The sequence below is a fragment of the Pseudomonas sp. stari2 genome, assembly GCF_040760005.1.
Taxonomy (GTDB): domain Bacteria; phylum Pseudomonadota; class Gammaproteobacteria; order Pseudomonadales; family Pseudomonadaceae; genus Aquipseudomonas.
Genome location: NZ_CP099760.1, coordinates 5,917,672 through 5,975,342 on the forward strand (window position 1 = coordinate 5,917,672; position 57,671 = coordinate 5,975,342).

53 protein-coding genes and 1 tRNA gene (2 of these 54 only partly in view) are annotated in these 57,671 nt (G+C 61.0%); 32 read left to right on the plus strand and 22 right to left on the minus strand.

Annotation, left to right across the window (positions count from 1 at the left end):
• The 13 genes from NH234_RS27200 to NH234_RS27260 form a co-directional block, all read left to right on the plus strand.
• Window positions 1-383 carry the 3' end of a bifunctional diguanylate cyclase/phosphodiesterase gene (locus NH234_RS27200; protein WP_367254910.1) on the plus strand. It extends 3,364 nt beyond the left edge of the window, so only the last 383 of its 3,747 coding nucleotides appear in the window; its start codon lies off the left edge, out of view; the stop codon is at window positions 381-383.
• Window positions 384-398: 15 nt separating this feature from the next.
• Window positions 399-475 (plus strand) — tRNA-Ile (locus NH234_RS27205).
• A 253-nt stretch (window positions 476-728) separates the two neighbouring features.
• Window positions 729-1,016, plus strand: coding sequence for a hypothetical protein (locus NH234_RS27210; RefSeq protein ID WP_367254912.1), 288 nt, complete (start codon window positions 729-731; stop codon window positions 1,014-1,016).
• 115 nt (window positions 1,017-1,131) lie between these two features.
• The gene (locus NH234_RS27215; protein ID WP_007959884.1) at window positions 1,132-1,593 is read left to right on the plus strand and encodes an Lrp/AsnC family transcriptional regulator; all 462 of its coding nucleotides are present in this window, start codon (window positions 1,132-1,134) and stop codon (window positions 1,591-1,593) included.
• 146 nt (window positions 1,594-1,739) lie between these two features.
• Window positions 1,740-3,422 (plus strand): NAD(P)/FAD-dependent oxidoreductase, encoded by a 1,683-nt coding sequence (locus NH234_RS27220; protein ID WP_085709206.1) that lies wholly within the window; start codon window positions 1,740-1,742, stop codon window positions 3,420-3,422.
• Window positions 3,423-3,434: 12 nt separating this feature from the next.
• Complete coding sequence (locus NH234_RS27225) at window positions 3,435-4,229, plus strand: carbon-nitrogen hydrolase family protein (protein WP_085731698.1); 795 nt, start codon at window positions 3,435-3,437, stop codon at window positions 4,227-4,229.
• A gap of 38 nt (window positions 4,230-4,267) precedes the next feature.
• Window positions 4,268-6,694, plus strand: a complete 2,427-nt coding sequence (gene pqqF, locus NH234_RS27230) for a pyrroloquinoline quinone biosynthesis protein PqqF (RefSeq protein WP_367254914.1) — start codon at window positions 4,268-4,270, stop codon at window positions 6,692-6,694.
• A 159-nt stretch (window positions 6,695-6,853) separates the two neighbouring features.
• Entirely contained in the window at window positions 6,854-6,928 is a 75-nt protein-coding gene (pqqA, locus tag NH234_RS27235; RefSeq protein WP_003444522.1) for a pyrroloquinoline quinone precursor peptide PqqA, read from the plus strand.
• 84 nt (window positions 6,929-7,012) lie between these two features.
• Complete coding sequence (pqqB, locus tag NH234_RS27240) at window positions 7,013-7,924, plus strand: pyrroloquinoline quinone biosynthesis protein PqqB (protein WP_085731696.1); 912 nt, start codon at window positions 7,013-7,015, stop codon at window positions 7,922-7,924.
• Between the two features lie 21 nt (window positions 7,925-7,945).
• On the plus strand, window positions 7,946-8,698 hold the full coding sequence (gene pqqC / locus NH234_RS27245; protein ID WP_011336228.1) for a pyrroloquinoline-quinone synthase PqqC: 753 nt from the start codon (window positions 7,946-7,948) through the stop codon (window positions 8,696-8,698).
• Window positions 8,695-8,970: a pyrroloquinoline quinone biosynthesis peptide chaperone PqqD gene (gene pqqD, locus NH234_RS27250; RefSeq protein ID WP_007959876.1), complete on the plus strand. Its 276-nt coding sequence runs from the start codon at window positions 8,695-8,697 to the stop codon at window positions 8,968-8,970. Before pqqC ends, pqqD begins: the two co-directional genes overlap by 4 nt.
• On the plus strand, window positions 8,942-10,114 hold the full coding sequence (gene pqqE, locus NH234_RS27255; protein ID WP_367254917.1) for a pyrroloquinoline quinone biosynthesis protein PqqE: 1,173 nt from the start codon (window positions 8,942-8,944) through the stop codon (window positions 10,112-10,114). The genes pqqD and pqqE overlap by 29 nt, the downstream gene beginning before the upstream one ends.
• On the plus strand, window positions 10,080-11,888 hold the full coding sequence (locus NH234_RS27260; protein WP_367254919.1) for a prolyl oligopeptidase family serine peptidase: 1,809 nt from the start codon (window positions 10,080-10,082) through the stop codon (window positions 11,886-11,888). Before pqqE ends, NH234_RS27260 begins: the two co-directional genes overlap by 35 nt.
• A gap of 3 nt (window positions 11,889-11,891) precedes the next feature.
• Here NH234_RS27260 and NH234_RS27265 read toward each other — a convergent pair whose 3' ends face one another.
• Both NH234_RS27265 and NH234_RS27270 read right to left on the minus strand, forming a co-directional pair.
• Window positions 11,892-12,050: a YqaE/Pmp3 family membrane protein gene (locus NH234_RS27265; RefSeq protein WP_065259115.1), complete on the minus strand. Its 159-nt coding sequence runs from the start codon at window positions 12,048-12,050 to the stop codon at window positions 11,892-11,894.
• A gap of 205 nt (window positions 12,051-12,255) precedes the next feature.
• Window positions 12,256-13,539: an aspartate aminotransferase family protein gene (locus tag NH234_RS27270; protein ID WP_367254922.1), complete on the minus strand. Its 1,284-nt coding sequence runs from the start codon at window positions 13,537-13,539 to the stop codon at window positions 12,256-12,258.
• Between the two features lie 169 nt (window positions 13,540-13,708).
• On the opposite strand from NH234_RS27270, the gene NH234_RS27275 reads away from it, so the two are divergent.
• Window positions 13,709-14,638 (plus strand): LysR family transcriptional regulator, encoded by a 930-nt coding sequence (locus NH234_RS27275; RefSeq protein WP_085731691.1) that lies wholly within the window; start codon window positions 13,709-13,711, stop codon window positions 14,636-14,638.
• 227 nt (window positions 14,639-14,865) lie between these two features.
• On the opposite strand, the gene NH234_RS27280 is transcribed toward NH234_RS27275, so the two are convergent.
• From NH234_RS27280 to bioB, 11 genes are all read right to left on the minus strand, one after another.
• Window positions 14,866-16,644 (minus strand): acyl-CoA dehydrogenase C-terminal domain-containing protein, encoded by a 1,779-nt coding sequence (locus NH234_RS27280; RefSeq protein WP_367254924.1) that lies wholly within the window; start codon window positions 16,642-16,644, stop codon window positions 14,866-14,868.
• A gap of 184 nt (window positions 16,645-16,828) precedes the next feature.
• Window positions 16,829-18,625, minus strand: a complete 1,797-nt coding sequence (locus tag NH234_RS27285; RefSeq protein ID WP_085731689.1) for an acyl-CoA dehydrogenase C-terminal domain-containing protein — start codon at window positions 18,623-18,625, stop codon at window positions 16,829-16,831.
• 90 nt (window positions 18,626-18,715) lie between these two features.
• Complete coding sequence (locus tag NH234_RS27290; protein WP_085731688.1) at window positions 18,716-20,005, minus strand: GGDEF domain-containing protein; 1,290 nt, start codon at window positions 20,003-20,005, stop codon at window positions 18,716-18,718.
• A gap of 208 nt (window positions 20,006-20,213) precedes the next feature.
• Window positions 20,214-22,328, minus strand: coding sequence for a cytochrome-c peroxidase (locus NH234_RS27295; RefSeq protein ID WP_367254926.1), 2,115 nt, complete (start codon window positions 22,326-22,328; stop codon window positions 20,214-20,216).
• A gap of 261 nt (window positions 22,329-22,589) precedes the next feature.
• On the minus strand, window positions 22,590-24,395 hold the full coding sequence (locus NH234_RS27300; RefSeq protein WP_085731686.1) for a phenylacyl-CoA dehydrogenase: 1,806 nt from the start codon (window positions 24,393-24,395) through the stop codon (window positions 22,590-22,592).
• A gap of 275 nt (window positions 24,396-24,670) precedes the next feature.
• Entirely contained in the window at window positions 24,671-24,967 is a 297-nt protein-coding gene (locus tag NH234_RS27305; RefSeq protein WP_085731685.1) for a pyrroloquinoline quinone biosynthesis protein PqqE, read from the minus strand.
• A gap of 106 nt (window positions 24,968-25,073) precedes the next feature.
• The gene (gene bioD / locus NH234_RS27310) at window positions 25,074-25,754 is read right to left on the minus strand and encodes a dethiobiotin synthase (protein ID WP_085731684.1); all 681 of its coding nucleotides are present in this window, start codon (window positions 25,752-25,754) and stop codon (window positions 25,074-25,076) included.
• Window positions 25,751-26,563 (minus strand): malonyl-ACP O-methyltransferase BioC, encoded by an 813-nt coding sequence (bioC, locus tag NH234_RS27315; RefSeq protein WP_085731683.1) that lies wholly within the window; start codon window positions 26,561-26,563, stop codon window positions 25,751-25,753. Before bioC ends, bioD begins: the two co-directional genes overlap by 4 nt.
• Window positions 26,556-27,287, minus strand: coding sequence for an alpha/beta fold hydrolase (locus NH234_RS27320; RefSeq protein WP_367254929.1), 732 nt, complete (start codon window positions 27,285-27,287; stop codon window positions 26,556-26,558). Before NH234_RS27320 ends, bioC begins: the two co-directional genes overlap by 8 nt.
• Window positions 27,280-28,458, minus strand: a complete 1,179-nt coding sequence (gene bioF, locus NH234_RS27325; protein WP_367254931.1) for an 8-amino-7-oxononanoate synthase — start codon at window positions 28,456-28,458, stop codon at window positions 27,280-27,282. The genes NH234_RS27320 and bioF overlap by 8 nt, the downstream gene beginning before the upstream one ends.
• Before the next feature lie 67 nt (window positions 28,459-28,525).
• Window positions 28,526-29,581 carry a biotin synthase BioB gene (gene bioB / locus NH234_RS27330; protein WP_085731680.1) on the minus strand — a complete coding sequence of 352 codons (1,056 nt, stop codon included), beginning with the start codon at window positions 29,579-29,581 and terminating at the stop codon, window positions 28,526-28,528.
• Window positions 29,582-29,672: 91 nt separating this feature from the next.
• Between bioB and NH234_RS27335 the strand changes: the two genes are divergently transcribed.
• The 5 genes from NH234_RS27335 to rarD all read left to right on the plus strand — a co-directional run bounded on the left by NH234_RS27335 (window position 29,673) and on the right by rarD (window position 35,255).
• On the plus strand, window positions 29,673-30,413 hold the full coding sequence (locus tag NH234_RS27335) for a ComF family protein (protein WP_367254932.1): 741 nt from the start codon (window positions 29,673-29,675) through the stop codon (window positions 30,411-30,413).
• Between the two features lie 58 nt (window positions 30,414-30,471).
• Window positions 30,472-31,236, plus strand: a complete 765-nt coding sequence (locus NH234_RS27340) for a TOBE domain-containing protein (protein ID WP_367254934.1) — start codon at window positions 30,472-30,474, stop codon at window positions 31,234-31,236.
• Window positions 31,237-31,308: 72 nt separating this feature from the next.
• Window positions 31,309-33,210, plus strand: coding sequence for a PhoX family phosphatase (locus NH234_RS27345; protein ID WP_085731677.1), 1,902 nt, complete (start codon window positions 31,309-31,311; stop codon window positions 33,208-33,210).
• Window positions 33,211-33,326: 116 nt separating this feature from the next.
• Window positions 33,327-34,301: a serine/threonine protein kinase gene (locus NH234_RS27350; protein WP_367254936.1), complete on the plus strand. Its 975-nt coding sequence runs from the start codon at window positions 33,327-33,329 to the stop codon at window positions 34,299-34,301.
• Window positions 34,302-34,367: 66 nt separating this feature from the next.
• Entirely contained in the window at window positions 34,368-35,255 is an 888-nt protein-coding gene (gene rarD, locus NH234_RS27355) for an EamA family transporter RarD (RefSeq protein WP_367254938.1), read from the plus strand.
• Between the two features lie 223 nt (window positions 35,256-35,478).
• Here the strand turns inward: rarD and NH234_RS27360 are convergent, their stop codons facing one another.
• On the minus strand, window positions 35,479-35,997 hold the full coding sequence (locus tag NH234_RS27360) for a glycine cleavage system protein R (protein ID WP_085731674.1): 519 nt from the start codon (window positions 35,995-35,997) through the stop codon (window positions 35,479-35,481).
• A gap of 454 nt (window positions 35,998-36,451) precedes the next feature.
• Here NH234_RS27360 and NH234_RS27365 point away from each other — a divergent pair, with 454 nt between their 5' ends.
• Window positions 36,452-38,629, plus strand: a complete 2,178-nt coding sequence (locus NH234_RS27365) for a malate synthase G (protein ID WP_367254940.1) — start codon at window positions 36,452-36,454, stop codon at window positions 38,627-38,629.
• A 71-nt stretch (window positions 38,630-38,700) separates the two neighbouring features.
• On the opposite strand, the gene NH234_RS27370 is transcribed toward NH234_RS27365, so the two are convergent.
• Entirely contained in the window at window positions 38,701-39,147 is a 447-nt protein-coding gene (locus NH234_RS27370; protein WP_085731672.1) for a response regulator, read from the minus strand.
• A gap of 254 nt (window positions 39,148-39,401) precedes the next feature.
• Between NH234_RS27370 and NH234_RS27375 the strand changes: the two genes are divergently transcribed.
• The 8 genes from NH234_RS27375 (at window position 39,402) to NH234_RS27410 (ending at window position 48,311) form a co-directional block, all read left to right on the plus strand.
• Window positions 39,402-41,342, plus strand: coding sequence for a putative nucleotidyltransferase substrate binding domain-containing protein (locus tag NH234_RS27375; protein ID WP_085731671.1), 1,941 nt, complete (start codon window positions 39,402-39,404; stop codon window positions 41,340-41,342).
• Entirely contained in the window at window positions 41,339-42,046 is a 708-nt protein-coding gene (locus NH234_RS27380) for a PolC-type DNA polymerase III (RefSeq protein WP_085731670.1), read from the plus strand. The genes NH234_RS27375 and NH234_RS27380 overlap by 4 nt, the downstream gene beginning before the upstream one ends.
• Before the next feature lie 111 nt (window positions 42,047-42,157).
• On the plus strand, window positions 42,158-42,676 hold the full coding sequence (locus NH234_RS27385; RefSeq protein ID WP_085731669.1) for an RNA polymerase sigma factor: 519 nt from the start codon (window positions 42,158-42,160) through the stop codon (window positions 42,674-42,676).
• Window positions 42,673-43,644: a FecR domain-containing protein gene (locus NH234_RS27390; protein WP_085731668.1), complete on the plus strand. Its 972-nt coding sequence runs from the start codon at window positions 42,673-42,675 to the stop codon at window positions 43,642-43,644. The genes NH234_RS27385 and NH234_RS27390 overlap by 4 nt, the downstream gene beginning before the upstream one ends.
• 163 nt (window positions 43,645-43,807) lie before the next feature.
• Window positions 43,808-46,234 (plus strand): TonB-dependent siderophore receptor, encoded by a 2,427-nt coding sequence (locus NH234_RS27395; protein ID WP_085731667.1) that lies wholly within the window; start codon window positions 43,808-43,810, stop codon window positions 46,232-46,234.
• Between the two features lie 74 nt (window positions 46,235-46,308).
• A complete protein-coding gene (locus NH234_RS27400; protein ID WP_085731666.1) occupies window positions 46,309-47,439 on the plus strand; it encodes a PepSY domain-containing protein in 1,131 nt (376 codons plus the stop codon).
• Window positions 47,436-47,615 (plus strand): hypothetical protein, encoded by a 180-nt coding sequence (locus NH234_RS27405; RefSeq protein WP_085709174.1) that lies wholly within the window; start codon window positions 47,436-47,438, stop codon window positions 47,613-47,615. Before NH234_RS27400 ends, NH234_RS27405 begins: the two co-directional genes overlap by 4 nt.
• 66 nt (window positions 47,616-47,681) lie before the next feature.
• Complete coding sequence (locus NH234_RS27410; protein WP_085731665.1) at window positions 47,682-48,311, plus strand: glutathione S-transferase; 630 nt, start codon at window positions 47,682-47,684, stop codon at window positions 48,309-48,311.
• A gap of 87 nt (window positions 48,312-48,398) precedes the next feature.
• Here NH234_RS27410 and creD read toward each other — a convergent pair whose 3' ends face one another.
• From creD to NH234_RS27430, 4 genes are all read right to left on the minus strand, one after another.
• Entirely contained in the window at window positions 48,399-49,769 is a 1,371-nt protein-coding gene (gene creD / locus NH234_RS27415; protein ID WP_085731664.1) for a cell envelope integrity protein CreD, read from the minus strand.
• A gap of 82 nt (window positions 49,770-49,851) precedes the next feature.
• A complete protein-coding gene (gene creC / locus NH234_RS27420; RefSeq protein ID WP_085731663.1) occupies window positions 49,852-51,267 on the minus strand; it encodes a two-component system sensor histidine kinase CreC in 1,416 nt (471 codons plus the stop codon).
• Window positions 51,267-51,947: a two-component system response regulator CreB gene (gene creB, locus NH234_RS27425; RefSeq protein ID WP_085731662.1), complete on the minus strand. Its 681-nt coding sequence runs from the start codon at window positions 51,945-51,947 to the stop codon at window positions 51,267-51,269. The genes creC and creB overlap by 1 nt, the downstream gene beginning before the upstream one ends.
• Window positions 51,948-52,020: 73 nt before the next feature.
• Window positions 52,021-52,527 carry an ATP-dependent zinc protease gene (locus NH234_RS27430; protein WP_085709168.1) on the minus strand — a complete coding sequence of 169 codons (507 nt, stop codon included), beginning with the start codon at window positions 52,525-52,527 and terminating at the stop codon, window positions 52,021-52,023.
• A 173-nt stretch (window positions 52,528-52,700) separates the two neighbouring features.
• Here NH234_RS27430 and NH234_RS27435 point away from each other — a divergent pair, with 173 nt between their 5' ends.
• Window positions 52,701-53,588 (plus strand): acyltransferase, encoded by an 888-nt coding sequence (locus tag NH234_RS27435; protein ID WP_085731661.1) that lies wholly within the window; start codon window positions 52,701-52,703, stop codon window positions 53,586-53,588.
• 1 nt (window position 53,589) lies between these two features.
• Here NH234_RS27435 and NH234_RS27440 read toward each other — a convergent pair whose 3' ends face one another.
• Window positions 53,590-54,141, minus strand: a complete 552-nt coding sequence (locus tag NH234_RS27440) for a DUF2780 domain-containing protein (protein ID WP_085731660.1) — start codon at window positions 54,139-54,141, stop codon at window positions 53,590-53,592.
• A 149-nt stretch (window positions 54,142-54,290) separates the two neighbouring features.
• Between NH234_RS27440 and NH234_RS27445 the strand changes: the two genes are divergently transcribed.
• From NH234_RS27445 to NH234_RS27455, 3 genes are all read left to right on the plus strand, one after another.
• The gene (locus NH234_RS27445; RefSeq protein ID WP_085731659.1) at window positions 54,291-54,917 is read left to right on the plus strand and encodes a sigma-70 family RNA polymerase sigma factor; all 627 of its coding nucleotides are present in this window, start codon (window positions 54,291-54,293) and stop codon (window positions 54,915-54,917) included.
• Window positions 54,914-55,588: an anti-sigma factor gene (locus NH234_RS27450; RefSeq protein WP_367254948.1), complete on the plus strand. Its 675-nt coding sequence runs from the start codon at window positions 54,914-54,916 to the stop codon at window positions 55,586-55,588. Before NH234_RS27445 ends, NH234_RS27450 begins: the two co-directional genes overlap by 4 nt.
• A gap of 160 nt (window positions 55,589-55,748) precedes the next feature.
• Window positions 55,749-56,144: a hypothetical protein gene (locus NH234_RS27455; RefSeq protein WP_367254949.1), complete on the plus strand. Its 396-nt coding sequence runs from the start codon at window positions 55,749-55,751 to the stop codon at window positions 56,142-56,144.
• Window positions 56,145-56,207: 63 nt separating this feature from the next.
• Here NH234_RS27455 and fdhA read toward each other — a convergent pair whose 3' ends face one another.
• Window positions 56,208-57,407, minus strand: a complete 1,200-nt coding sequence (gene fdhA / locus NH234_RS27460; RefSeq protein ID WP_085688554.1) for a formaldehyde dehydrogenase, glutathione-independent — start codon at window positions 57,405-57,407, stop codon at window positions 56,208-56,210.
• A gap of 99 nt (window positions 57,408-57,506) precedes the next feature.
• On the minus strand, window positions 57,507-57,671 hold the end of the coding sequence (gene purU / locus NH234_RS27465) for a formyltetrahydrofolate deformylase (RefSeq protein WP_007959808.1). It continues 693 nt past the right edge of the window; the window shows 165 of its 858 coding nt (coding positions 694-858); the start codon falls outside the window, past its right edge; it ends in the stop codon at window positions 57,507-57,509.

Below are 57,671 nucleotides of genomic sequence, written 5' to 3' on the forward strand. Positions count from 1 at the left end.
TGCTGCATCAACTCAAACACCTCGGCGTGCAACTGGCCATCGACGACTTCGGCACCGGTTACTCCTCGCTGAGCTACCTCAAACGCCTGCCGCTGGACATCCTCAAGATCGACCAGTCTTTCGTCCGCGGCCTGCCCGACGACCCGCACGACGCGGCGATCGTGCGCGCCATCATCGCCCTGGGCCGCAGCATGCAATTCACCGTAATCGCCGAAGGCGTGGAAACCCAGGCCCAACAACGATTCCTCGCCGCCGAAGGCTGTGAACAGATCCAGGGCTACATCGTCAGCCTGCCACTACCGCCGGAGGAATTCGCCGCGACGTTTCTTCGCATAGCCGTATCAGATTTTTCGGATAGCACACCCGAGAAACCGTCGCTATAATCCGCGGCCTACTGAGGGCCTATAGCTCAGTTGGTTAGAGCAGAGGACTCATAATCCTTTGGTCCACGGTTCAAGTCCGTGTGGGCCCACCAAACATGAAAAAGCCGCGCACTCGCGCGGCTTTTTTTCGCCTGTCGTTTGGCGTTTACGTTCTTCACAAGCGCAATGTTCGGAAGACTACCGCAAGGTCTGTAGGTTATTTCCCAAGCTGTGTTTTCACACAGCTTTCAGCCTTGTTGGCCTTTTCTCCGAGCGAGTAATCTCCGGGCGCCGCTGCCCGCCAAGGATTACTTTCATGCTCGTGAGTGCTGCGCCACTGGTCAAAGAAGCAGGTGGCCAACAAACATGGATCGACTTAGCTTTGCCCGACCGGCGAACTTCTCTACAAGAGGTACGTTCTTCAGGATAAACAAAAAGGGGAGCCTGTTGGCTCCCCTTGAGTATTTGAATCCTGATATTGGCATCCTCAGGAAATGGGATGAAGAGGTCTCACCTTACACCGATGTTGCAGCATCGCTGAGGTACCTACGTCTGCTGAAGCCCTGCAAGGCAGCAGATTTCGCGCTCTTGAGGCCATTTTTTATAAAGGCCGCAGGCAAGTCAAATCATTTGTCTGTTCTTTTGTTTCAGTAAAATCCCCCGGCCCGGCGACTGCCTGGCCTCAGCCGCTCAATCAGCACTCACAAGCGCCTCGCGTGACGAGCCTGTAACATGCAACCTCATTGATCCGTACCGCTGGAGCCTGCCCTTGCCCGACATCCGCCCACCCGTGCTCGATGAAATCGACCGCCAGCTAATCGCAGCCCTGCAAATCAATGCCCGCGAGAGCGTGGCGATGCTGGCCAGGCAACTGGGGATCGCCCGCACCACCGTGACTTCGCGACTGGCGCGCTTGGAAAAGGCCAAAGTCATCACCGGCTACGGTGTGCGTCTAGGTCAGCGCGTCGTGGATGGCGGTTTGCAGGCGTACGTCGGGATCAAGGTACAGCCGCGCTCTGGCAAAGAGGTGTTGCGCCGGTTGAGCGCGATGGCCCAGGTGCAGCAATTGTGCGCAGTGAGTGGCGAATTTGATTATGTGGCGTGGCTGCGAACCGACTCGCCGGAACAACTGGATCAGTTGCTGGATCAGATCGGCAGCGTAGACGGCGTAGAGAAGACCACGACCTCGATCATCCTCAGCAGCAAAATTGATCGCGGGCATCCAGTCTGATCATCAATCTCGTCAGATTGCAGCACAAGCACTCAAAACGACGACACTTTGCGTCTTATTAACGTGTTCTACGCTCCCTAGAATGGCTGGCATCTTTTCCTATACTCAGACGCGCATCCTGCGTCGGGTCGCCAGCAAGGTCAGCCATGAACAAGAACAATCGCCATCCTGCAGACGGTAAGAAACCGATCACCATTTTCGGCCCGGACTTTCCGTTCGCTTTCGACGACTGGATCGAACACCCCGCCGGTCTGGGCAGCATTCCCGAGCACAACCACGGTGCAGAGGTGGCAATCGTCGGTGCTGGCATCGCCGGCCTGGTGGCCGCTTACGAACTGATGAAGCTCGGCCTGAAACCGGTGGTGTACGAAGCCTCGAAGCTTGGCGGCCGTTTGCGTTCCCAGGCCTTCAACGGCACCGACGGCATCGTCGCCGAGCTCGGCGGCATGCGCTTCCCGGTGTCTTCCACCGCGTTCTATCACTACGTCGACAAACTCGGCCTGGAAACCAAGCCCTTCCCCAACCCGCTGACGCCGGCCTCCGGCAGCACCGTGATCGACCTGGAAGGCAAAACCCATTACGCACAAAGCCTGAAGGATCTTCCTGCACTGTTCCAGGAAGTGGCTGACGCCTGGGCCGATGCTCTGGAGGCCGGCTCGCAGTTCGCCGATATCCAGCAAGCGATCCGCGACCGCGACGTGCCACGCCTCAAAGAGCTGTGGAACACCCTGGTGCCGCTGTGGGACGACCGCACCTTTTACGATTTCGTCGCCACTTCGAAAGCCTTCGCCAAATTGTCGTTCCATCACCGTGAGGTGTTTGGCCAGGTCGGATTCGGCACCGGTGGCTGGGACTCGGACTTCCCCAACTCGATGCTGGAAATCTTCCGTGTGGTGATGACCAACTGCGACGATCACCAGCATCTGGTGGTCGGCGGCGTCGAACAAGTGCCGCAAGGCATCTGGCGTCATGCGCCGGAGCGCTGCGTTCACTGGCCGCAAGGCACCAGCCTCAAGTCGTTGCACCATGGCGCGCCGCGCTCCGGAGTGAAGAAAATCGCCCACGCGCCTGACGGACGTTTTGCTGTCACCGACAACAACGGTGACACCCGCGAGTACGCCGCCGTACTGACCACTTGCCAGAGCTGGCTGCTGACTACCCAGATCGAATGCGACGAAACCCTGTTCTCGCAAAAAATGTGGATGGCCCTCGACCGCACGCGCTACATGCAATCGTCGAAGACCTTCGTAATGGTCGACCGCCCGTTCTGGAAGGACAAGGACCCGGAAACCGGTCGCGACCTGATGAGCATGACCCTCACCGATCGTCTGACCCGTGGTACTTACCTGTTCGACAACGGCGACGACAAGCCGGGCGTGATCTGCCTATCGTACTCGTGGATGAGCGATGCGCTGAAAATGCTCCCGCATCCGGTGGAAAAGCGCGTGAAACTGGCGCTGGATGCGTTGAAGAAGATCTACCCGAAAGTCGACATCGCCGCGCGGATCATCGGCGATCCGATCACCGTATCGTGGGAAGCCGACCCGCACTTCCTCGGCGCGTTCAAGGGCGCCCTGCCCGGCCACTATCGCTACAACCAGCGCATGTACGCGCACTTTATGCAGGACGACATGCCGCCGGAGCAGCGCGGGATTTTCATCGCCGGCGACGACGTGTCGTGGACGCCAGCGTGGGTTGAAGGCGCGGTACAGACTTCGCTCAACGCGGTATGGGGAATCATGAAGCACTTCGGCGGGTCCACACATAAAGAGAACCCCGGCCCTGGTGATGTGTTCAACGACATCGGCCCGATCGCCCTGCCCGAGTAAGAGGAATCCCTGATGCGTGTAGCCCTTTACCAATGTCCACCGCTGCCACTGGAACCTGCTGCCAACCTCCAGCGCCTGCATCAACTGGCGATGGAGGCCAAAGGTGCCGATTTGTTGGTGGTGCCGGAGATGTTTCTGACCGGCTACAACATCGGTAAGGAGGCGGTCGCGACATTGGCCGAGGTCTACAACGGTGAATGGGCGCAGCACGTAGGACGAATCGCCAAGGCTGCCGGCCTGGCGATTCTCTACGGTTACCCTGAGCGCACCGCCGAAGGGCAGATCTACAACGCCGTGCAGTTGATCGATTCGAACGGCGAGCGCCTGTGCAATTACCGCAAGACGCACCTGTTCGGCGATCTCGACCGTTCGATGTTCAGCCCCGGCGATGGCGAGTTTCCCATCGTCGAGCTCAACGGCTGGAAGCTCGGTTTCCTGATCTGCTACGACCTGGAGTTCCCGGAAAACGCCCGGCGCCTGGCCCTTGAAGGTGCCGAGCTGATTCTGGTGCCGACAGCGAACATGATTCCTTTCGATTTCATTGCCGACGTCTCGGTGCGCTCCCGTGCTTTCGAAAACCAGTGCTACGTGGCTTACGCCAACTACTGCGGCCACGAAGGCGATATCCATTACTGTGGGCAAAGCAGTATTGCTGCGCCGGATGGCAGCCGCATCGCCCAGGCCGGGCTGGATGAAGCACTGATCGTCGGTGAGCTGGATCGCCAGTTGATGGTCGACTCCCGCAGCGCCAACCGCTACTTCAACGACCGCCGCCCCGAACTTTACGACGCGCTCAACAAGCGCTAATCCGCTAGCATTGGCACTTCACTGTTCTGGAAGTGCCCATGCCTGCGCCGAATCAACCCCGCCCCCACACCGAAACCCTGGCCAACGGCTTGCGCGTGACCCTGCGTCACGTGCCCGGCCTGAAGCGCAGCGCCGCTGCGTTGCGAGTGGCTGCCGGGAGTCATGACGTGCCGTTGGCATGGCCGGGGCTGGCGCATTTCCTTGAGCATTTGCTGTTTCTCGGCACCGAGCGTTTTCCTGCGAGCGAAGGCCTGATGGCCTACGTGCAAGGTCACGGCGGTCAGGTGAATGCCAGCACCCGCGAGCGCACCACCGATTTCTTCTTTGAGTTGCCGCCAGCGTCCTTCAGCGGCGGGCTTGAGCGTCTGTCAGACATGCTCGCCCGGCCGCGTATGAATCCGGACGATCAGTTGCGGGAACGGGAAGTGTTGCAGGCGGAGTTTGTCGCGTGGTCGAAGGATGCTGCGGCCCAGCAGAAAGAGGCGCTCTTCGAAGGGTTGTCAGCAGCACATCCGTTGCGCGGCTTTCATGCCGGGAACCGCGACAGCCTGCCGGTAGAACAAGCGGATTTTCAGCAGGCACTGAAAGATTTCCATCAACAGTTTTACCGAACCGGACAGATGATACTGAGCCTGGTCGGACCGCAGAACATTGAAGAGCTGCGAACGCTGGCCGAGCAGTTTGCTACTGCGCTGACACCTGGGGATAAAACTGAGCAGGCAGCCCCTGTTCGCTTGATGGACAACCCGCAGGCAAGTTATCAACAGGTCGGCGAGCGGTACGGCAATCTGCTGTTTGCGCTGGAAGACCTGCCAGAGTCGTCGGCCGAAGCGCTGGCGTTTCTTTGTCACTGGTTGAACAGCGCCAAACCCGGCGGACTGCTCGCCCATTTGCAGCTGCTGGGTCTCGCTGAAAGCTTGCAAGCTTGCGTGCAATACCAGTTCGCAGGGCAAGCCTTGCTGCATCTTCAGTTCACTGCACCCAGCGGGTCATTCAATGCCATTCGCGAGCAATGGCTGGATTGGATGAGTTTCTTCGTCGCACAGCAGGACTGGTCGGCATTGCAAGAGGAATATGCGGCGCAGCATCAGCGCCAGCAGCAAGTCAGCGGCGCACTGAATCTGGCACGACTCGACAGCGAACAACTCGAAAGCGGCTTGTCCGAATCGGCCGTTGCGGCGCTCAAGGCGATTCTCGGCAAAATCGGCACTGTGGATAACTTCAGCGGCCACTGGCATCTGCCCGCCGCCAACCCGTTCTTGCGTACGGCCGAACCGCTGGCCAACGCCGGCCTGATCCGCGGTCAGACCAGCGCACACCGAGGCTTGCGCACATTCGCTCAAGATCGCTCGCGTAGCCGTCGTGAACGCTCACCGATGCAATTCAGCCAGGCGCTGCCGGATAACAGTGACGAAGGTGCGGTGTATGTGCGCTGGCAGATGGAAGCGGCGGCTACGGCCGAGCTGCTAGCGAAACTGCAATGCAGTCTGCGGGAAGTGTCGGATGAAGCACGTCAGGCCGGGGTCGAGCTTTCGTTGAGCACCAAGGGCAATCAGTGGCTGCTGAAGGTGACCGGTCTGCAGGACATATTGCCCGGCGTCCTTGAGCATGCGCTGAAACATCTGACACAAGTTGACGACGATTCCGCACCCGGCGAGCCGGACGTGCCGTTGATGCCGATTCGCCAATTGCTCAAGGCACTCCCGGAACATTTATTGGCGCCCACAGAATCTTCCGACGATGCCACGCACCTGTGGACAACTTCGCGCTGGGACGGCCTGGGGTTGGGACTCAACCCACAAACCCAATCCGCAATGGGCCTGGCCCTGAGTCGCATCCCCGGCATCCCGGACAATCAAATTCCCGCACCGTCGGCAATCAACACCGGATACCGGTGGAGTCAGATCGACAACGCGTCCAGCGAACACGCCTTGCTGCTGTTCTGCCCGACCGCCAGCCGTGAAATCGACGACGAAGCCGCGTGGCGCCTGCTCGCTCACCTGGGCCAGTCACCGTTCTACCAACGCCTGAGAGTCGAACTGCAATTGGGCTATGCGGTGTTCAGCGGCCTGCGTCAGCTACACGGCCAGACCGGATTACTGTTCGGTGTGCAATCGCCCTCGGCCACCGCCGCGCAATTGCTCGATCACATTCAGCAGTTTCTCCATGGACTGCCAGCCCTTGTCGAACGACTCGACGACGCCGGCCTCGCCCAGCAACGCCAGACGCTTGCCGATCAGTTCGATGACAGTGCCCTGCCCAGCAAAGATGCAGCCGAGCTCCTGTGGCAGGCCCGACTCGCCGGCCACTCGTCGGATTATCTGCTGCAATTGCGTAGCGCCATCGCTCAACTGGATCGCCCAGCATTGCTGGCCGCTGCACAACGCCTGATCCGCGCCGAGGGCGGCTGGCACGGCCTGTCCAATGACCCAGCGCCAGGCGCACCATGGCAAGCGGCAAAATGATCATTACCGGGGCTGCAAGGAGCTTTCTCAAAGATTCACGGGCAAACCCCCTGAAATTTTGAGTAACATAGCCACCTAACTATTTGGAACATCCCTGCGCTGCCGTGGACTATACCTATGGATAGCGCTATCTCACCCACCTGAAAAAGGAGTCACCCGATGGCTTGGACCAAACCTGCTTACACCGACCTGCGCATCGGCTTCGAAGTCACCATGTACTTCGCCAGCCGCTGAGTCCTGCCTCAAGCAGAACACTGCAGTGCAACGCCTCGGCTCGCCGGGGCGTTTTATTTTCAGCGTTGAAATGATGGAGCGTTCATGTTCGTCCAGATTCTGGGTTCGGCCGCCGGTGGCGGTTTTCCGCAGTGGAACTGCAACTGCGTCAATTGCGCCGGTTTTCGCGACGGCAGCCTGAATGCCCAGGCCCGTACCCAATCGTCCATCGCGATTTCCGATGACGGCGTGAACTGGGTGCTGTGCAACGCCTCACCGGACATCCGCGCGCAGCTTCAGGGCTTCGCCCCGATGCAGCCGGGCCGTGCCCTGCGTGACACCGGCATCAGCGCGATCATCCTGATGGACAGCCAGATCGACCACACCACCGGCCTGCTCAGCCTGCGCGAAGGCTGCCCGCATCAGGTCTGGTGCACGGACATGGTCCATGAGGACCTGAGCACCGGTTTCCCGCTGTTCACCATGCTCAAGCACTGGAACGGCGGGCTGGACTGGAACCGCATCGAACTCGACCAGAGCTTCACCGTCGCCGCGTGCCCGAATCTGCGCTTCACCCCGCTGCCGTTGCGCAGCGCCGCGCCGCCCTACTCGCCGCACCGCTTCGACCCGCATCCGGGCGACAACATTGGCCTGATCGTCGAAGACCTCGGCACCGGCGGCAAATTGTTCTACGCGCCGGGCCTGGGCAAGGTCGATGCGCCGTTGCTGGAAATCATGGCCGGCAGCGACTGCGTGCTGGTGGACGGGACAATGTGGGACGACGATGAAATGCAGCGCCGTGGCGTTGGCACCCGCACCGGCCGTGAAATGGGCCACCTGGCCCAGAACGGCCCCGGCGGCATGCTCGAAGTGCTGGAGCAGCTTCCCGAGCAGCGCAAGGTGCTTATCCACATCAACAACACCAACCCGATTCTCGACGAAGACTCGCCGGAGCGCGCGGAACTGACGCGACGCAATGTTGAAGTGGCGTATGACGGCATGAGCCTCGTCCTGTAACGAATGGCCCGGAGAACCGCAATGACCGACACCCCGCTGTCCCCCGCCGAATTCGAAGCGGCCTTGCGCGCCAAGGGCGCCTATTACCACATCCATCACCCGTACCACGTGGCGATGTATGAAGGCCGGGCCACCCGCGAACAGATTCAGGGCTGGGTCGCCAACCGCTTCTATTATCAGGTGAACATCCCCCTGAAAGACGCAGCGATCCTCGCCAACTGCCCGGATCGCGAAATCCGCCGCGAGTGGATTCAGCGCCTGCTCGACCACGACGGCGCCCCCGGTGAAGACGGCGGCATCGAAGCCTGGTTGCGTCTCGGCCAAGCCGTCGGCCTCGATCCGGATCAATTGCGCTCCCAGGAACTGGTGCTGCCCGGCGTACGTTTCGCCGTCGACGCCTACGTCAACTTCGCCCGCCGCGCCAGTTGGCAGGAAGCCGCCAGCAGCTCGCTGACCGAGCTGTTCGCGCCGCAGATCCACCAGTCGCGTCTCGACAGTTGGCCGCAGCATTACCCATGGATCGACCCGGCCGGTTACGAGTACTTCCGCACTCGCCTCGGTCAGGCCCGGCGCGATGTCGAGCATGGTCTGGCGATCACGCTGGAGCACTACAAGACCCGCGAAGGTCAGGAACGCATGCTGGAAATTCTCCAGTTCAAACTGGACATCCTTTGGAGCATGCTCGATGCCATGAGCATGGCCTACGAACTGAACCGCCCGCCGTATCACAGCGTCACCGATCAACGGGTCTGGCATAAAGGAATCGCCTTATGAGTTTCGACCGCAGCAAGACCCCGACCTGGCGTCCCGGCTACCGTTTCCAGTACGAACCGGCTCAGAAAGGCCATGTGCTGCTGTATCCGGAAGGCATGATCAAGCTCAATGAAAGTGCCGCGCTGATCGGCGGCCTGATCGACGGGGAGCGGGATGTCGCGGCGATCATCGCCGAACTCGACAGACAGTTCCCCGGCGTACCCGAGCTCGGTGACGACATCGAGCAATTCATGGAGGTTGCCCGTGCGCAACACTGGATCGAACTTGCCTGAGTCATCGGTGCAAGTCCCGGCCAAACCGGAAATCGGTCTGCCGCTGTGGCTGCTCGCCGAGTTGACCTACCGTTGCCCGCTACAATGCCCGTATTGCTCCAATCCACTGGATTTCGCCGAGCAGGGTAAAGAGCTGAACACCGAGCAGTGGATCAAGGTGTTTCGCGAAGCGCGGGAGATGGGCGCGGCGCAACTGGGCTTTTCCGGGGGCGAACCACTGGTGCGCCAGGACCTCGCCGAGCTGATCCGTGAAGCGCGTCAGTTGGGTTTCTACACCAACCTGATCACCTCCGGCATCGGCCTGACCGAGCAGAAGATCAGCGACTTCAAGAAGGCCGGGCTCGACCACATCCAGATCAGTTTCCAGGCCAGCGACGAGCAAGTGAACAACCTGCTCGCCGGCTCGAAAAAGGCCTTCGCGCAGAAACTGGAAATGGCCCGCGCCGTGAAAGCCCACGGCTATCCGATGGTGCTGAACTTCGTCACCCATCGGCACAACATCGACAAGATCGACCGCATCATCGAGCTGTGCATCGCGCTGGAAGCAGACTTCGTCGAGCTCGCCACCTGCCAGTTCTACGGCTGGGCGCAGCTCAATCGTGTCGGTCTGTTGCCGACCAAGGAACAATTGGTCCGCGCTGAACGCATCACCAACGAATACCGTGCCAGGCTGGAAGCTGAAGGGCATCCGTGCAAGCTGATTTTCGTCACCCCGGACTACTACGAAGAGCGCCCGAAAGCCTGCATGAACGGCTGGGGCAGTCTGTTTCTGACGGTCACACCGGACGGCACCGCCCTGCCCTGTCATGGCGCCCGACAGCTGCCGGTACAATTTCCCAATGTGCGCGACCACAGCATGCAGCACATCTGGTACGACTCGTTCGGCTTCAACCGCTTTCGCGGCTATGACTGGATGCCCGAGCCGTGCCGCTCCTGCGACGAGAAAGAACAGGACTTCGGCGGCTGCCGCTGCCAGGCGTTCATGCTCACCGGCGATGCCAGCAATGCCGACCCTGTGTGCAGCAAGTCCGAACATCACGGCGTGATCCTCAAGGCTCGCGAAGAAGCCGAGCATGCCACCCAGACCATCGAACAACTGGCCTTTCGCAATGAACGAAACTCGCGCCTCATCGCCAAAGGCTGAGCCTTTCAGCGCCACTGCCGCCGTTGCAGCCGGTGTGGATTTCGCTGAGCTTCAGCTCGGCGCCCATGGGTTGTTCTGGAATGAATATCGCCCGACAGACGCCGCCTGCCGGATCTGGCAGTGGCGCGATGGCGCGGCGAAATGTCTGACACCCGCGGGTTTCAGCGTGCGCAGTCGGGTGTATGAATATGGCGGTGGGGCGTTTTGTCTGACGCCTGATGGAGTGGTTTTCGTCAACGAGGCGGACCAGCAGTTGTACCGACAGACGCTGGACGGCGAACCCGTGGCATTGACGTCCGGGGAATGCCGATATGGCGATCTGCACTTTGCCAACGGGCAGGTGCTGGCCGTTGAAGAGAACGGTGATTGCCATCGGCTGGTGGCCATCGATCTGGAGAATGGCGCCCGCCATAGGCTGGTTGAAGGTGCGGATTTTTACGCGGCGCCCATTATCAGCCCGGACGGCCAACGCCTTGCATGGATCGAGTGGAGCCGCCCGCATCAGCCGTGGACCTCCACCCGACTGATGCTCGCCGAACGCTCGGACAACGAATTTTCCGCGCCGCGTTGCGTGGCCGGTGAAGCACTTGAAGAGTCGATCCAGCAACCGCGTTTCGATGCCAACGGCCGACTGGGCTGTCTGACCGATCGTGGTGGTTATTGGCAACCGTGGGTCGAGTCGGCAGAAGGCTTGCAGCCGTTAGCCAGCTCCGAAGCCGATCACGCGCCAGCCCCATGGCAACTTGGCGGCTGCACCTGGCTGCCCACCGACGACAGCTTTATGGCGAGTTGGAGCGAAGGCGGTTTCGGGCGTCTGGTACTCAACGGTGAAGACTTCACCGGCGACTACAGCCGCTTCCGTCATCTGGCTGTCGATGATCAATTCATTTACTGCATTGCCGCCTCACCGATCAGCCCTTCAGCGGTGATCGCCATTGACCGCGATTCGCGCGAAGTGAACATCCTGGCCGGCGGTGTCGCGCCGCTGCCCGCCGAGCGCATCAGCCGCCCGCAAACCCTGCGTTATCCCAGTGGTTCGGGCGAGGCGCACGGCTTCTTTTACCCGGCCACCAATGGCGATGCCAAACCGCCTCTGGTGGTGTTCATCCACGGCGGCCCGACGTCGGCCTGCTACCCGATGCTGGATCCACGCATCCAGTACTGGACGCAACGCGGCTTCGCCGTCGCGGACCTCAATTACCGAGGCAGCAGCGGCTATGGCCGGGAGTATCGACAGGCGCTGCATCTGAGTTGGGGTGCGGTGGATGTCGAGGATGCCTGTGCGGTCGTCGCTTACCTGAATGATCGCGGCATGATCGACGGCGACCGTGCATTCATCCGTGGCGGCAGCGCCGGTGGTTACACGACGCTGTGCGCGTTGGCATTCCATCAAGTGTTCCGCGCCGGCGCCAGCCTGTATGGCGTCAGCGATCCGGTGGCTCTGGGCCGCGCAACACACAAGTTCGAAGGCGATTATCTGGACTGGCTGATAGGCGATCCCGAGCAAGACGCCGAACGCTACGCGGCCCGCACGCCGTTACTGCACGCCGGCAACATTCGCGTGCCGGTGATTTTCTTCCAGGGTGAACTGGACGCCGTCGTCGTGCCGCAACAGACCCGCGACATGGTTACGGCCCTGGAGCACAACGGCATTGAAGTCGAAGCGCATTACTACGTCGACGAACGCCACGGCTTCCGCCGGGCCGTCAATCAGGCCCATGCGCTGGAGCAGGAGTGGCGTTTCTATCGGCGAGTGATGGGCCTGACGGACTGAAACTCAGCGCTTGGCGATGATGTACACCGCGTGCACGATCCCCGGGATATAACCGCACAACGTCAGCAGAATGTTCAGCCAGAACGCGCCGCCGAACCCGACCTGCAGAAACACACCCAGCGGCGGCAAGATAATGGCGATGATGATGCGGATAAAGTCCATGGGGCAGCTCCTGATTGGGGGTTGGCTCACCTGAGCCATACAAGCTAATCGACCTTTGCCGTTTGTCAGGGTTCAGTGCAAACCGCGGTCTCGCCATCTGATGGCCATTACCGACCACAAAAAAACGCCCCACGCCAAAAGAATCAGGCGTGGGGCGTGCGTTATACCGCGAGACGGTTCTTGAATTCGGGTAGGAAACTTCAGCTCAGACGGCAATCCCTTTGCGGCATTGCAGTTGCGCGGTACGTACCCGGGAGAAGGCGCGGGTCAGGCGCAGGAGCATTTCGTCGATGTTGGCCTTGCTGACGTTGAGCGCCGGGGTGAAGCGCAGGCAGTCGGCTTGTGGGGCGTTGAGCAGTAAGCCTTCGTGAAGCGCGGCTTTTACCACGGCTTCGGCGGAGTCTTCCGACAGGGTCAATCCCCAGAACAGCCCTTGCCCACGCAACTCGCCATGTTCATAACGATGGGCCAGACGGGCGAGTCCTTCGCGCAAGTGCTGGCCGTTGTCCCGGATTTGTTCGAGGAATGCGCGGTCCTGCACGCTGTCGAGCACCACCAGACCGGCGGCGGTCATCAGTGCATTGCCGTGATGCGTACCGCCCAATTCACCAGGATCGAAACAGCACGCCTTTCCTCGCGCCAGCAGCGCTGCCAGCGGTACGCCACCGCCAAGGCCCTTGCCGAGTACGACGATATCGGCGCGCACGCCGTAGGATTGTTCGGCGAGCAAGGTGCCGCAGCGGCCGATGCCGGTCTGTACTTCGTCGAGGATCAGCAGTATTCCCAGTTCACGGCACAGGCGTTCGACACCCTTGAGGTAGTGCTCGGTGGCCGGAATCACACCGGCATCACTCTGGATCGGTTCGAGCATGATTGCCACGGTCTGCGCATCGACTGCGGCATGCAGCGCCGGCAGATCATTGAACGGCACCAGATCGAAGCCCGGCAACAGTGGCGCGAAGCGATTGTGCAGGTTGCAGCTGTCCGACGCCGAAATCGTCGCCAGACTACGTCCATGACAGCCTTGTCTGGCGACAATGATTCGTGAGGCGCCGCCGCGATGCAATTGACCCCATTTGCGCGCCAGTTTGATCGCGGCTTCACAGGCTTCGCTGCCACTGTTGAGCAGATACGCCTGATCGCTGGAAGTGCTGGCACACAAACGCTCGGCGAGGCTGAGCATGCCGCGGTTGTGCAGATTGAATCCGGGGTTGATCAGAGCCTGGGCCTGACCTGCAATGGCTTTGACCAGCGCCGAAGGGCTGTGGCCCAGGCTGTTGGCGCCGCCGGCCTGGGAAAAGTCCAGGTAGGCGCGGTCATTGCTGTCCCACAACCAGGAGCCCTGGCCGCGAACAAAAACCTGCTGCGGGCGCTCGACGCTGGGCATCAGGCGCTCCGCATTCAGGCCATCAGCGGCATCCGATTCATGGGTTTCAAAAGCCAAGTCATCGAGGCTGGGCGCCTGGCGCCGCAAGCTGAACAGATTCATTGAAAAAAACCTCGATTGAGGTTTTTTGAACTGCCTATGTAAACACTTTCGAAGCAAACGCTGGTCATTGCGCTTTCCGGCCCTGTAAGCCTTGTGAATGCGGTTAGACTAGGCTTCTTCAAGGCGCCGAGCCATTTCGATTTCTCAGCATTTTCGATAAGTGTTACTTATGGATTTCAAACAACTGCGCTATTTCGTCGCGGTCTACGAAGAAGGTCATGTCGGACGTGCCGCCGAGCGCCTGTCGATCTCTCAACCCGCGTTGTCCCAGCAGATCCGCCATCTGGAACAGAACCTCGACGTCATCCTGTTCGAGCGCAGCAGCAAACGGCTGCTGCCGACCCTCGCCGCCCATACGCTGTACAACCACGCGCTGCCATTGCTCGACGGCATGCAGCGCGCCCGCGAGGCGCTGGGCAACTTCAAGGGCCAGGCGCTGCGTACGCTGGCGATCGGTGTGCTGCAAACCGTGCACACCAGCCTGGTGCCGCAAATGCTCGAGCGGGTGCGCAAGGCCCAGCCGCATCTGGTGGTGCAGATTTATGAACTGACGGGACTGGAGATCGAACGCCGCCTGCTCAATGGTTCGCTGGACATCGGCATCAGCTATCTGCCGCCACGCCAGCCGGGGCTTCACGGCGTGATGCTGTACGAAGACGAGCTGACACTGGTCATCCCGGCGGATCATCCGTTGCGCGAATTCAAGAAAGTCTCGATGAGTCAGGCGGCCGAATTACCGATGTTGCTATTGGGCGAAGAGTTTCAAATCCGCCAGATCTGGCAGGCACAATTGGCCAATCTCGGACGACGCCCGCAAGTGCAGGCGGAACTGAACAACATGGTGGGGATTCTCGACAGTCTGCCGCACACGCGTCTGGCGACGGTGCTGCCCGGTCGTTCGCAAAAGGAGTACGACGATCAGGATCTGCTGTGGAAACCGTTGAGTGAGCCGCGTGTGCCGTTGAAGGTCGGACTGGTGTGTCGCGATGTGCAGCGCCAGCAGGCGCCATTGGCCTTGCTGCGAACGTTGCTGGAGGAGGTGATGCAACGTGAGGACAAACCGCTGAAAGGTGCGCCGCCGCTGGACACGCTGAGCTGAAAACTTTTCTTCGGGCATAAGAAAACCCCGCCGAAGCGGGGCTTTGCAGACTGTTTCCCTGACATCCATTTCACTCCGCCACCCTGGCAGAATCCTACGTGTCCGTGTTGTTGCTTTGCGCTTCCTGCGCGACGTCCATGGAAAGTAGATTAGCTCTGGATCCAATCTGCGCCTATGGGAGAACAGCAGCACGTCATGTAAGAGATCGCTTACATGACGTTACATCATCAAAACTGCGCAGCATCCAGCAGGAACAGCGACTCGCTGCCAGCTTTCACCGACGCGCTCAACGAGTGAATCCGCGGCAGCAGACGGGCGAAGTAGAACCGCGCGGTGCCGAGCTTGCTCGCGTAGAAATCGTCCTGCGCTTCTTTGCCCAGCGATGCCTTGGCCATCAGTGCCCACATGTAGGCGTAGGAAACGTAGCCAAACACCTGCAGATACTCGACCGATGCCGCACCGATTTCGTTCGGATTGGATTTCGCTCGGTCCAGCAGCCACGAGGTCAGCTCGTCGAGGGTGTCGACGGCGTCATTCAGCGGCTTGGTGAACTCGCCGAGATCGGCACTGGCGGTCGCAGTGAAATGGCGGATCTCGTCGGCGAACAGTTTGTAGAACGCGCCGCCGCTGCCGACGATCTTGCGACCCACCAGGTCCAACGCCTGGATGCCGTTGGTGCCTTCGTAGATCTGGGTGATGCGCACGTCACGCACCAGTTGCTCCTGCCCCCACTCGCGGATATAGCCGTGGCCACCGAAGATCTGCTGGCCGTGCACAGTGGTTTCCAGACCCAGATCGGTCAGGAACGCTTTGGCCACTGGCGTCAGCAAGGCAACCAGATCTTCCGCACGTTTGCGGGTCGCAGCGTCTTCGCTGAACTTGGCAGTGTCGAGCTGCATCGCCACGTAAGTGGAGAACGCACGGCCGCCTTCATTCGAGGCTTTCATGGTCAGCAGCATACGACGCACGTCCGGGTGGACGATGATCGGGTCGGCCACCTTGTCCTTGTTCTGCGCACCGGTCGGCGAACGGCTTTGCAGGCGGTCGCGGGCGTATTCGATGGCGTTCTGGTACGAGCGCTCGCCGGTGGCCAAGCCCTGAATACCGACGCCCAGACGCTCGTAGTTCATCATGGTGAACATCGCGGCCAGGCCCTTGTTCGGCTCGCCGACCAGGTAACCCACGGCTTCGTCGAAATTCATCACGCAGGTGGCCGAAGCCTGGATGCCCATCTTGTGTTCGATCGAACCGCAGTTCGCCGGATTGCGCGCACCCAGGCTGCCATCGGCATTGACCATGAACTTCGGCACCAGGAACAGCGAAATGCCCTTCGGCCCCGCCGGTGCGTCCGGCAGTTTGGCCAGCACCAGGTGGATGATGTTTTCGGTCAGGTCGTGCTCACCGCCGGTGATGAAGATCTTGGTGCCGCTGACCTTGTAGGAACCGTCGGCCTGAGGCTCGGCCTTGGTGCGAATAATGCCCAGGTCGGTACCGGCGTGCGGTTCGGTCAGGCACATGGAACCGGCCCAGACACCGGCGTACATGTTCGGCAGGTAAGCGGCTTTCAGTTCTTCGCTGGCGTGGGCGTTGATCGACAGGCAGGCGCCGGCGGTCAGCATCGGGTACAGACCGAAAGCCAGACTGGCGGAGTTGACCATCTCTTCAACCTGAGCCGAGACTGCTTTGGGCATGCCCATGCCGCCGTAAGCCGGATCACCACCAACACCGACCCAGCCGCCTTCGGCATAAGTCTGATAGGCCTGTGGGAAACCGGCCGGCGTGGTGACGGCACCGTCGGCCCAGTGGCAGCCTTCTTCGTCGGCCGCGCGACTCAGAGGCGCGATGCTTTTGCTGGTGACCTTGCCGGCCTCTTCGAGAATGGCTTCAACGGTTTCCGCGTCCACAGTCTCGGCCAGGGCCGGCAGTTCGGCCCAGAGTTTGGCGACTTCGAACACTTCATTGAGGACGAAGCGCATATCGCGCAGCGGCGCTTTGTAGTCAGCCATGGCAAACCTCGCAAAGATCTAAACAGGTGATTCGTGGAAGAGTGATTTCGTTGAACCGGAGTGTAACCCAACAACTTTTGCGACACATAGGGTCAGGCCATGACTGTTTTGTTATTTTTAGTCACCAGCTTGTACCCAAAAAGAAGCCCGCGATCAGCGGGCTCTTCTGTCTATCAGTGGCGTGCTACAGCGCGAACAACTGCGCCGGCAGTTTCATCAGGCAATCGCTGCCCGCCTCGATGGCCGAACGATGCGCCGCGGTGCGTGGCAGCAAACGCTTGAAGTAAAACTCGCACGTCGCCAGTTTCCCCTGGCAGAAGTCGCCGTCCCCCTCGCCCGACTCCAGCTGCGCCTGGGCAACCAGCGCCATGCGCAGCCACAGGTAGCCCAGAACGATGTAACCGCTGTACATCAGGTAATCCACCGACGCGGCGCCGACTTCATCCGGATTTTTCATCGCGGCCATCCCGACCTTCATGGTCAACTCGCCCCACTGCTGATTGAGAGCATCGAGCTGAGCGACAAAACCGCCCAGTTGCGCATGCCCGGCATTGGCGCCGCAGAATTTGTGGACGATTTTGGTGAAGTTGCGCAGCAACTTGCCCTGACTGCCCAGCACTTTGCGCCCGAGCAGATCCAGCGCCTGAATGCCATTGGTGCCTTCGTAGATCGGCGCGATCCGGCAATCACGAACAAGTTGTTCCATGCCCCACTCGCGGATAAATCCGTGGCCGCCGAACACCTGCATGCCGTGGTTGGTCACCTCCAGACCGGTGTCTGTCATGAACGCCTTGCAGATCGGGGTCAGGAACGCCAACAGGTCTTCCGCCTCCTGACGCGCCTCGGCGTCCGGGCTCAGATGCGCGACATCGAGCATCTGCGCAGTGAAATACGTCAGCGCGCGGTTGCCTTCGTTGAAAGCTTTCATCGTCAGCAGCATGCGCCGCACGTCCGGGTGGACGATGATCGGGTCGGCCGGTTTGTCCGGAGCTTTGGCGCCGGTCAGAGCGCGCATCTGCAAGCGGTCGTTGGCGTATTTGATCGCCCCCTGGAAACTCGCCTCGCCCAGACACAAGCCCTGCATCCCGGTTCCGAGCCGCGCGTGGTTCATCATGGTGAACATGCAGTTAAGGCCTTTATTTGGCTCGCCGATCAGGAAGCCTTTGGCGGCATCGAAGTTCAGCACGCAGGTGGCCGAGGCCTTGATGCCCATCTTGTGTTCGATTGAGCCGCAGGAAACGCTGTTGCGCTCACCCGCCTCGCCGGCGGCGTCCGGCAGGAATTTCGGCACGATGAACAGCGAAATCCCCTTGGTGCCCGCCGGTGCGTCCGGCAATTTGGCCAACACCAGATGAATGATGTTGCCGCTCATGTCGTGCTCGCCGGCCGAGATGAAAATCTTGCTGCCGGTCACTGCGTAACTGCCGTCGGCCTGAGGCACCGCGCGGGTCTTGATGATGCCCAGATCGGTGCCGCAATGGGCTTCGGTCAGGCACATGGTGCCGGTCCACTGGCCGGCAGTGAGTTTGCGCAGATAGGTGTTTTTCTGTTCTTCGGTGCCGTGGGCGTGGATCGCCGACATGGCACCGTGAGTCAGGCCCGGGTACATGCCCCAGGAGGTGTTGCTGGAGGCAACCATTTCGCTGATCACCAGCCCCAGTGAACTCGGCAGGCCTTGGCCGCCATAAGCCGGATCTGCCGCCAGACCGTGCCAGCCACCTTCCACGTATTGTGCGAAAGCTTGCTTGAAGCCTGTAGGCGTTGTCACCACGCCGTTGTCGAAATGGCAGCCCTCTTCGTCACCACTGCGATTGAGCGGTGCCAGAACGTTCTCACAGAACTTCGCGCCTTCGTCGAGGATCGCGTTGACCATGTCCGGGCTGGCGTCGTGGGCGCCGAGGGCCGCGTACTGAGTGTGGAAGTCAAAAACGTGGTCTATCAGAAAACGCATGTCACGCAGGGGGGCTTTGTACTCGGGCATGGTGGCTTCTCCTTCAGCAGATTTCTCCAACCTACTGCCGGCCACCCTGCCCGACAATCACTGTCCAGACGCTGAATGCGCCGTCATTACTCAACCTGCGGCGCTGTCCATGCGCACCGCGCCACGGCGGTTCTGACCGAACGCCATCACACAGTTTCGCCCCGCGCCTTTGGCGGCGTAGAGCGCCTGGTCGGCGGACTTGAGCACGTCTTCCGGGGTGCGCTGCTCGACCCTTTCCGCGACACCGATACTGACCGTGACCGATACGCTGGACGCACCGGAGCCGCCTCGTCGCTGACGCCCCTGTTGATCATCCTGTGGGCGGCTTTCCTGATTACGCAACTGGATGTTGTAGGACGCAATCGACTCGCGGATGACCTCAAGGTGCGGCATGCACTCTTCGAGAGTCTTGCCCGCAAACACCAGGGCGAATTCCTCACCACCATAGCGATACGCCCTACCGCCACCGCTAATTTTGGACAGTTTGCTGGCGACCAGTCGCAGGACCTGGTCACCCACGTCGTGGCCGTGGGTGTCGTTGAATTTCTTGAAGTGATCGACGTCACTCATCGCCAGCACATAGTTGCGCCCCAGGCGCTGCATGCGCTCGTTGAGTGCGCGGCGCCCGGGCAGGCCGGTGAGCTCGTCGCGGAAGGCCATTTGATAAGCCTCGTGCGCCACCGCCGCGGCAATCATCAACATCACCTGGCTGCACATGATGTTCAGGGTGAACGGCAGGATGAAGGTTTTCGGCAACATCCAGAACACCCCGAGCAACCCCACCAGTTGCGCCGCATGCAGCGGGCGCGGGTTGCGCCAGTATTGCCAGGCCAGCAACAGGAACGCCGAGAGGAACACCGGATAGGACATCTGGATCAGGCTCATCCACGCGCCGTGCAGGGCGGGCCAGCGGATCTCCGAAAGCCACATCAGCAGGGCCTGGGGATAACTTTGCTCAAGTCCCAACGCCACGCTGCCAAAAGCCAGCAGCACGGCAAACCGCGCCACCATGTCCTGAAACAGGTGCGTGCGCTCTTGCCACGCGGCGAACAGTCCGAACAACAAGGGCAACAGCAGACAGACCAGGTGGAACACTACGGCCGCGTCTTCGCGAACCTTGCCGTTGTCGCGGTAATAGTCGGTCTGGGTGTCGAGCAGGAAGTAGGCGATGTACACCGTGACCATCAGAAACAGTTCGCGCTGGCGTCGGTAAACCGCGCAATACGACCCGCCCAGCAACAGCACCAGGGTTGGCAACACGTTGAACAGCGAGGTGAAGAACACGTTGAGGTCTTTGACGTACGCAGCCGCCAACCCCGCAAGCAACAACAGCAGTGAAGGTATGAAATGACTGAAACGTACAGCGGAAGAACGCGGCAAGGGTAAAGCTCCGACCGTCTTGGCAAAGAGATGGCATTGTGCCTGCAATGTGGCCAGTTAAGCACACACAATGTGATCCAGATCACAGGCTGTCTCTTTAACGGCCGAATCCCTCGGTTTCTGAGCCTTCAATCAAGGTTTTTTCCTTGGCAAGCATGAAACTTTCGTCATGGCCATCATTCGTGATGGCCATGACGATCATTTCCCCTCAAAGATCGTTGTAGAACGGCTGCAACGGCCCCTCCGCCGCCGGCCGGCCTTCAGCGCCGTAAGGCTTGAGATTGAGCGATGCGTCCGTCGCCTGGCGGGTCGTGACTTTCGGACTGGCCGGGCGCTGGGTCACGGCATTTTCATCGCCGATATGGCCCTGCGGGATCACCAGCGACGGATGATCGAACGGTGCTCGCTCCCAGGCCACGCGCGGATCGGTCAAGCCGACTTCCATGAATTTCACCAGCGCGTCGATTTCATCGGGCGTCAGGTTCAGCGCCGTCATGTCCGGATCGAGGTTGGAAGTGTTGTGCTGGTTCACCGCCGGATGCTCGAAACCGCTGGTGTTGTTGGCGTCTTCCCCGCGCCGGTCCCCGCCACGGTTGTAGAACTCCATCACCTGTTTGAGCGTCGAGCGGCTGCCGTTATGGAAGTACGGCCCGGTCAGGGCGATGTTGCGCAGGGTCGGCGTCTTGAACGCGCCGTCGACCGAATCGCGGAAACCGACATTCGGTTTGAGCGTGGCATCGCATGGAATGGCCGCGCTCAATGGCGCCTCGAACGTGCAGACATCGACGTCCAGCGGATCGACCGATTTTCCGCCCTGCAATACGGTATTGTACTGTCGGGTGAACGACCAAGGATTGCCCCACGCATCAGCGCCGCCGAGGGCCAGATCTTCCGAGGTCGGGCGCACGCCGGTGTTGTAGAAACCGTTGTCGTACAGAGTGGTCAGGTTATCGGCCATCACCATCCGTTCGATGCGTTCACGCGGATGCATCAGCAGGCGGCTGGCAGCGTTGGTCAGCTCCGGCCCGCCGTGGCAATTGACGCATTTGCCCTTGCCGAGAAACAGCTTCATGCCTTCGACCTGTTGCGCGTTCATCGCGGTGTGATCGCCCTGCAGGTAAGCATCAATCGGCGCCTGATCGGAGATCAGCGTGGCTTCGTACATCTGAATCGCCAGGCCGAAGAACAGCGGGAAGTTAGCCTCCATCTGGGTGTACGGCGCACCGCCCACCAGAACGTTTTGCGTGGCGTTCCACAGCCGGGGCTGGAAGGCATTCTTGATCAGTTCGCGATAAGTCGGGCGACGTGCGCCGGACACCGGGCCCAGAACCGAATCGGTGGAAGAAATCCGCTGCTGCTTGAGCATCAGCGTGTCGAGCATCCGGCGACCGATGTCGGCAAAGGTACGGCCGCCGCAGGACATTTCCACCGGGCTACCGGGCGGGCCGACGGCTTGCGAGGCGGCTGACGCATCGTTAAGCGCCAGCCTCACTTTGGTGGCAACCGTGCTGCGTTCGCTGGTCACGTAGATCCCGGCATCCGGATCGCGATTGCCGAACGGCGAGAAGCCGTTGAACACGTTGTTGGCCCGGCCGTCCCAGAAATTTCGCACGTTGAACGCGGCGTTGATCACTGACGGCGCATTGCGTCCGGTGCTGCGGCGAACGTTGATGCCACCGACCTGGAAAATACCATCCGGCTGCTGAGTGCATTTGTCAAAACGTGCCTGATTGGGCTTGACGAAGTTGGCGTCAAACACGCCTTGCGAGCCGACCACGTCGTCTGTCGAGTAAACGATGGGCGAGTTGCGCTCCAGGGGATTGCTCAACACGTGGGTCGGGAAGTCGGTTTTCTTCAGTGTGTAATTCGGACCGCCCTTCCCGCCGGACAATGTCGCGTAGGACGCCACGTCACCGGGAATGTCGGAGGCCACAAACGGCTTGTTGAAAATCGACGCGACGTTGGCGTTGGTGTTGGCCTGGCCGGGGTTGAGCTGGTTGGTGATGCGGTGATCGACGCCGGCATGGTAGTGGCAGGAGGCGCATGCAGTCGCGCCGTCGCTGCCGATCTCCATGTCCCAGAACAACGCCTTGCCCAACAGGATGGCGGCAGAGCGGTTGAGCACGTAGTCGGTCATCAGATCGACCTTGCGTCCGCCTTCGGTCCCGGACGGATCGGGAGGCACCATCCCCCGCAACGACTGCAGCGACGGCACCTCCGGCACGGGAGGATCGACTTCGACTGGGTCGGCGGCCCATGCGCTGTGGACTGACAGCGCGGCGGGTAACCAGAAGGTCAAACGAGCGAGTCGACTGATTTTCATAGGCTTCACCCTGACTGTTGTAGTTAAGTGCCGGGCGTCTTGCTTCTTTGAGCAGGCAGTTCTGGTTAGCACCGGTAATTCGGGCAGTGCAATTAATTGGCCATTCTTCTGGAAACATTTTGAATCAATAAGCGTAAGGGTTCGGCTGAGCAGCGCCCTCATCAATGCTGGGGAATCAGCCCCGGGATTGGGGAAATCCGGGTACAAAAAAAACCGCTGCCCCCGAAGGGGCAGCGGTTTTTTGAAGGACTGCGTTAAGGTTTAGTAGCCCAGTGCGAAGTCTTCTTCTTTCATGTCCATCAGGTTGTTGGCGCCCGACAACATGGTGGCTACGTGCGTACGGGTACGCGGCAGGATGCGCTGGAAGTAGAAGCGCGCGGTTTGCAGCTTGGCGGTGTAGAACGCCTCGTCGGTGGTGCCGGCAGCCAGTTTTTCAGCAGCCAGACGCGCCATGTCAGCCCAGAAGTAGGCCAGGCAGGCGTAACCGGAGTACATCAGGTAGTCCACAGAGGCCGCGCCGACTTCTTCGCGATCTTTCATGGCGGCCATACCGACCTTCATGGTCAGCTCGCCCCACTCTTTGTTCAGTGCAGCCAACGGTGCGACGAATTCTTTGACGGCTTCGTTGCCTTCGTTGTTCTGACAGAACTTGTGGACGATCTTGGTGAAGCCCTTCAAAGCCTCGCCCTGAGTCATCAGCACTTTACGGCCCAGCAGGTCGAGTGCCTGGATGCCGGTGGTGCCTTCGTACAGCATCGAGATGCGGCTGTCGCGAACGTTCTGCTCCATGCCCCACTCGGCGATGAAGCCGTGGCCGCCGTAGATCTGTACGCCGTGGTTGGCGGATTCGAAACCGACTTCGGTCATGAACGCTTTGGCGATCGGAGTCATGAAGGCCAGCAGTGCGTCGGCTTTCTTCTTCTCTTCTTCGTCCACGCCGTACTTGACGATGTCGACCTGTTTGGCGGTGAAGTACACCATCGCACGGTTGCCTTCGGCGAATGCCTTCATGGTCAACAGCATGCGACGTACGTCTGGGTGAACGATGATCGGGTCAGCCGCTTTGTCCGGCGCTTTCGGGCCAGTCAGGGAACGCATTTGCAGGCGATCGCGAGCGTACTTCAGGCCACCCTGGAAGCCGATTTCGGCGTGAGCCAGACCCTGCAGCGCGGTCCCCAGACGTGCGGTGTTCATGAAGGTGAACATGCAGTTCAGGCCTTTGTTCGCCGGGCCGATCAGGAAACCGGTCGCGCCGTCGAAGTTCATCACGCAAGTCGCGTTGCCGTGGATGCCCATCTTGTGTTCGATCGAACCACAGTTCACGGCGTTGCGTGCACCGACGGTGCCGTCGGCGTTCGGCAGGAACTTGGGAACGATGAACAGGGAAATGCCTTTGGTACCGGCCGGTGCATCCGGCAGGCGGGCCAGCACGATGTGGACGATGTTGTCGGCCATGTCGTGTTCACCGGCCGAGATGAAGATCTTGGTACCGGAGACTTTGTAGGAACCGTCGGCCTGAGGTTCGGCCTTGGTGCGCAGCATGCCCAGGTCGGTGCCGCAGTGCGGTTCGGTCAGGCACATGGTGCCGGTCCATTCGCCGGAGACCAGTTTGGTCAGATAGGCTTCTTGCTGCTCTGGAGTGCCGTGCTCGGAGATGGTGTTCATCGCGCCGTGCGACAGGCCCGGGTACATGCCCCACGACCAGTTCGCTTCGCCGACCATTTCGCTGACAGCCAGACCCAACGACTCAGGCAGACCCTGACCGCCGTGCTCGACGTCATGCGCCAGGCTTGGCCAGCCGCCTTCCACGAATTGCTTGTAGGCCTCTTTGAAACCGGTCGGGGTTTTCACCCCGGACTCGCTCCAGGTGCAGCCCTCGGTGTCACCCACGCGGTTCAGCGGTGCCAGCACCTGCTCACAAAACTTGGCGCCCTCTTCGAGAATGGCGTCAACCATGTCCGGCGTTGCCTCTGCGCACGCTGGAAGGCTCTGATAGTGCGCTTCGTAGCCGAGCAGTTCGTCACGAACGAAGCGAATATCACGCAAGGGGGCCTTGTAGTCAGGCATAGCGATAAACCTCTGCTGATGTAACCGGGAATGAACGACCGCATTGATTTGTTGTGACGGTCAAACAGTTGTTTGAAACATACGTTTACGCCGAAATCTTGTCAAGCGTCGATCTTTTGCCATTCGTCATCACATTTTTCGAACACCGGACACAGCAACGCGACATGCGCCCGAACGAGCCATGTGCAATGAAAAAAGATTAGTTGAGGGAGAAGGACTTACAACGAAAAACGCCGCGAACAGTCGCGGCGTCTGGCAAAGCGGGTATCAGAAAATCAGGCGAACGTATCGATGATCGTACCGAGCATTTCATCGGATGCCTTGGCGACTTTCGTGCCCAGTTCCACTTGAAACTTGCCCTGGGCCATCTCGGCCATGGCGCTGCCCGGATCCATTTGCTGGCTGCGATCCACGCCGCGCAGGCGATCGATCTGGGCTTCGGAGGACTGGCTGGTGACCGAACGCTCAATGGTGTTGTTGGCGATCTGGCTGGCAGCCTGATCGACGCGGTTCTGCCCGGTCTGAATGCTGCTCAGACCTGCATAAAAAGCTGTGTTTCCGGAGATTTCCATGGGAGCTCTCATCCTTGGGAAGGATCAATGGGTGCCATTGAACCAGAGGCGTCAGAAAAACACCCGTCAAAAACACTAATGGCACAGTGCCTTGTCATAGCCAAAATCAGTCGAGCAGATCCAGTTGCAAGTGATCGGCGACCGCCTCGGCGCTGACCGCCTTGAGTTTCGGCACCCGCCCGAGGCACGGCGCCGGAATGCGCTCGGCAAGCGTCGCCAGGTTTTCTTCCAGTCGCGAGGTCTTCGGATCGATGATGTTCGCCACCCATCCCGCCAGTTGCAACCCGTCCCGGGCAATCGCCTCGGCCGTCAGCAATGCATGGCTGATGCAACCCAGACGCACGCCCACCACCAGAATCACCGGCAACTGCAACGCAATCGCCAGGTCCGACAGATTGTCCTGATCTGCCAACGGCACCCGCCACCCGCCCGCGCCTTCAATCAGTGTGAAGTCGGCGTTCATCGCCAGAATTTCGCGCATCGGCGCCAGTAGCGACTGCACAGTCAGCGCCACGCCAGCCTCACGGGCCGCCAGATGCGGCGCGATCGCCGGCTCAAACGCCACCGGATTGACCTGTTGATAAGTCAGCGGCAAAGAGCACTCGGCCTGCAACGCCAGCGCATCCGAATTGCGCAGACCTCTGGGCGTCACGATGCAACCGGACGCCACAGGCTTGCCCGCCGCCGTACTCAACCCGGCGGATCTGGCGGCATGCAGCAACCCAGCGGCGACAGTCGTCTTGCCGACGTCAGTGTCGGTTCCGGTGATGAAATAGGCTGCGCTCATAAGGGTTTCTCCAACACGGCGTAGACCACCTGATAAGTCGCCGGCAAGCCCTGCAGCTGACGAAACTGCTCGTAAGCCTCGACCAGCCCCAGAATCCGCGCCCGCCCGGTCAATCCGCCCGGTCGACCGGGGTTCAGGTTATGCGCGCCCAGCGCCTTGAGTTCGTGTGTCAGGCTGCGCACATCCGGGTAATGCAGCACATGTGGCCGGTTCTCCAGACTGACCGTGCGCAGACCACTGGCCGCGCACAATTGCTCGTACCGGGCGAACTCGCGAAAGCGGTTGACGTGCACCAGGCCATCGACCTGACGCCAGCTGTCGCGCAATTCGTACAGCGTCCCTACACAAAGACTAGCAAACGCGAAAATCCCCCCCGGTTTCAGCACCCGGAAGGCTTCGGCGAGCACCGATTCAAAGTCCGCACACCACTGCACGGCGAGGCTGGAAAAGATCAGATCGCAGGTCGAATCCTGCAACGGCAAGCGTTCAGCATCGCCGGCGATGAAGTGCGTGGCCCCGCCCAACGGCCGGGCGTGATTGAGCATGCCTTCGGCAATGTCCAGCGCCAGCCCTTCGTTTCCCGCAAAACGTTCGGCCAGCACCCGGGTGAAATAACCAGTGCCACAGCCAAGATCCAGCCAGCGTGCCGACCGAAAATCCGCCGGCAAACGATTCAACAGCTGCGTACCGACATCACGCTGCAACTCTGCGACGCTGTCGTAGCTGGGCGCTGCGCGAGAAAAAGAAGCCGCGACCTGGCGCTTGTCAGGCAAGCCACCGGGCAGCGCCGCAAGAGACAAATCAGTCATCACCACACTCACTTAAAAACGCCTGGATCGCCCCCGCCACACCGTGGGGATCTTCCAGAAGAAACGCATGGCTGGCCTGCTCGATCAGCCCGACCTCGACATCCGCCAGCAACGCGAACAACTCGCCCGCAGCTTCCGCCGGCACCAGCCCGTCCAGCCCGCCAAACAAATGCAATTGCGGGCCTCGAAACACCTGCAAGGCATTGCGCGTATCGATCTGCGCCAACAACTCCAGACCCGCCATCAAGGCGATCGGTGAAATGTTCGGCGCACCGCCCAGCAACAGTCGCGACAAGCCGCGAGAGTCTTGCGCACCCTGAGCGCACAGCAACGAAAAACGCTTGAGGGTCTGGCGCGGATCAGCACTGCAACCGGCCAGAAACGCATCGAAGGTTTCCCCCGGCATCGCGCTCGGCCACTGGTCATGGGCCACAAAAGAAGGATTGCTCGCCAATGTCAGCAAGCCGCAGCAATGTTCACCACGCCGCGCCGCCAGCTCAGAAGCCAGCGTGCCGCCCAGCGACCAGCCCCCCAGCCAGACGTCCTGAGGAATGCGTTCGTCGAGTTCTTCGAGCCAGTCTTGAAGATCGCTGGATTCCAGCTCCGGCAGCGGTTCGACTTCCACCGTCAGGTGTTCATCGAGCCCACGCAGCGCTGCCGCCAACGGCTCCAGCGGGGAAACCCCGAGGCCCCAGCCGGGGAGCAGAATCAGTCGATCACGCATGGCTTGGCTCCGACTTCAGTTGGGCAAAGCAATCGGCCAGTCCTTCTAACAATAGTTGCACCTGCGCCTCGCTGTGGGCGGCGGTCAGGGTGACCCGCAGCCGCGCACTGCCGGCAGGCACGGTCGGCGGACGGATCGCGGTGACCATCAGCCCACGCTCGCGCAGCATCTGTGACAAACGCACGGCGCGACCGGCATCGCCAATCATGATCGGCTGGATCGGCGTGAAGCTGTCCATCAACTCCAGACCGATCTGTTCGGCGCCGTGGCGGAACTGGCGGATCAGCGTTCGCAAATGCTCGCGACGCCAGTGCTCGCTGCGCAGCAGCTCCAGGCTTTTCAATGTTGCGCAGGCCAGCGCCGGCGGCTGGCTGGTGGTGTAGATGTACGGGCGGGCAAACTGGATCAGGCTTTCGATCAACTCTTCACTGCCGGCGACAAACGCGCCCGCCGTGCCGAACGCTTTGCCGAGTGTGCCGACCAGCACCGGCACGTCATCCTGGCTCAAACCGAAATGCTCGACGATCCCGCCACCGTTCGCGCCCAGAGGACCGAAACCGTGGGCGTCATCGACCATCAACCAAGCGCCTTTGGCCTTGGCTTCCCGGACCAGCGCCGGCAGGTCGGCGAGATCACCGTCCATGCTGAACACGCCGTCGGTGACCACCAGCGTATTGCCGGTGGCTTTCTCCAGACGTTTGGCGAGGCTTTCGGCGTCGTTGTGCAGATAACGATTGAAGCGCGCGCCGGACAACAATCCGGCGTCCAGCAACGACGCATGATTGAGCCGGTCTTCCAGCACCGTATCGCCCTGCCCGACCAACGCCGTGACCGCGCCGAGGTTGGCCATGTAGCCGGTGGTGAACAACAGCGCACGCGGCCGTCCGGTGAGGTCGGCGAGAGCTTCTTCCAAAGCGTGATGCGGGCCACTATGGCCGATCACCAGATGCGAGGCTCCACCGCCGACGCCCCACTTAGAAGCACCGGCGCGCCAGGCTTCGATCACTTGCGGGTGATTGGCCAGGCCCAGGTAATCGTTGTTGCAGAATGCCAGCAACGGCTGACCGTCGACCACCACTTGCGGCCCCTGGGGGCTTTCAAGCAGCGGTCGCTGGCGATAGAGATTTTCGGCACGACGGGCAGCAAGGCGTGCGGCGAGATCGAAAGACATGCAAGCCTCACGGGTAGCAAGTGAATCAGCAGGCGCTGCCCGAGGCAGCGCCTGAAAGAACGGACGATCAGACTGCCGCGTTGTAGAACTGCTCGCTGCTCTTCTGCTCCACCAGCGCCTGCTCGATGGCGGCCTGATGCACTTCGTCGGCATGTTCTTCGCGGGCTTCCGGCTGAATGCCCAGACGTGCAAACAGTTGCATGTCCTTATCGGCCTGCGGGTTGGCGGTGGTCAACAGTTTGTCGCCGTAGAAAATCGAGTTGGCGCCGGCGAAGAACGCCAGGGCCTGCATCTGCTCGTTCATCGCTTCGCGGCCGGCGGACAGGCGCACGTGGGATTGCGGCATGAGGATGCGTGCCACGGCAAGCATGCGGATGAAGTCGAACGGATCGACGTCGTCGGCGTTTTCCAGCGGTGTACCGGCCACTTTCACCAGCATGTTGATCGGCACCGATTCCGGATGCTCCGGCAGGTTGGCCAGCTGGATCAACAGGTTCGCGCGGTCATCGAGGGACTCACCCATGCCGAGGATGCCGCCGGAGCAGATTTTCATGCCGGCATCGCGCACGTAGGCCAGAGTCTGCAGACGCTCGCTGTAGGTGCGGGTGGTGATGATGCTGCCGTAGAACTCCGGCGAGGTGTCGAGGTTGTGGTTGTAGTAGTCGAGCCCGGCCTTGGCCAGCGCTTCGGTCTGATCTTGATCGAGTCGACCGAGGGTCATGCAGGTTTCCAGGCCCATGGCTTTCACGCCTTCGACCATCTTCAACACGTACGGCATGTCCTTGGCCGACGGATGCTTCCACGCCGCGCCCATGCAGAAACGGGTCGAACCGATGGCTTTGGCGCGGGCAGCCTCTTCGAGGACTTTCTGCACTTCCATCAGTTTTTCTTTTTCCAGCCCGGTGTTGTAGTGACCGGACTGCGGACAGTATTTGCAATCTTCCGGGCAGGCGCCGGTCTTGATCGACAGCAGGGTAGAAACCTGGACGCGGTTGGCGTCGAAATGCGCGCGGTGCACCGTCTGCGCCTGGAACAGCAAGTCGTTGAATGGCTGAACGAAGAGTGCTTTGACTTCGGCTAAAGACCAGTCGTGACGCAGGGTGGCAGTGGTGCTGGCGCTCATGGGCGATTCCTTGGTTATGCTTGGCTTGCGCCTGGGGAAACGGAATACCCACAGGCACGACACGGATGTTCGGCATATTTAAGGAAGAGACATGCACTGTCAACCACATCAAGATAGACCGGTTTACATCTGGTTAAATAACAACCAACACTGTTTGCTGTGCGATGAGCCGACGGAAACCGAAACACCTCTCTGCGTGGCTTGCGAAACCGATCTGCCCTGGTTGAGCGATCAATGCGTAACGTGTGCCTTACCACTGCCCGCTACGGGTCTGACGTGCGGTGGCTGTCTCAAGGATCCGCCCGCCTTCGAACACGTGGTGGTGCCCTGGTCCTATGGCTTTCCGGTGGACAGCCTGATCACCCGCTTCAAGCACAACGCGAAATGGCCGATTGGCCGCCTGCTCGGCGATGTTCTCGGGCAATACCTGCAACATCGCTTCGACGAAGGTCTGCTGCGCCCGGACGCTTTGTTACCAGTGCCATTGGCGAACAAGCGTCTGCGCCAACGTGGATTCAATCAGGCGGCAATGCTGACGCGGTGGCTCAGCGAGCAACTGGATCTGCCCTGCGAAGAAAATGTCCTGCGCCGTATTCAAGACACCAGCGCCCAGCAGGCACTCGACGCCAAGGCGCGCAAACGCAACCTGCGCAACGCCTTCGACCTCTTGCCGGAAGCTCATGTACAAGGCCGGCATCTGGCCTTGGTCGATGATGTGCTGACCACCGGCGCCACTGCTCAGGCATTGGCCCGGCTGCTGGTGGACGCAGGCGCCACGCGGGTCGACGTCTACTGCCTGGCCCGAACACCGAAACCTGGCGACGCGGCTTGACTCACACGCGCCAAGCGGCCAACTTCCTCCTCCATCAACCCAGCACAAAGCACCCGACATGTCCTTGCCTTCCCTGTTGTCCCAGCACATCGTCCGCCGCCCGCAGCGCATCGCTTTGCTGCAACACATTGCCGAACAGGGCTCGATCACCCGCGCCGCGAAAAGCGCGGGCCTGAGTTACAAGGCGGCGTGGGATGCCATCGACGAGCTGAACAATCTGGCGCAGAAACCCTTGGTCGAACGGGCTGTCGGCGGCAAGGGCGGCGGTGGAGCGAAACTGTCCAGCGAAGGCGAACGGGTGCTGCGTCTTTATCAGAAGCTGCAAGCCTTGCAGGCACAGGTGCTGGAAGCCGCCGAAGACGCCAGCGATCTGGATTTGCTCGGCCGTTTGATGCTCAGGACCAGCGCGCGTAACCAATTGCACGGCAAGGTCGTCAGCATCGAGCATCAGGGCCGCAATGACCTGATCCGCCTCGAACTGGCCGAAGGCCTGTGCATCGACGCGCAGATCACCCACGACAGCACCGTGCATCTGGAGCTGCAACCGGGTACCGAAGTCGTGGCATTGATCAAGGCTGGCTGGCTTGAATTGTTGGGCAGCGGACAGGCTGCAACATCTGGTCACAATCTTCTCGAGGGCACCCTCGAAGCAATTCTCGACGCCGAGGACGGCCCCAGCGAAGTGCGCATCGCCCTGCCCAATGGCCAGACACTCTGCGCCCTGGCTGAGCCACTGCACCTGCGCACCCACAAACTGACCGTCGAACAACCGGTGCAGGTGCAGTTCTCGCCGTCCAATGTGCTGATCGGCACGCCGCTTTAGCACGGGCTCCTGCAACAAAAGCGTCATCGCCTCTCATTAAGGTGGCTGCCAAAACCAAGCAGGAAGCCTGATGTGAGCCTATTAGAAGAAAACCAATCCACTGACCTGGAAAAAATGGTCGGCCTGAGCCGTCGCGGTTTCATCGGTGCCGGCGCGTTGTGCGGCGCGGCGATGTTCCTCGGCGGCAGCCTGTTGAGCCGCAGCGCGCTGGCCACCGGTGTCAGCGCCGGTAACAGCCGCCTGCTCGGCTTCGACAGCATTCCGGCCGCCACCACCGACGTCATCAGTCTGCCCAAGGGCTACAAGTCATCGGTGCTGATCAGCTGGGGTCAGCCCCTGCACAAGAACGGCCCGGCCTTCGACCCGAGCGGCAACGGCACCGCGGCTGCACAGGAAGTGCAGTTCGGCGACAACAACGACGGCATGAGCCTGTTCGCCTTCCCGGACGACAAGAATCGCGCCCTGATGGCGATCAACAACGAATACACCAACTACCGCTACCTCTACCCCCATGGCGGCCAGCCGCAATCGGCGGAAGACGTGCGCAAGGCCCTGGCCTGCGAAGGCGTGTCGGTGATCGAAGTGGCGCGCAAGAACGGCCAGTGGCAGTTCGTTCAGGGCTCGCGTTACAACCGCCGCATCCACGGCAACTCGCCGCTGCGTATCAGTGGCCCGGCTGCCGGCCATGAGCTGATGAAAACCAGCGCCGACAAGCACGGCAAGAAAGTCCTCGGCACCTTCCAGAACTGCGCCAACGGCAAGACCCCGTGGGGCACTTACCTGACCTGCGAAGAAAACTTCACCGACTGCTTCGGCAGCAGCAACGCCCAGCAGCAATTCAACCCGGCGCAGAAACGCTACGGCGTGACAGCCGCCAGCCGCGAGATCAACTGGCATCCGTTTGATCCACGCTTCGACATGGCGAAGAACCCGAACGAGATCAACCGCCACGGCTGGGTGGTGGAAATCGACCCGTTCGACCCGCAATCGACCCCGGTCAAACGCACCGCCCTCGGTCGTTTCAAACACGAAAACGCCGCCCTGGCCGAGACCGACGACGGTCGCGCCGTGGTGTACATGGGCGACGACGAACGCGGCGAGTTCATCTACAAATTCATCAGCCGCGACCGCATCAACCACCGCAACGCCAAAGCCAACCGCGACATACTCGACCACGGCACCCTGTACGTGGCGAAGTTCGACGCCGGCGACGGTAACCCCGATCACCCGAAAGGCCAGGGCCAGTGGATCGAGCTGACCCACGGCAAGAACGGCATCGACGCCAGCAGCGGTTTTGCCGATCAGGCCGAAGTGCTGATTCACGCGCGTCTCGCCGCCAGCGTGGTCGGCGCCACGCGCATGGACCGCCCGGAATGGATCGTGGTCAGCCCGAAAGACGGCCAGGTTTATTGCACCCTGACCAACAACGCCAAGCGCGGCGAAGACGGGCAACCGGTGGGTGGGCCGAACCCGCGCGAGAAAAACGTCTACGGGCAGATTCTGCGCTGGCGCACTGATCGCGACGATCACGGTTCGAAGACCTTCGGCTGGGATCTATTCGTGGTAGCCGGCAACCCGAGCGTGCACGCCGGAACGCCAAAGGGCGGCTCGTCGAACATCACCCCGCAGAACATGTTCAACAGCCCGGACGGCCTCGGTTTCGACAAGGCCGGACGGTTGTGGATCCTCACAGACGGCGATTCCAGCAACGCCGGGGACTTTGCCGGAATGGGCAACAACCAGATGCTCTGCGCCGATCCCAAGACGGGCGAGATTCGCCGGTTCATGGTCGGACCGATCGGTTGTGAAGTCACCGGGATCAGTTTCTCGCCGGATCAGAAAACCCTGTTCGTCGGGATTCAGCACCCGGGCGAAAACGGCGGTTCGACCTTCCCCGAGCATTTGCCGAACGGCAAGCCGCGCTCTTCGGTGATGGCGATTACCCGTGAGGATGGCGGGATCGTCGGCGCCTGATTCTGCGACGCGCTGATCGTTCCCGTGCCCTGCACGGGAACGATCCCACTCAAGACACCCCGTCTGCGCTACCATGCTGGGCCGGACGCGGCAGCCTGCCGCGCGCAGGAGTCAGCATGGCCCACCCGTTTGAAACCCTCACCCCAGACCTCGTGCTCGATGCCGTCGAAAGCATCGGCTTCCTGAGCGACGCGCGCATTCTGGCGCTCAACAGTTACGAAAACCGCGTCTATCAGGTCGGCATCGAAGACTCCGAACCGCTGATCGCCAAGTTCTATCGCCCGCAGCGCTGGACCAACGAAGCGATTCTGGAAGAGCACCAGTTCACCTTCGAACTGGCCGACGTCGAAATCCCGGTGGTGGCGCCATTGGTCCACAACGGTAAAACCCTGCACGAACACGCCGGCTTTCGTTTTACCCTGTTTCCCCGTCGCGGCGGCCGAGCGCCGGAGCCGGGCAATCTCGATCAGCTGTATCGCCTCGGCCAGTTGCTCGGGCGCATGCACGCAGTCGGCGGAACCAAACCGTTCGAGCACCGCGAAGCGTTGGCCGTGCAGAACTTCGGCCATGCCTCGCTGAACACTTTGCTGGAAGGCAACTTCATCCCCAAAAGCCTGTTGCCGGCCTACGAGTCCGTCGCCCGCGACCTGCTCAAGCGTGTGGAAGACGCCTACGCCGCCACGCCGCACCGGAACATCCGCATGCATGGCGATTGCCACCCCGGCAACATGATGTGCCGCGACGAGATGTTCCACATCGTCGACCTCGACGACTGCCGCATGGGCCCGGCGGTGCAGGACATCTGGATGATGCTCGCCGGCGACCGTCAGGATTGTCTCGGACAGCTGTCGGAATTGATGGACGGCTACAACGAATTTCATGACTTCGACCCGCGCGAACTGGCGCTGATCGAACCGCTGCGCGCCCTGCGCCTGATGCATTACAGCGCGTGGCTGGCCCGGCGCTGGGACGATCCGGCGTTCCCCCGCAGTTTTCCATGGTTCGGCAGCGAACGATATTGGGGCGATCAGGTATTGGCGTTGCGTGAGCAACTGTCGGCGCTGAACGAAGAGCCGTTGAAGCTTTTCTGACACGACACGTCTATACAACTGCCCGTACAATCGCTGCTTTGTTAGCTGCCTAAGCAAGGATTCTGCATGCAAGCCGCCAACCCGCGTCGCGGGTACATTCTGGGCCTCAGTGCCTACATCATCTGGGGATTGTTCCCGCTTTACTTCAAAGCCATCGCCGAAGTGCCGGCAGTGGAAATCATCATTCACCGGGTGCTGTGGTCGGCGCTGTTCGGCGCGCTGCTGTTGATGGTGTGGAAGCACCCCGGCTGGTGGCAGGAACTGCGCGACAACCCGAAACGCCTGGCGATTCTCGCGCTCAGCGGAACCTTGATCGCGGCCAACTGGCTGACCTACGTCTGGTCGGTGAACAACGGCCGGATGCTGGAAGCGAGCCTCGGTTACTACATCAACCCGCTGGTGAATGTGTTGCTGGGCATGCTGATTCTGGGCGAACGCCTGCGGCGCATGCAGTGGCTGGCGGTCGGTCTGGCAACGGTCGGCGTGGCTCAGCAGGTGTGGCAGGTGGGAAGTCTGCCGTGGGTGTCGCTGGTGCTTGCGCTGACTTTTGGTTTCTATGGGCTGATCCGCAAACAGGCACCGGTCAAGGCGCTGCCGGGGCTGGTGGTGGAAACCTGGATGCTGGTGCCGATCGCCCTCGCGTGGCTGCTGTTCAACCCGACCGCAACCAGCGCCCAGGCCGAGTTCTGGACTACGTCCGAAGCCTGGTGGCTGGTCGCTGCCGGCCCGGTGACGCTGGTGCCGCTGGTGAGCTTCAACGCCGCCGCGCGGCATCTGCCTTACACCACGCTCGGCTTCCTGCAATACCTGGCGCCAACGCTGGTGCTGCTGCAAGCCGTGCTGCTGTTCGGTGAGCATTTGTCGTCCAGCACGCTGATCGCCTTCATGTTTATCTGGGCCGGTCTGGCGGTGTACAGCGTCGATGCCTGGCTAACGCTGCGCCGTCGCAGCTGATCAAAAAACGCACAAACCTCCACAGGCCACGGTTCTCGTGGCCTGTATCGTTCCTTCCCAAGGTTATCCACAGCGTGATCCCCGCCGTTTGTGCGCAAGTCACTGAATGCTGGCGGTTTTTTGATCAATCTTCGCCAAGCCACGGCAGGTGTGGCCTGGCGGTCAGTCTCTACAGGTTATCCACAGGCAGGTGCACGTTTAAACTGGATAACCCGATCCGTCTTCACAGATCGGTGCGCAGCACCAATTCCACCATCAAGTCATCGGCCAGGGTTTCCAGGCGCGATTGCAGCACATCCAGCGACAGGGTCAGTGGCACCGCCAGGATCGCCTCGGCGTGGAACAGCGGCTCGCTGCTCATCGGCGCCGGGCGTACTTCGGTCACCAGCCGTTCGAGATTGACGCCCTGCTCGCTCAGCAGCCGGGTGATGTCACGCACGATGCCCGGCCGGTCGTTGCCCACCAGTTCCATGGCGATAGGTTTCCAGGTGCACGCCTGTTCAATCCCGCTTTCGGCCACCAGCACACGAATGCCCTGCGTCGACAGCGCTTGTAAGGCATCGACTAATTCGTCGTAAGCCTCTGCTGGCACGCCGACCCGCAAAATCCCGGCGAACTGCCCGGCCATCCGCGACATGCGGCTTTCCAGCCAGTTGCCGCCGTGTTCGGCGATGCATTGGGCGATGCGCTCGACCTGACCCGGCTTGTCCGGCGCGAAGACGGTGAGTACGAGGTGATCCATGGCGCAGCCCTCTTGTCATGACTTTTGTTATAGAAAAGCAAGTATAGGCAAGCGTTCGACAGACGCCTCAGACGCTCGAGATCACAAATCGTGTACAACTTTTTATATTTAGCTGGAACAATCCAATGGTTTTTTGAGAACATCCCGTTCCGCGCCGTGACCGCAATGCGTCATGGGGTCGCAGAACGACGTAATTAGTCTGATTTTCACAACCGCAATGCATCATGTAGTATGCCGCAGCGCGCACTACATAACGTTGGATCGATGTCTGCCCAAGGCACGTTCGCAACCCTGAAAGCCCCGTCAGCAAGGCCCCCAAGCCGTTGATTGGTCCCAGCCCAGCCGCCAGCGATGGCATGTACTGGTCGAGGGGTTTGTGGTTTAAATGGCCAGAGGCTTCATTGTTAAATTGAAGAGCTGAAAAGCGAAATAGCTGAGCAGAGTGAGGCAAGCAATGACTGAACACGTTCAAGTCGGTGGCCTGCAGGTCGCCAAAGTCCTGTTCGACTTCGTGAACAACGAAGCCATTCCCGGTACCGGTCTCACCGCCGACAAATTCTGGGAAGGTGCCGACAAGGTCATTCACGACCTGGCGCCGAAGAACAAAGCCCTACTCGCCAAACGCGATGACTTCCAGGCCCGTATCGATGGCTGGCACCAGACCCGTGCCGGTCAGCCGCACGACGCCGTGGCCTATAAAGCCTTCCTGCAAGAGATCGGTTATCTGCTGCCAGAAGCGGCTGATTTCCAGGCAACGACGCAAAACGTCGATGACGAAATCGCCCGTACCGCCGGCCCGCAACTCGTGGTTCCGGTGATGAACGCCCGCTTCGCCCTCAACGCCTCGAACGCCCGCTGGGGCTCGCTGTACGACGCCCTGTATGGCACCGACGCCATCAGCGAAGCCGGCGGCGCGGAAAAAGGCAAAGGCTACAACAAGGTGCGTGGCGACAAAGTCATCGCCTTCGCCCGTGCGTTCCTCGACGAAGCAGCGCCACTGGCGGCTGGCTCTCACGTCGATTCCACCGGCTACAAGATCGCTGATGGCAAACTGGTCGTCACCCTCAAGGGCGGCAGCAGCAGCGGCCTGCGCAATGATGCGCAACTGATCGGTTTTCAGGGCGACGCCAATGCGCCGATCGCGATCCTGCTGAAGAACAACGGTCTGCATTTCGAAATCCAGATCGACGCCAGCACCCCGGTCGGCCAGACCGATGCTGCCGGCGTCAAAGACATCCTGATGGAAGCGGCACTGACCACCATCATGGACTGCGAAGACTCCGTGGCTGCCGTCGATGCCGACGACAAGGTTGTGATCTACCGCAACTGGCTGGGCCTGATGAAGGGCGACCTCGCGGAATCCGTTTACAAGGGCGGCCAGACGTTCACCCGCACCATGAACCCGGACCGCACCTATACCAAGGTCGACGGCAGCGAACTGACCCTGCACGGCCGCTCGCTGTTGTTCGTGCGCAACGTCGGTCACCTGATGACCATCGACGCGATTCTCGACAAGCACGGCAACGAAGTGCCGGAAGGCATCCTCGACGGTCTGGTGACTTGCCTCGCGGCGATGCACAACCTGAGCGGCAATACCTCGCGCAAGAACACCCGTACCGGTTCCGTCTACATCGTTAAACCAAAGATGCACGGCCCGGAAGAAGCGGCGTTCACCAACGAGCTGTTCGGTCGCATCGAAGACGTGCTGGGCCTCAAGCGCAACACCCTGAAAGTCGGGATCATGGACGAGGAGCGCCGCACCACGGTCAACCTCAAGGCCTGCATCCAGGCCGCCAGCGAGCGTGTGGTGTTCATCAACACCGGCTTCCTCGACCGCACCGGCGACGAAATCCACACCTCCATGGAAGCCGGCCCGATGGTGCGCAAGGCCGACATGAAGGCCGAGAAGTGGATCGGCGCCTATGAGAACTGGAACGTCGATATCGGTCTGAGTACCGGCCTGCAAGGTCGTGCACAAATCGGTAAAGGCATGTGGGCGATGCCCGATCTGATGGCAGCGATGCTCGAACAGAAAATCGCTCACCCGCTGGCCGGCGCCAACACTGCCTGGGTTCCGTCGCCGACCGCCGCTGCGCTACATGCGCTGCACTACCACAAGGTCGACGTGTTCGCCCGTCAGGCCGAGTTGGCCAAACGCGCCCGCGCTTCGGTCGATGACATCCTGACCATCCCGCTGGCGGTCAACCCGACCTGGACACCGGAGCAGATCAAGAACGAACTGGACAACAACGCCCAGGGCATTCTCGGTTACGTGGTGCGCTGGATCGACCAGGGCGTGGGTTGCTCGAAAGTGCCGGACATCAACGACGTCGGCCTGATGGAAGACCGTGCAACGCTGCGTATCTCCAGCCAGCACATCGCCAACTGGCTGCGCCACGGCATCGTGACCGAAGCGCAAGTGATGGAAAGCCTCAAGCGCATGGCGCCGGTGGTGGACCGTCAGAACGCCAACGACCCGCTGTACCGTCCACTGGCCCCGAACTTCGACAGCAACATCGCCTTCCAGGCGGCGGTCGAACTGGTGATCGAAGGCACCAAGCAGCCGAACGGCTACACCGAGCCGGTCCTGCACCGTCGTCGTCGCGAGTTCAAGGCTGCCAACGGCCTGTAACCTGCGCTGATGCCGGACATGAAAAAGCCCTGATCTTTCGATCAGGGCTTTTTTTGTTTGCGCCGGATTGGCTAAGGTTCGATGCCCAGCTCATGTCTGACGAGACCGAGCAATTTGGCGGTATCAATCGGCTTGAGCAGAAAGTCCACCACGCTCAAATGCATCGCCGCAATCGCATCCTTCACGTCCGCATCACCCGACACAATGATGATCGGCATCGCCGCCCGTACCGACTCGCGCACATGACGAATCAGGTCCAGCCCACCGACATTGCCCATCCGCAGATCGGTGATCACCAGCCCGATGGAAGGTTTTTCCTCGATCATCTTCAGCGCGGATTCGCCGCTGGCCGCCGTCATGCAACGAATGCCATCCAGCCCGAGGATCTCCGACAGCAACTCGCGGGCGTCCTTGTCGTCATCAACGATCAGTACCCGCTGCGGCGGCAGGTCGGGTTCCAGCATGACGGCGCTGAGCGCTTCCCGCTCGGCGTCGCTCAAAATATCGTGGTCGGACATGGCGTTCTCTACGTTTTCAAAATCGATCCCCTGGCACAGTGGTCAGACATCGCTGGGCAGAGCTTCAATGTGCACTTCGTCGGATTTTTTTCCAAGGGGCGAACCCGAGAATTTCCGACTGTTTGTGTAGGGCATATCCGAAAACTACCCAACGGCACGCCAAACCTAGACTTACGTCCAATGGGCACCCCGCGCGCCGGGGTCGACCATGGCTGCAACGATCCAATAACAACAATTCGAAAAAGACTGCGGTAATGGTTATGAGTAAAGCGGACGCCTTCACCCAGGCAGGGAAAACCGCGGTGTTGCAAAACATTCAGGGCACGTTGCAATTCCTCCAGCGCTTCCCCCCTTTCAATCAGATGGAACACGCCCACCTGGCCTATCTGGTGGAGCAGTGCCAACTGCGCTTTTACGGTCAGGGCGAAAGCATCATCAAACCCGCCGACGGGCCGGTCGAACACTTCTACATCGTCAAGCAGGGCCGGGTGGTCGGCGAGCGTCCGCACACGGCCAAGGGCGGTACCGAAACCACCTTTGAAATCACCACCGGCGAGTGCTTCCCCCTCGCCGCGCTGCTCGGCGAACGGGCGACACGCACCGAACACCTGGCCGGCGAGGACACCTTCTGCCTGCAACTGAACAAACTGGCGTTCATCAAGCTTTTCGCCCTCTCCAACACCTTCCGCGATTTCGCCTTGCGCGGGGTCAGCAGCCTGCTCGATCAAGTCAACCAGCAGGTCCAGCAGAAAGCCGTGGAGACTCTCGGCACCCAGTATTCGCTGAACACCCGCCTCGGCGAATTGGCCATGCGCCATCCGGTGACGTGCAGCCCGACCACTCCGTTGCGCGAAGCGGTGAAGCTGATGCACGAGCAACAGGTCGGCAGCATTGTCGCGGTGGATGAACACAAGGCGCCGCTGGGGATTTTCACCCTGCGTGACCTGCGCCATGTAGTGGCGGAAGGAGTTGGTGACTTCAGCGAACCAATCGAACGCCACATGACGCCCTCGCCGTTCTATCTGTCGCCGGATCACAGCGCCTTCGACGCAGCAATCGCTATGACCGAGCGGCACATCGCCCACGTCTGCCTGGTCAAGGATCAGCGATTGTGCGGCGTGGTTTCCGAACGGGATCTGTTTTCGCTGCAACGGGTCGATCTGGTGCACCTGGCGCGAACCATCCGCAGCGCCCAGCGGGTTGAACAACTGGTGACCCTGCGCGGCGAGATCGGCCAATTGGTGGAGCGCATGCTGGCCCACGGCGCGTCTTCAACCCAAATCACCCACATCATCACCCTGCTCAACGATCACACCGTGTGCCGGGTGATCGAGCTGACCCTCGCCGAGAAAGGCGACCCCGGTGTGCCGTTCAGTTGGCTGTGCTTCGGCAGCGAAGGCCGGCGCGAGCAGACCCTGCACACCGATCAGGACAACGGCATTCTGTTCGACGCGCGGGATGCGGCCCATGCGGCAGAGATTCGCGGCAAGTTGCTGCCCATCGCCCAGCAGATCAATAACAGCTTGGCGCAGTGCGGCTTCACCCTGTGCAAAGGCAACGTCATGGCCGGCAATCCGCAGCTGTGCCTGTCCCGTGCCGAGTGGGCCCGGCGCTTTGCCGCATTTATCCGTGAGGCGACGCCGGAGAACCTGCTGGGCTCAAGCATCTATTTCGACCTGCGGGTGGTCTGGGGCGATGAACAGGGTTGCGAGCAACTGCGCCGAGGGATTCTCGATCAGGTCGGAGACAATCGTCTGTTCCAGCGGATGATGGCCGAGAACGCCTTGCGCAACCGCCCGCCGGTGGGGCGTTTCCGTGAGTTCGTGCTGACGAAAAAGAACGGCGAGAAAGCCACGCTGGACCTGAAGATCCAGGGCCTGACACCCTTTGTCGACGGTGCACGTTTGCTGGCGCTGGCCAACGGTATCGACGCCAACAACACCCTCGAACGCTTCCGCCAGTTGGTGGAGAAAGAAGTCATCGATCGACTGGATGGCGCCGCGTACGAAGAGGCTTACCACTTCATCCAGCAGACGCGCATGCAGCAGCATCAACTGCAGACCCGGGAAAACCTGCCGTACTCCAATCGTGTCGATCCCGACAGCCTCAATCATCTGGACCGGCGCATCCTGCGTGAATCCCTGCGCCAGGCTCAGCGCCTGCAAAGCAGCCTGACCTTGCGGTATCAGCTATGAGCCTGTTTTCGTGGCTGCGTCCGGCCAGCCCCGTTCTACCGGAAAATCTGCGACAACGCCTGATGAAACTGCCAGCGATCGGCGAACTGAGCGAATGCAGCCTGCGCGAACAGCGTTGGGTGGTACTGGATCTGGAAACCACCGGGCTGAACCTGAACAAGGATCGGGTGGTGTCGATTGGCGCGGTGGTGATCGAGGACGGCGCCATCGACTTCAGCCAGCAGTTCGAACGCACCCTGCAGTGTCGCGAACTCAAACTCAGCCCCAGCGTGCTGATCCACGGACTGGGGCCGAATGCGATTGCCGCCGGCAGCGAGCCGGCCGAGGCGCTGCTCGAGCTTCTGGAGTTTATTGGCGACAGTCCGGTGCTGGCGTTTCATGCGCCGTTCGATCAGCACATGTTGGGCCGGGCGGTGAAAGAACATTTGGGGCACAAGTTGCAGCAAGTGTTTCTGGATGTCGCCGATATTGCACCGCTGGTTTGTCCGCAAGCGCATATTCGCGAAGCGGGTCTGGACGAGTGGATCAACTGGTTCAAGCTCGAAGTGTTCGAGCGCCACCACGCCAGCGCCGACGCACTGGCCACGGCGGAACTGGCGTTGATTCTGTTCAGCCGGGCACGGCAGCAGCAGATTCACAGTCCATTGAATTTGCAGCAACGCCTGAGCCAGTGGAAGCGCCGCCAGCAGACGCATTCATTCTGAGTCCCGGGTTGTCTCCCGACAACCCGACCGGTGGCCAATTGCTAACCATTCCCACCTCTGCCACAATCGCGAACAATTCTCGTTGGTTAACATTTCCCAGTCGGTGCCTTCGTGTCGTCAGCCCAAAGCCCTCACAGTGAGCTCGTCGGTGCGTTGTACCGCGACCATCGCGGCTGGCTGCTGGCCTGGCTGCGGCGCAACGTGGCCTGCCCGCAACGCGCCGAAGACCTGAGCCAGGACACCTTCGTGCGCCTGCTCGGTCGCGAGGAACTGCTGACACCCCGCGAGCCCCGGGCCTTTCTGGTGGCGATCGCCAAAGGCCTGCTGTTCGACTACTTCCGTCGCGCGGCACTGGAACAGGCTTATCTCGCTGAGTTGATGCTGATCCCCGAAGGCGAGCAGCCTTCGGTTGAAGAGCAGCAATTGATCCTCGAAGACCTCAAGGCCATCGACCGCCTGCTCGGCCAACTGTCGACCAAGGCTCGCGCCGCTTTCCTTTATAACCGTCTCGACGGCCTGACCCATGCCGAGATCGCCGACAAACTCGGCGTGTCGGTGCCGCGCGTACGTCAGTATCTGGCCCAGGGTATCCGCCAGTGCTACATCGCCCTGTACGGTGAGCCGACATGAATCCGGCCAGTTCCAGACCGGTGCCGGCTCACGTGCTGGACGCGGCAATTGCCTGGCAATTGACCCTCGATTCCAGCACGCCACTGGAGCGCGAAGAGTTCGCCAAATGGCACGCTGCCAACGAAGAACACGCCCGGGCCTGGCGCCAGTTGGGCATGCTAGACCAGCGTTTCAGCGTAGCCAGCGGCCCGGCCCGCAGCGCGTTGCTGCAATCGCGCGAAGGTATCCGTCGCCGGGTGCGCAAACTCGGCAGCGGTCTGGCCAGTGTTGTCGCGGTGGTCGGCCTGTCGCTGTTTGCCGCAGAACACTATCTGCCGCTGGATTACTGGCTCGCCGACCAGCGCACGGCTACCGGTGAACAACGCACCGTACGGCTGGCGGACGGCACCGTGATCAATCTCAACACTCACAGCGCCGTAGATGTGCGGTTCGATGACGAGCAGCGGCTGATCGTGTTGCAGGAAGGTGAAATCCTCATCGAAACCGGTCACGGCGATGCACGACCGTTCATCGTCGAAACCCGCGAAGGCCGAATGCGTGCGCTGGGCACTCGGTTTCTCGTCAAGCGCGAAGAACAGGGCACGCGCCTGAGCGTGCTGCAGTCGGCCGTCGCGGCGCATCCGCAATCCGATCCGCAGGAACAGATCCTGCGCGAAGGCCAGCAAGTGCTGATCCGCGACAACGGGTTGGACGCGGTCGTCGCGCTCAACCCCGGCGCCGATGCCTGGACCCGCGGCATGCTGGTGGTGGACAACGCGCGTCTGGAAGACCTGGTGCACGAACTCGGCCGCTATCGTCGCGGCCATCTGGGCATTACGCCGGAAGTCGCCGACCTGCGCATCACCGGCAGTTTCCCGCTGCACGATACCGACAAGGCGTTGAGCGCCCTGCTCCCGACCCTGCCGGTGCAGATCGAGCAGCACACGCCGTGGTGGGTCACCGTGGCCAAGGCTGATCCGAAGCCCTGATACACCGCGTTACCTGCTCGCCCCCCCATGAAAACGGACTTTCTGCTGACTTGTGCAGCGATGTCGTTCGTTAATCGAAATTATTTTCATCCAGCCCTATCACTTTTCGAATCTCGTCCGGCACCCAAGCAATTGAGAAATATTTCCATTCAGGAGCCGCCGTATGTCCCGTTCGCTAGACACCTTGTTGCGCCCCAGTTTGCTGGCGGTTGCCATTGCCCTCTGCACCCCGCTGGCCAGCAGCCAACTGATCGCCGCTGAACAGGCGTCGAGCGTTCGCGCCTACAACCTGCCGGCGGCGCCGCTGTCCACCACCCTGAACCAGATCGCCAGCCAGGGCGGGCTCACGCTGTCGCTGAATCCTTCGCTGGCAGCCGGCAAGACCTCGGCTCCGGTCAACGGCCAATATGACGCGGCGGGCGCACTGAGCGCTGCCCTGCGTGGCACCGGCCTGCAACTGGAACAAAGCAGCACCGGCACGTACACCCTGGTCGCCGTGCCGGAAGGGGTGATGGCCCTGCCGGAGACTTCGGTAATCGGTGTGGAAAACACTGAAAGCGCCTGGGGCCCGGTCGAAGGCTACACCGCCACCCGCACTGCCGCCGGCACCAAGACCGACACCGCGCTGGTCGAAGCGCCCCGTTCGATCTCCGTCGCCACCCGCCAGCAGATGGACGACCGCAGCGTGCACAGCCTCGATGACGCCGTGCGCTACATGCCAGGCATCACCGCCAGCAGCTATGGCAGCGACACCCGCGCCGACTGGCTGCGCGTGCGTGGCTTCGAACCGACTCAATTCCTTGATGGCCTGCCGCTGCCAAAAGGCGTGTACGCCAACCCGAAACAGGAAACCTGGAACCTCGACCGCCTCGCCCTGCTGCGCGGCCCGGCCTCGTCGGTTTACGGCCAGACCCCGCCGGGCGGCCTGCTGGACATGGTCAGCCGTCGCCCAAGCGATGTGCAGAGCAGCGAAATCCAGTTGCAATACGGCAGCGACAACCACCGGCAGATCAACTTCGCCAGCACCGGCAAGATCGACGACGCCGGACAGTTCCTCTACGGCCTCAGCGGCGTGGTACGTGACAGTGGCACGCAGGTCGATCACGTCGACAACAAGCGCTACAACATCGCGCCGAGCCTGACCTGGAACATCGACGACGACACCAAATTCACCCTGCTGACCCAGTTCACCCGCGACGATACCGGCATCACCAGCCAGTTCCTGCCGGTGCAGGGCACCAAGATCGACATGCCGTTCGGCAAGGTTTCCCATCACAAGAACCTCGGCGATCCGGACTGGGAATATTACGACCGCACCTACTACGCGCTCGGTTATGCCTTCGAACATCGGCTGAACGATGTGTGGCAGTTCAAGCAGAATCTGCGCTACACCAAGTCGGAGCTGTCGTTCCAGAGCCTGACCCCGGGTTCGTATCCGTACACCCAAGTGGACAACGCCGGCAACGTCGGCCGCACCAGCACCAGTGTCAATGAGGACATCAGCCAGTTCGCCGTGGACAACAACTTCCAGGCTGACTTTGCTACCGGCGACATCCGCCACACCCTGCTACTGGGTCTGGATCACCAGCGCAGCAACAACAACTACACCTCGATCTTCGGTGACGGCCTGACCACCAATGTGCTCAACCCGATCTACGGTCAGCCGATCGTGCGTCCGGCGCGCTCCACCGCCTTCTACGACTACGAGCAGAAGACCTACCAGACCGGTCTGTACGTGCAGGATCAGATGGCCCTCGACCAATGGCGCCTGACCCTCGGTGGTCGTGAAGACTGGGTGCACACCGGTACCAGGTTCATCAACAAGGCCGACGCGACCAACACCGACCGCGACAAGGCCTTCAGCGGCAACGCGGCACTGAGCTACGTGTTCGACTCGGGTTTCGTGCCGTACATTTCCTATGCCGAATCCTTCCAGCCCACCAGTGGCGCCGACGCCTCCTCCACGGAATCGCTCAAGCCGACCGAAGGCAAGCAGTGGGAGCTGGGCATCAAGTACCAACCGCCAGGCAGCAAGACCCTGCTGTCCGCCGCGGTGTATGACCTGACCCAGAAAAACGTCTCGGTAAGCTCCTTCGTCAACGGCGTATCGATCACCAGCCAGACCGGCGAAGTGAAAGTCAAAGGCCTGGAGCTCGAAGCCACTTCCGATGTCACCGACAACCTGAAAGTCATCGCGGCCTACACCCTGGCCAAGTCCGAAGTGCAGAACGGCGTCGACAAGGGCAACCGACTGCAACTGATGCCGAACCAGCAAGCCTCGCTGTGGACCGATTACACCTGGCACAGCGGCGTGCTCGACGGCTTCGGTATCGGCGGCGGCGTGCGCTACACCGGCAACACCTACGGCGACAAGGCCAACACCTGGCTGGGCAAGGCTGACGCCTACACCGTGTTCGATGCCAGCGTGCATTACGACCTCGGTCGCCTGGACAACAGCTTGAAGGGCGCATCGCTGGCACTCAACGCGACCAACCTGTTCGACAAGGACTACATTTCCACCTGCGACAGCTTCTACTGCTACTACGGCGACCAACGCAGCGTCGTCGCCAGTGCCACCTACAAGTGGTAAACGCGTGAGCTGAAACAGGCCCTGCAACCAGGCCGTCCCTCGTGGACGGCTTTGGTGTTTTTGAAGGTCATGAAATGAAAAGTAAAACAATTCGTCGCTGGTCCTTCGTCCACACCTGGACCAGCCTGATCTGCACCGTGTTTTTGCTGCTGCTCGCCCTGACCGGCCTGCCGCTGATTTTCCATCACGAGATCGAGCACTTGCTCGGTGACGCCCCGGTGGTGCGCGAGATGCCGGCCGACACGCCGCACCTGAATCTGGCGCAACTGGTGCAAGCCGCCGAGGCCCATCGCCCCGGTGAATTCGTGCAGTACTTCGGTTTCGAAGACGACGAGCCGAACACAGTGCTGACAATCATGGCAAAGACCGCCGGCACCGAGCCGAATTCCTCGCACACCTTCATGCTCGACGCGCGCACCGGCGAAGCCCTGGAAACACCGTCGGCCAATGGCGGCCTGATGCTGTTCATCCTGCGTCTGCACGTCGACATGTTTGCCGGTCTGCCGGGCAAGTTGCTGCTGGCGTTCATGGGTGTGCTGTTTGTGGTGGCGATCATATCCGGAACAGTGTTGTACCTGCCGTTCATGCGGCGTCTGGACTTCGGTACCGTGCGCCGGGACAAATCCACCCGTCTGCGCTGGCTCGACCTGCACAACCTGATCGGCGTGGTGACCCTGACCTGGGCGCTGGTGGTGGGTGTCACCGGGGTGATCAGCGCCTGTGCCGATCTGATCATCGCGGCGTGGCGCAACGATTCGCTCAACGCCATGATCGCGCCCTACCGCGATGCACCGCCGCTGACTCACCTCGCCCCGGCCACCCGCCTGCTCGATATCGCCGGCGAAGTCGCACCGGGGATGAAACCTGACTTCATCGCCTTCCCAGGCACGCGATTTTCCAGCGAGCACCATTACTCGGTGTTCATGAAGGGCGGCACCCACCTGACTTCGCACCTGCTGACGCCAGTGCTGATCGACGCCAGCACCCTGCAAGTCACGGCGGTCGCAGAACGGCCGTGGTACATGGACGCCATGGGCATGTCGCAGCCGCTGCACTTTGGCGACTATGGCGGCATGCCGATGAAAATCCTCTGGGCCACCCTCGATGGGCTGACCATCATCGTCCTCGGCAGCGGCGTGTATTTGTGGGTGGTGCGGCGCAAGGCCGCAAAACCGGTGCTGGAAACGGCGGAGGCTTCGGCATGAAACCGCGTCAGTCGAATTTCTGGAAAGTCTTCAGTACGCCGCTGGTGATCGCGCTGCTCAGTGCGGCGGGGTTGTTTGCCGCGCTGCTGGGCGACGGGATCTGGGACGGGTTGAGCTGGATCGGTCTGGGTGTGCCGGCCGCACTCGCCTTACGCGGTCTGCTGCAACGGCGCTGATTGGCTTGAGCCTGACGGGCAACGCGCTATGCTGCCCGTTCATTGCCCTTGTCCGAGACCCTGCCGATGTCCGCTCCCAGCATGACCCTGTTCCACAACACCCTGTCCCCGTTCGTGCGCAAAGTCATGGTGCTACTGCACGAGACCGGCCAGCAGGATCGCGTCGCCCTGCAGGACTGCGTCCTGACACCGGTCAATCCCAATGCCGCGCTGAACGAAGACAACCCGCTGGGCAAGATCCCGGCCCTGCGCCTGGCCGACGGCAACGTCATCCATGACAGCCGGGTGATCCTCGATTACCTCGACCACCAGCACGTCGGCAACCCGTTGATCCCCCGCGACGGTTCGGCCCGCTGGCGGCGCCTGACCCTGGCCTCGATGGCCGACGGGATCATGGACGCCTCGGTGATGGTGCGTTACGAGCAAGTGCTGCGTGCCCCGGAGAAGCACTGGGATGAGTGGCTCGAGGCCCAGCGCGACAAGATCCACCGGACCCTGGCACTGCTGGAGCGCGAGGCCATTGCCGAGCTGACTTGCCATTTCGACGTCGCTTCGATCAGCGTGGCCTGTGCACTGGGTTATCTGGATCTGCGTTTCCCGGATCTGGGCTGGCGTGAAGCCAACCCGCAACTGGCCAACTGGTACTTTGAAGTGAGTCAGCGTCCGTCGATGATTGCGACGATGCCGAAGGTTTGACGCACCGAGCGGGAGGCAACGACGCAAAGATCAGCGTCATCAACACCTCGGCCTCCCGCTGCTCCTCACGCAATCCCACGAACCGGCTCATTGCACCGCTCCGATATCGAACTCCAGCGGTTTGGCCGGTTTCTGCCCGATCCCGTACCAGTCCAGATTGCGGGTCAGCACCATGAACACACCGAGCAGACCGAACAGCAGCAGCGAGCCCATCAGCAACGCGTAATCCTCGGCACTCAGCAGGCCATAGAGCAAGCCGTACAACGCCGCCAACCCCGCCGAAAAACTCAAGCCGTGCCGCACGCTGCGCAGCACGTGGCAGACGTAGAACCCGATCAACAGCACACAACCGCTGGCCGACAACAGATACGCCAGGGCAAAACCGATGTGCTCGGACAACGACAGCAGCAACAGATAAAAGAACGCCAGCGCCACGCCCACCAACGCATACTGCATCGGGTGCACCGCCAGGCTTTTCAGCACTTCGAACAGGAAGAAACCAGCGAACGTCAGGACAATGAACAGCAACGCATATTTGATCGCCCGGTCACTTTTCAGGTACTGATCCACCGGATCGATGAAGCTCACGCCGAAACTGCGCCCGTTGAATGCCTCGCAATCGTTGCCCGAGACGCAACGGTTCATGGCCTCTTGCAGGTTGGTGGAGAAAAACGAGGTCTGCCAATCGGCGGTGAAACCCTGATCGGTGACTTCACGCTTGCCCGGCAGGAAGTTGCCGATGAAGCTTGGGTGCGGCCAGTTGGCAGCGAGGTTCACGCGGCTGGTCTTGCCCACCGGCAGCACCTGCAACGAGCCGGTGCCTTGCAGGCGCAAGTCGAAGCCGAAGGCCAGTTCCGTGGTCTTGCCGGTGTCCAGCGCCGGTAGCGTCACTCGCACACCCTCGCCCAGCCAGCCGACCTGAGTGCCGGGCACGAAGTCCAGGCGTTGCGCACCCAGCTCCAGCTTCAGCGCATTTTCGATCCCGCGAATGTCGCTGATACCGACCGCCAGGAATGGCGCATCGAAGGTGTAATCGACGAAGTCTTCCTTGATCCCCAACTGTGCCGGCAGCGAGAAATGCCCGCTGATGCGGTTGTCGGCATGGAACAGCCGCGCCTCGTATATGCCCCGGGCGCGCAGCTCGGTCTGCACCTGGCCGTCCAGTTCAAAACGCTCCGGCAGGAAATACAGGCGCCCACGTTCTTCGCCGATTTCCTGGTATCGCTCGTCGCTCTTCTCTTTGGTCTTCCAGGTGCGCACCACTTTGCGATACGGCACAACCATCACCGGCCCGCTGAGTTGCTGGCTGTAGCTTGAGCTTCTGGCAATGTCTTCCAGCACACCGTCACGCAGTTGCTGGCGATCATCGATGATGCCGTCGATCATCAACAGCGGCACCAGCAACACCAGGATCAGCAGGGCAATGGCCCCGAGTTTTATTGTCAGACTTTTGTTCATGGGACTCTCCCTGTTTCGATGGGCAGAGTCTGCGAAGAGGATGTGGGAGTTTTGTGGGAGGAATGTGGAGTTTGTGTGGAGATTACAACTGCAGGACGACTTCCACCCCGCCTTCGACATTGCCGATGCGCAGTGAACCACCGTGCAACTTGACCACCTCTTCGACGAAGTTGAGCCCGAGACCGGTGCTCTTACGCCCGCTGTCGGGACGTGGCAGAGAGTAGAAACGCTCGCTCAAGCGGGGTAAGGCATAGTCGGGAATCGGCGTGGTTTCGTTGAACAGTCGAAGCACGACCTGCTCGCCAATCCGCTCGGCACTGAAGCGTAGCGAACCGTTTTGCGGCGTGAAATCCAGCGCGTTTTCCAGCAGATTGGCCAGCGCCTGTCGCAACAGAAACGGCTCGCCGATCAACGCCAGATCCGGCGCGATGGTTTGCTCGATCCGCAGTTGCCGGCCTTCGATACGCGCCAATTGTGCCTGTAGCAACTCATTCACCAGCGCCGCCAACGGCACGGCGACGCGCTCCTCAAGGCCCTGCCGCTGTTCGACCTGGGCAAGGTTCAGCAGGCGTTCGATCAACTGCTGCATGCGGGCGCTTTCACTGTCGATATTGCCGACGAAACGCAGGCGCTGATCCGTCGGCATCTCGCCCTGCAACAACTCGGCGGCACCGCGAATCGCCGCCAGCGGGCTCTTCAATTCATGGGTCAGGGTGTGCACATAGCGTTCGACGTAGGCCTTGCCTTCGAGCTGGGTGCGCATCTGTTCAACGGCGGTCGCCAACTGCTCCAGCTCGCCCCCGCGATAGTGCGGCACCGCCACCCGACGGCCCTCGCTCACGGCCTGGGCGTAGACGGTCAAGCGGTGCAGCGCGCGGCTCAGCCACCACGACAGCACGGCGCCCAGCAGCAGGCCGAGGCCGATCAACCCGGCGCCGTAGCCGAGCAAACGGCGTTCGGTGCGATCAACATAAGGTTGCAGTGAACTGTTGGGCTTGGCCACGGTAACCACGCCGATGATCGCGCCGTTGTCGCGGATCGGTGCGCCGACGTGCATCACCGAAGAGTTTGGATCATTAGGGTCACTGCGGCTGGAGCGTGCGCCGTATTCACCGCGCAAGGTCAGGTAGACATCGTTCCAGCGCGAGTAGTCCTGACCGACGGCCAGACCGCTGGAGTCCAGCACCACGATGCCCTTGGCGTCGGTGACGTAGATGCGGTGGTTGACCTGGTTTTTTGCCAGGCCCCAGATCGTCGCCTTCGGCTGGCGTTCGCCATAGGCGTGGAGCAATTCGGGCCAGCGATTCTGGTTGAGGGTGCCGGCCTTGAAATCGTCCCGCAGGATTTCCGCCATCAGGTTGGCGGTATCAACCAGGGTTTCCTCGGTGGACTGACGCACACCGGGGCGGATTTCTTCCATCACGGTGTTGAGCACGAAGTATCCGGTCAGGCCGATAAACAGCACGTACACCAGGAAAATCCGCAGCCCCAGTGACATCAGCTGTGCCCCGGACTGTAGCTGTAGCCGAGGCCGCGATGGGTCTGGATCGGCTCAGCCTCGGCGCGCACCAGTCGCAATTTGGCGCGCACACTTTTGATGTGGCTGTCGATGCTGCGCTCGTAACCGGCATCCGCCGCCACGCCCAGTGCATCGAGCAGTTGCTCGCGGCTGAACACCCGCTCGGGCTGTTCGAGCAGGCATTGCAACAAACGGAATTCATGACGGGTCAGGCTCAACGCCTGGCCGCGATAGCTGATCTGCACGCGTTCGGGGTCGATGCGAAACACCCCCGACCAGGCTTCGGCCGGCGGGCGCGGCGCCATGCGCTTGAGAATCGCCCGTACCCGCGCCGCCACTTCCCGAGGGCTGAACGGTTTGACCACGTAGTCGTCGGCACCGATTTCCAGGCCCACCACCCGGTCGATCTCGGCATCCCGGGCACTGAGGAACAGCACCGGCACTTCGCTGAACCGGCGCAGTTGCTTGCAGGTTTCGAAGCCGCTGATGTCCGGCAGGCCGATGTCGAGGATGATCAGGTCGGCCGGTGTCTTGCGCTGATGCTCCAGCGCTTGCGCGCCGAGGCTCAGCCAGGTCGTGGTGAAGCCCTCGCCCTGCAAGGCAAAAATCAGCGTGTCGGCAATCGCCGCTTCGTCATCGACAATCAGGATATGAGGCATGGCGTCCGAGCCTGTGGATTAAGTGCGCGAACGGTGCCCCAAGCCTGACGTTACGTCAATGAGACCACTTGCATCAGCAATCCGGTTTGTCCGCCGTGAAACGCCGGGCCGGGTTTACCGCTGCGCCAAACTCGCGCAAGGCCTTGGCACCGATCAGCAGCGGATAGTTGAAATGGCTACGGTCGGTCAGATTGACCTCGACGGTCCGCTTGACGTTGCCCAGGCACAGCTCCAGATCCACCACCGGACGCTTGGCAACTTCCGTGGTGTCGCGATCCTCATCGTCCTCGTCGGAGCGGCTCTTGATCTTGCTGATGCGTGCGATCTTGTGTTCGAACACCTTGTTGCTGGCGTCCTTGGTGGCGAGGCGGAAGCGAACCCAGTCTTCACCGTCGCGGGTGAAGGTCTCGATGTCCTTGGCCGACAGCGAGGCGGTCAGCGCGCCGGTGTCCATTTTCGCCTTGAGCACTTGCCCGCCGATTTCCGGCAGCGCGATGTATTCGTAGCGCCCGTACAGGGTCGGCTCGGCGGCCAGCACCGGCAGGGCAACGAGGGAAAGCAATGCAAGGAGGGATTTCACGTAATGGGCTTCCTTGGAAAATGGGGGCGTCTGACGCAAGATTTTAGACCGCTGTTCGCTTGATCGTTCCCGCAAGGCTAACCCGCCAAAGGTGAAACATTCGTAACCCATGATTTGGCCTGTCGCCCGAAGCCACTTATCATGGCGCGCCCATCCGCTTTCAAGAGTTGCTTATGCGCCGCCTGCTCACCGGCTGTCTCGTCACCCTGCTGCTGTTGTCCAACACCCTCGTGCTCTTTGGCCCGCTGATGGTGTTCGCCCTGCTCAAGCTGATCCTGCCGGGGCGCTTTCGTGATTACGCCTCGTGGGCGGTGATGTGGATCGCCGAGACCTGGGCGGAAATCGACAAACTGATCTTCCGTCTGTGCATCCCCACCCAGTGGGACATCCGTGGCGGCGACGATCTGCGAGGCGACACGTCCTATCTGGTCATCAGCAACCATCAGTCCTGGGTAGACATCCCCGCGCTGATCCAGACCCTCAACCGGCGCACGCCGTTCTTCAAGTTCTTCCTCAAGAAGGAACTGATCTGGGTGCCGTTCCTGGGTCTGGCCTGGTGGGCGCTGGATTACCCGTTCATGAAGCGCTACACCAAGGCGTTCCTGGCGAAGCACCCGGAACTAGCCGGCAAGGACCTGGAAATCACCAAAGCGGCGTGCGAGCTGTTCAAGCGTCAGCCGGTGACAGTGGTCAACTATCTGGAAGGCACTCGCTATACCTCGGCCAAAAGCACTCAGCAGCAGTCACCGTTCAGTCATCTGCTCAAGCCCAAGGCCGGTGGCGTGGCATTTGTACTGGCGGCGATGGGTGAACAGCTGGACGCGATTCTCGATGTGACCGTGGTTTATCCACAATCGAAGATTCCGGGGTTCTGGGACCTGATCAGCGGCAACGTGCCGCGCGTGATCATCGATATCCGCACCCGTGAACTGGACCCGGCGCTGTGGCAGGGCGACTACGAAAACGATCCGGTGTTTCGCGAGAAGATCCAGAACTGGGTCAACCAGCTCTGGACCGAGAAAGACCAGCGCATCGCCGAACTGCGCGGCGAGCGCCGCTGAATCAGCTGCCGGTGCCCCAGATACTGCCCAGGCTCTGCAGCAACGAGCCGCCAACACCCTGCTGACCGAGGTATTGCAGCAGGATCGGGGCAAACTGGCCGACCATGCCGCTGTCCATGCCCAACGCACCGAAGGCGTTGTTCAGGTCATTGGTGTCCTTGACGTTACCCAAGGCATTTTCCAGCCCGGCGGACTTGCCCGAGGAGCCGAGCAGACCGCTCAGCGCCGCCAGATTGCCGCCGCCACCGGAGAGTTTGTCGATCCCCGGCACGTCCTTGGCCAACTGCGAATAGTCCGTGTTGCTGAGCTTGTTCTTCGCCAGGCCCAGCATGGCACTGGTGCCGCCTACCGCTTGCTGCGGCGTAACGTTCAACGCGCTCAGCGCACTCAACAGACCGGCGGTTTCCGAGGTCGGTGCCGCTGCCGCTGCCTTGTCACCGCCCTGCATGCCCGATACCGCACCGGCAACGTCGTTCAGGCTGAAACCGGCAAACACCGGTCCGGCCGCCAGGGTCAGGAGCGATGCCAGGGCAAAACCGCGTGAAATCTTCATTCAGACATCCTCTTGTGGCGTGAAAACCCTTCGTCGACGAAGAGTAAAACTGCCGGTTTGACCGAGTTTCCGCCGGCATGTTCCGAGCGTAGTGCATCCATCTTGAGCCGGCTCGCGTATAGGAAATGTGAAACCCCGGAAATCGAACCATGAATGGCACGAGCGCTGTCGCTGAACTAGCCTGTGAACTACCCGAAACCAGCACCCGTCCTGTCTGGAGACTTGCCATCACCCTCGCCGACACCGATCAGCTCCGGCAATTGCTGGCCCAGTGTTCACTGGGCGACCGCCGCGCCTTCGAAACGCTGTACCGCTGCGTGGGCCCGCGCCTGCACGGCGTGGCCCTGCGCTTCATGGGACGCCCGGATCTGGCCGAGGAAGTGTTGCAGGAAAGCTTCGTGCGGATCTGGAACAACGCCTCACGCTACGAATCGCATCTGTCGGCACCGATGACCTGGATGATCAACATCACCCGCCATCAGGCCATCGACCAGTTGCGCAGGCACCGCGACCGGCCTCTGACCGATTTTGAACAGGACGCTCTGACGGACGAAAGCCCCTCCGCCCACGACCAGTTGAACAGCGCCCGCGAAGCCACAGCCCTGAACCGCTGCCTGGACACCCTTGAAGGCATGCAGCGCCAGTCGATTACCGTGGCGTATTTTCAGGGTTTGTCCTGCTCGGAACTGGCCGAGCACCTGGCGGCGCCGCTGGGTTCGGTCAAGTCATGGATTCGCCGTGGCATGGAACGCCTGCGCCGGTGCCTTGAATCATGAACTATCAAACCCCTGCCCTGCGCCGCGCCCTCGCCGCCGATTACGCTATCGGCTTGATGGCTGCGCCGGCCCGTCGGCGTTTCGAGCAATTACTGCTGGAAGACGCCGCCCTGCGGACCGAACTGGCGCACTGGCAGGAAAGCCTCGCCAGCCTCACCGAAACACTGCCGGAGGTTCCGGTGCCGGAGCGCGTGTGGCATGGCGTTACCGCGCGGATCGAACCGCAAGAACTGCATGTGCCGGAGAAACGTCCGTTCTGGAACTGGCTGCGGGTGACGGCGGCACTGGCCTCCATCGTGGTGCTGGTGTTCCTCGGCTCGCTGTACACCCACGACGACGCCCGCTACCGCGCGACCCTGCTGAGCGCCGACGCGAAACCGGCGCTGAAGGTCGAGGCCCATGACGATTACCTGCAAGTCGAGCCACTGACATTGGCGGCCGTCGATCCTCAGCGCAGCCTGGAACTGTGGGCAATTCCGGCCGATGGCAAGCCGATCTCGCTGGGCGTAATCCCGGCGGGTGGCAAAGGCAAGGTTGAATTGAGCGACGCGCAAAAGGCGCTGATCGGCAAGCCGATTGCGCTGGCGGTCAGTCTTGAGCCGAAGGGTGGATCGCCGACCGGGCAGCCGACGGGGCCGGTGCTTTATCAAGGGGCGTTGGCGGCGCTGTGATTCTTGTCAGGTACACGGTGAGTGCATACATAGGCCATAAATTTCTAAAAGACTTTGAATTAATTCCAAACTCAACTAAATACCTGTCAAATCTGACAGTAGGAATAAGTTAGCCAATCTTCGAGCATAGGCACTCAAACCCAGTAATGGAGTGCGCACCATGCTCAAACAATTGACCGTCGCTGTACTTACCACCTTGGCCTTCGCCGGCACCGCCTACGCTGACACCTGCCCACTCGCCTCGTCGTTCAATAAAGTGGCCAGTGGATACGAGGTAGCCGGCCCGAATGGCCCGGAAGCAGTCGAGGTTGACCCAAGCAACGCAAGTGAAACGGATGTCAAAAACCTGAAATTCACCGCTGCACGCCTCAAAGAAAAAGACGGAAACAGCGCTAGAGTGGTCTGCCAATACGAAGACGGAAAAACACCGGTTGATATCGCAGCAACGACCGTTTGGAGAACCGGAAAACCGACTCAAACAGACGGTGGCAACTGGCAGGGTGATGACTGCGCTACCAAGGACGGTGATGTTCACAAGTGCGCATTCAAGCACTGATAACAACGTTGCGTGAAAAGAAGAAGGGCAACCCGATGGTTGCCCTTCTTCATGGAGCGGAACTTACGCCGCACTAAACAACTTGTGCGGATCAATCACAAACTTCTTCGGCACACCCGCATCAAACTCGCCGTAACCTTCCGGCGCCTGGTCGAGACTGATGACCTGCACGCCCACCACTTCTGCGATGTTGATACGGTCCCACATGATCGCCTGCATCAGTTGGCGGTTGTACTTCATCACCGGAGTCTGGCCGGTGTGGAAGCTGTGGGATTTCGCCCAGCCTAGGCCGAAGCGGATGCTCAGGCTGCCCATTTTCGCGGCGGCATCGACAGCGCCCGGATCTTCGGTCACGTACAGGCCCGGGATACCGATCTTGCCGGCGACACGCACCACGCCCATCAGCGAGTTGAGCACCGTGGCCGGGGCTTCGGATTTGACGCCGTCGTGACCATGGCCGCGAGCTTCGAAGCCAACGCAGTCCACCGCGCAATCCACTTCAGGCTCGCCCAGCAGCGCGGCGATCTGTTCGTGCAGCGGGGTGTCTTTCGACAGGTCGACGATTTCAAAACCCTGAGCCTTGGCGTGGGCCAGGCGGATGGTGTTGACATCGCCGACGATCACCACCGCCGCGCCGAGCAGACGGGCCGAAGCAGCCGCCGCCAGACCGACAGGGCCGGCGCCCGCGATGTAAACGGTGCTGCCCGGGCCAACGCCAGCGGTCACGGCACCGTGGTAACCGGTCGGCAGGATGTCGGAGAGGCAGGTCAGGTCACGGATTTTCTCCATGGCCTTGTCGCGGTCCGGCAGCTTCAGCAGGTTGAAGTCGGCGTACGGCACCAGCACGTATTCGGCCTGGCCACCGGTCCAGTCGCCCATGTCGACGTAACCGTAGGCACCGCCGGCGCGAGCCGGGTTGACGGTCAGGCAGACGCCGGTGTGTTGCTCCTTGCAGGAACGGCAGCGCCCGCAAGCCACGTTGAACGGAACGGACACCAGGTCGCCGATTTTCAGGTTTTCGACGTCGCTGCCCTTCTCGATCACTTCACCGGTGATCTCGTGCCCCAGCACCAGACCGACCTGAGCCGTGGTACGGCCGCGCACCATGTGCTGGTCGGAGCCGCAAATGTTAGTTGAAACCACACGCAGGATGACACCGTGCTCGATCTTCCTGCCGCGCGGATCCTGCATTTTCGGATAGTCGATTTTCTGTACTTCGACCTTGCCAGCGCCGAGATACACCACACCACGATTGCCAGACATGCTTTCACCTCGCTGTTGTTTTTATGGAACCGCGCCGCCCAGGCAGGCAGCGCGTTAAGTGCTCGGGTTATTGCTTGTTGGTTTTGCGTTGTTTTTGACTCAAAGAACGACGGTGCGATTGGCGTTCAGGAACACCCGCCGCTCAATGTGATATCCAACTGCCCGGGCCAGGGTCAGGCCTTCGATGTCGCGCCCCTTGGCAATCAGGTCTTCCGGATAATGACTGTGATCCACCGCCTCGACGCCCTGGGCGATGATCGGCCC

Bases quoted from the DNA above. Each gene is read 5' to 3' on its own strand.
- NH234_RS27210 (WP_367254912.1), top strand. From the start codon at position 729: ATGGATCGACTTAGCTTTGCCCGACCGGCGAACTTCTCTACAAGAGGT.
- NH234_RS27220 (WP_085709206.1), top strand. From the start codon at position 1,740: ATGAACAAGAACAATCGCCATCCTGCAGACGGTAAGAAACCGATCACC.
- NH234_RS27225 (WP_085731698.1), top strand. From the start codon at position 3,435: ATGCGTGTAGCCCTTTACCAATGTCCACCGCTGCCACTGGAACCTGCT.
- pqqF (WP_367254914.1), top strand. From the start codon at position 4,268: ATGCCTGCGCCGAATCAACCCCGCCCCCACACCGAAACCCTGGCCAAC.
- pqqB (WP_085731696.1), top strand. From the start codon at position 7,013: ATGTTCGTCCAGATTCTGGGTTCGGCCGCCGGTGGCGGTTTTCCGCAG.
- pqqC (WP_011336228.1), top strand. From the start codon at position 7,946: ATGACCGACACCCCGCTGTCCCCCGCCGAATTCGAAGCGGCCTTGCGC.
- pqqD (WP_007959876.1), top strand. From the start codon at position 8,695: ATGAGTTTCGACCGCAGCAAGACCCCGACCTGGCGTCCCGGCTACCGT.
- NH234_RS27260 (WP_367254919.1), top strand. From the start codon at position 10,080: ATGAACGAAACTCGCGCCTCATCGCCAAAGGCTGAGCCTTTCAGCGCC.
- NH234_RS27265 (WP_065259115.1), bottom strand. From the start codon at position 12,050: ATGGACTTTATCCGCATCATCATCGCCATTATCTTGCCGCCGCTGGGT.
- NH234_RS27270 (WP_367254922.1), bottom strand. From the start codon at position 13,539: ATGAATCTGTTCAGCTTGCGGCGCCAGGCGCCCAGCCTCGATGACTTG.
- NH234_RS27275 (WP_085731691.1), top strand. From the start codon at position 13,709: ATGGATTTCAAACAACTGCGCTATTTCGTCGCGGTCTACGAAGAAGGT.
- NH234_RS27280 (WP_367254924.1), bottom strand. From the start codon at position 16,644: ATGGCTGACTACAAAGCGCCGCTGCGCGATATGCGCTTCGTCCTCAAT.
- NH234_RS27285 (WP_085731689.1), bottom strand. From the start codon at position 18,625: ATGCCCGAGTACAAAGCCCCCCTGCGTGACATGCGTTTTCTGATAGAC.
- NH234_RS27295 (WP_367254926.1), bottom strand. From the start codon at position 22,328: ATGAAAATCAGTCGACTCGCTCGTTTGACCTTCTGGTTACCCGCCGCG.
- NH234_RS27300 (WP_085731686.1), bottom strand. From the start codon at position 24,395: ATGCCTGACTACAAGGCCCCCTTGCGTGATATTCGCTTCGTTCGTGAC.
- NH234_RS27305 (WP_085731685.1), bottom strand. From the start codon at position 24,967: ATGGAAATCTCCGGAAACACAGCTTTTTATGCAGGTCTGAGCAGCATT.
- bioD (WP_085731684.1), bottom strand. From the start codon at position 25,754: ATGAGCGCAGCCTATTTCATCACCGGAACCGACACTGACGTCGGCAAG.
- bioC (WP_085731683.1), bottom strand. From the start codon at position 26,563: ATGACTGATTTGTCTCTTGCGGCGCTGCCCGGTGGCTTGCCTGACAAG.
- NH234_RS27320 (WP_367254929.1), bottom strand. From the start codon at position 27,287: ATGCGTGATCGACTGATTCTGCTCCCCGGCTGGGGCCTCGGGGTTTCC.
- bioF (WP_367254931.1), bottom strand. From the start codon at position 28,458: ATGTCTTTCGATCTCGCCGCACGCCTTGCTGCCCGTCGTGCCGAAAAT.
- bioB (WP_085731680.1), bottom strand. From the start codon at position 29,581: ATGAGCGCCAGCACCACTGCCACCCTGCGTCACGACTGGTCTTTAGCC.
- NH234_RS27335 (WP_367254932.1), top strand. From the start codon at position 29,673: ATGCACTGTCAACCACATCAAGATAGACCGGTTTACATCTGGTTAAAT.
- NH234_RS27340 (WP_367254934.1), top strand. From the start codon at position 30,472: ATGTCCTTGCCTTCCCTGTTGTCCCAGCACATCGTCCGCCGCCCGCAG.
- NH234_RS27350 (WP_367254936.1), top strand. From the start codon at position 33,327: ATGGCCCACCCGTTTGAAACCCTCACCCCAGACCTCGTGCTCGATGCC.
- rarD (WP_367254938.1), top strand. From the start codon at position 34,368: ATGCAAGCCGCCAACCCGCGTCGCGGGTACATTCTGGGCCTCAGTGCC.
- NH234_RS27360 (WP_085731674.1), bottom strand. From the start codon at position 35,997: ATGGATCACCTCGTACTCACCGTCTTCGCGCCGGACAAGCCGGGTCAG.
- NH234_RS27365 (WP_367254940.1), top strand. From the start codon at position 36,452: ATGACTGAACACGTTCAAGTCGGTGGCCTGCAGGTCGCCAAAGTCCTG.
- NH234_RS27370 (WP_085731672.1), bottom strand. From the start codon at position 39,147: ATGTCCGACCACGATATTTTGAGCGACGCCGAGCGGGAAGCGCTCAGC.
- NH234_RS27375 (WP_085731671.1), top strand. From the start codon at position 39,402: ATGGTTATGAGTAAAGCGGACGCCTTCACCCAGGCAGGGAAAACCGCG.
- NH234_RS27380 (WP_085731670.1), top strand. From the start codon at position 41,339: ATGAGCCTGTTTTCGTGGCTGCGTCCGGCCAGCCCCGTTCTACCGGAA.
- NH234_RS27390 (WP_085731668.1), top strand. From the start codon at position 42,673: ATGAATCCGGCCAGTTCCAGACCGGTGCCGGCTCACGTGCTGGACGCG.
- NH234_RS27395 (WP_085731667.1), top strand. From the start codon at position 43,808: ATGTCCCGTTCGCTAGACACCTTGTTGCGCCCCAGTTTGCTGGCGGTT.
- NH234_RS27400 (WP_085731666.1), top strand. From the start codon at position 46,309: ATGAAAAGTAAAACAATTCGTCGCTGGTCCTTCGTCCACACCTGGACC.
- NH234_RS27405 (WP_085709174.1), top strand. From the start codon at position 47,436: ATGAAACCGCGTCAGTCGAATTTCTGGAAAGTCTTCAGTACGCCGCTG.
- NH234_RS27410 (WP_085731665.1), top strand. From the start codon at position 47,682: ATGTCCGCTCCCAGCATGACCCTGTTCCACAACACCCTGTCCCCGTTC.
- creD (WP_085731664.1), bottom strand. From the start codon at position 49,769: ATGAACAAAAGTCTGACAATAAAACTCGGGGCCATTGCCCTGCTGATC.
- creC (WP_085731663.1), bottom strand. From the start codon at position 51,267: ATGTCACTGGGGCTGCGGATTTTCCTGGTGTACGTGCTGTTTATCGGC.
- creB (WP_085731662.1), bottom strand. From the start codon at position 51,947: ATGCCTCATATCCTGATTGTCGATGACGAAGCGGCGATTGCCGACACG.
- NH234_RS27435 (WP_085731661.1), top strand. From the start codon at position 52,701: ATGCGCCGCCTGCTCACCGGCTGTCTCGTCACCCTGCTGCTGTTGTCC.
- NH234_RS27440 (WP_085731660.1), bottom strand. From the start codon at position 54,141: ATGAAGATTTCACGCGGTTTTGCCCTGGCATCGCTCCTGACCCTGGCG.
- NH234_RS27445 (WP_085731659.1), top strand. From the start codon at position 54,291: ATGAATGGCACGAGCGCTGTCGCTGAACTAGCCTGTGAACTACCCGAA.
- NH234_RS27450 (WP_367254948.1), top strand. From the start codon at position 54,914: ATGAACTATCAAACCCCTGCCCTGCGCCGCGCCCTCGCCGCCGATTAC.
- NH234_RS27455 (WP_367254949.1), top strand. From the start codon at position 55,749: ATGCTCAAACAATTGACCGTCGCTGTACTTACCACCTTGGCCTTCGCC.
- fdhA (WP_085688554.1), bottom strand. From the start codon at position 57,407: ATGTCTGGCAATCGTGGTGTGGTGTATCTCGGCGCTGGCAAGGTCGAA.